Below are 57,671 nucleotides of genomic sequence, written 5' to 3' on the forward strand. Positions count from 1 at the left end.
AGATCGGAACAGCAGCAAGCCATTTTTCTCCGAAGACTGCTGCGATAAAGGCGTCTGACACAGACACGAGCCCGATTAACAGCGGAAACGAAACAAGCGCCAGCATTTTTGTCATATTCAGAAAGCCTTCTCTGATCACGCTGTTTTCATATTTGTTTTTTGCGAAAACAGGGAATGCCACGCGTGTCACAATCGGATTGATCTTCAAAACCGGAATGGTGACAATCTGGTAAGCAAGGTTATAAATCCCCAATGCTTCAGCACCAATAAAACGGCCGATCAAGATCATATCAATATTCGCTCCCAGCCTGTTCACAAGGCGGGATGAAAGCTGAAAGGCCCCAAAGGAAAAGAACTCCTTCATTCCCCTCAAGTCAAAAACAAAAGCGGGGTGCCATTTTTTCCTGTATACGGCCCAATATAAAATCCCTTTACTGGACTGCAGCAACACTTGAGAAATGACGTACGCCAAAATCGCATCCATCATAAAAACCGCTACAGCTAAATATCCGAATGACAATACATTGGAAAAAATCTCAATTTTGCTTAACGTATTAAAATGCAGCTTCTTTTGCAGTATATACTGATACTGCTGTCCGATTGGCGCGATCAAAAACATAATCGCTAAAATCCGAATCAGAAACACCAGCTCTTCCCTTTGATAAAATCCCGCAATGACGGGACTGCTCACATATAAAAGAACAAACAGCAAAGCGCCGGTCATAATATTAAGCCAATACAATGTCGACAGCTGGCGCTCCGTCGCATCATCTCTCTGAATTAATGCTGCGCCAAAACCCATATCAAGCACAATCTGGGCAAAAACTGTAACCGTTGTGATCATGCCGACGAGTCCAAATTCCGTTAAGGTCATCATATTTCCTAGCAGGGCAAACTGAACGATTTGTATGATTGTAATACACATGGTTGAAATACTTGTCCACTTTGCGCCGCTCAAGATTTGTTTAGTAATACTTGGCATCATATTCCCTACTTCTTTTTAAGCTCAGATTGATGGTGAATGCAGGCAATCAGTTTTATCTTGCACCATCACCTGTCCAGACTACTTTACAAGTTTTTAACATAATTTTTAATTCCAAAGTGAAAGTCAGATTGCGAATGTAATATAAATCAAATATCAGCTTTTCCTTCGGCGTCATATCGTAACCGCCGTTCACCTGAGCCCAGCCGCTCAATCCCGGTTTAACTGCCAGACGCTGTGTAAATCCTGGAATCTCATTCTGGAATTTTTCCGTAAACACAGGACGTTCCGGACGAGGGCCAATCATACTCATATCGCCCTTCAGCACATTAAATAGCTGAGGAAGCTCGTCAATTCTCGTTCTTCTGATAAAAGCTCCGATCCTTGTCACCCGCGGATCTTGCTTCTGCGCCCAAACAGCCCCAGACTTCTCGGCATCTATTTTCATGGAACGAAGCTTATAAAGCTTAAATGGTTTCCCGCCTTTCCCTACGCGTTCCTGCGTATATATGGCAGGCCCCGGCGTCTCCAAACAAATCAATATTGAAAATACCGCAATCATTGGCAGCGCAATCGCCAATCCAATGAGCGCAAACCAAATATCCATTACGCGTTTTACTGCCAAATAACGAGCCGTCTTTCCAGATAATGTAAAAGAATGTATTTGCTGAACTGAGAATTCACGACTCACATTCATGCTTTTCTCTGCACTCACTGACACACACCTCACGATTTGTTTGGGATGTTATGATGACCTATGCCAGTCAGTTTAGCAGACGGATGTTAATTGGATGTAAATGGTATGTTAAGAAGTGTGAATTTGTTATTTTTTCTGACATTTTATCGTAAACTTTTTATTGTTTTAGACACTTTTTTTAAAAATTAAGCATATTGTAAAAAAAAAGAGACAAACCATTTTGCAGATTTGTCTCTTTTCGCTGCGAAGCATTTAATATTGAAAATAAAATTTTGATTTAGAGGTTAACAGCTTGTATTGAACTTCAACCATTTTATTGAAGAATAACATGGATTTTCGTTCCACGCTTTTTGTGTCTAGGATAATTGCTTGGTTGTCCACTTTTGCACTGATTTTATTTTGAGAAGTATTTATCGCAAATTCAATTAATCGCTCTTTCTTTACATGAGCTAGCTGTTCAAGCAAACTCTGCACGTTTACCGTCAATTTTGTGCAATTAGGCTCTAAATCAATACGTTTTACTGGTAATGAAATTTCAGACTGTCCGGTATTCACAATGATTTTTGAATGATTTGGCAAATAGATTTGCTTATCTTTAAAAATAAATGATAAATCCTTTGATTCTGTTTCATAAGAAAGTTCAGCTTCTGTATATGCATGTTTCTTTATATCAATCGAAAGGTTATCATAGTTCATTGTAAAGTATGGTCTGGCGCTGTAGACAAACAAAGCGTTATGCCCTAAATACATCGTTTTTGTGGAATACTTGTACGCGGCACGCTTGTTTCCTATTCTTGCCCTTAATTTGTAGCCGTCTATTGACGATTCAATAAAGAAATCCCAAACACCTAAATCTTCTTCAGCAGAAGCCAGTTCATCAAACTTGCACTCAAATGTAAAAGTTGAATTATCATATGAAGCCGGCGCAATGTATTTTTCCGCCTTTGTATCACGATGTACAAATACTCCTGTCAGAGATTGATTTTTATTCGTTTCATCATCCAACAATTTGTGTGTAATGGTTCCTTGAATGCTGAGGCTATGATCGCTAAATTCAATATTCTGCAGATAATGTTCAAGCTTATTTTTATAATTTACTTTTAATAGCTCTTCAGAAATTGAATACCGTTCTAAGCTCGGATAACGTGCAATTAACTCCCCGTTATTAACAGTACAGAACTTTTTAATGTCTTGTTCCTCCCGCTCATACTGGGTTAATCCTCGCAAATCATTATTCCGAATAAACAGCAGCCGCAATTTAATATGCGGAAGTACAAATTGATCAGCCTCTTCAGGCACTGCATGAATAAATGATGACAAATATCTAAACCATTCAGCTCTTTCTTCATCGGTTTTCATTTTAATCGTGACATTTTTTGTCCGAGAAAAATCAAAATGCCTGTTTAAAAATACTGCCATCAGCTTAATTTTTCTGGCTTCTTCCAGGTCACTTGCCTTGATAGCAGAGATAATATCTTCCATTGCTCCATAAAAGTTCTCTGGAGGAACATATGCAACACTCATATGTTCACCGTCTCTTTTGACCAGATAGTAATAATCATAGTCAGCTGAAACAGAAATCTTCTTTGCTTTCAAATAAGCATTCATTGTGAAGACTTGATCTTCCGCTGCTTTTATGTGAGTAGGGAAGGTAATTTTATTTTCTTTTAAAAGTGAGGCTTTAAACAGTTTTTGGGGTCCCAATGTAAAAACAATCTTGGAATCAACCAAATCAACATCCGGGTTCGTTTCCTTAAACATTGATTTGGGAACACCTCTGCCGTTTATCCCTTTTAACTTTCCTAATGTAATATCTGATTGATTCTCTTTTGAGAAATTGTACCATCTTAACAATGCTTCACTGCCTATATAGTCATCGGAATCAACAAATAGAATGTATTCACCCTTGGCAATTTTTATTGCATCATTCCGCGGAGCACCTGGACCGCCTGAGTTTACCGTTCTTTCAATAACAACAACATTTTCATATTTCTTTTTATATTGATTCAAAATGTCTAAAGATGAATCCGTAGATTTATCATCAACACATATAATCTCATAATCCTCTTTTGGCATCGTCTGATTAACTAAGCTGTCAAGACATTCGGAAATAAGATCTTCTGAATTATATACAGGGATAACAATGCTTATTTTCATCGATTACCTCACTACCCTAATGGATCGGTTATATTTTTGCCTGATAATTATATCAAATACATTTGTCAATAAGAATAGGCCTAACCTTAAATTTTGCTAAACTTTTACATAGCATGTATACCTTTAAAATTTTTCTCATTTTATCGTATAAAAAAGCTTGCCGGCAATTCCTGATGGGTTCTGCCGGCAAGCCGCTATCAATGTATACAAATTTCTTCCTAATAATAACCGATGATTCCTTCATATATTGCTTGAGCTGCTTTTTCTTGGTACAAAGCACTCTTTAATTTACTTGCGTCGTTCACATTTGATATGAATGCCAGCTCCACTAAACTGCTTGGCATTGTTGATTCTCTGATAACATGGAAATTCCCGATTTTGACGCCTCGGTTTTGAGTATTGAGTGCTTTATAGAGTCTGTTTTGTATTTCTGTCGCAAGCCGTTTGCTGTTATCTGCCTCATACTTTGTATAATAGTATGTTTCAGTACCCGTTGCAGCAGGGCTCGCTGAATTAGCATGAATACTCACAAACAGGTTTGCATTATTGCTTTTAGCTTTGGCAACCCGTTCAGAAAGCTCTAAGAAAACATCTGTAGATCTGGCCATAACCGGAATCGCTCCGCCTGCAGAGAGTTTGCTGTTTACAAGCTTTGCAACGGCAAGGTTAACGTCTTTCTCCTTTAATCCGTTACCGACCGCACCGCTGTCATACCCCCCGTGTCCGGCATCCACAAATACCTTTTTGCCTACAATTACATTTTTTAACTGGTTGACAACATTAGTTGTAACGGAAATAGTACCCCCGAGTACAGTGAACGTATTCTTGCTGTTTGAACCAATGACTGCTCTTGTGGCAGTCGGCAGTGAGCCGGCATCCGTAAATAACATTGGACGATTTTGTTTAGCCGCCAGAACGGAACCGGCTAAAGCATCCGCATATGTATAGCCATTACTGACAAATGCGGCTTTTGATGAAGAATAATATTTTTTCGCTATGTTTGCAGCCACTTCAAAACGGCTGTTTCCGCCGATTCTAGTTGGTGAAGGAAGCTGGCTGTATACACTTTTTGAGACACTGATTTCTCCCCCGACCACAATAGTCGATGTTGTTCCTTTGCTGCCCATCGCATTTTTCGTTGGTTCAGGAATGGAGCTTGCAGTAGTCAGAAGAATTGGAATGCCATTACGCGCAGCATAAGAACCGATTGCGAGACTGTCAGCATATGCCGTTCCATTTGCGATTACTGCTTTTGAATTTGAAGATAATTTTTTAGAGATATTTTGTGCAACTTCGTAACGGCTTCTTCCGCCGATCCGTTCCACTGTGGAAACACCCAAATTTTTAATTTCACTAACAACGTTGTTAGAAACACTGATTGTTCCGCCTATGACGATGACTTTGCTCGGTTTAAGCTGGCTGATTCTGTTTTTCGTCGGCGTAGTTAGTTTAGATGATTCCGTTAATAGAATCGGAGCATTGTATTTATAAGCCAGGGGAGCAGCAGTTAATACATCGGCATATGCTGTTCCGTTTGCCACAACAACCGTGCTCGCACTGCTCCAGCCTTGTTTTGAAACATTTACAGCAACCTCATATCTGCTTGCTCCATCCAGCCTTGTAACAGAGTTGGCTGCAAACACATTTGGTACAAATAACACGACTCCTAATATCAGCATCGGTATGCTTTTAAGAAAGATCCGCAAAGATAGTCCCTCCAAAGATTGATAATGATTCGTACATCATATAATGAACGAAGGAGGCATACGCCTCCCTGGACTTCTATCAATCTTTTAATAGCTTGATAGAGTCGTTCCTGGATAGTAAAAACTTAAGATCGTTGTATAGGATTGTCCGGCAGCAGCTCTGGCATTGGCTCCATACTGGCTCATGCCTATGCCGTGTCCGTATCCTTTACCGCTAATGATAAAGGCGTTTGTATTGCTTGAGACAGACGCATATGTACTCTTCATATTCGAAGCTCCAAGCATTGTTCTCAGCTGTGTTGTCGGTACAGAAATTGTTGCTGTTTTTTCACTCAGGCTTCCATTAGAAAGAATGTAGCCATTTGATTTTTCTTTCACGAAATATGAGAATGTTACACTTGCTGTTTCCGGCCGCTGACCGGCAGTTTTCTCCGTGCTGAATTTCACACTGGATATTTTTGTGATTTTGATAGACTCCGCATTGCTGTATTTATTTTTAATAAACCAGCTTTTCAAACCGCTCAAGTAGGCTGAGTTTGTTTCATTTTTTGAGCTCCACCAAGATCCCGGGCTTTTCAGATTCAAGTTGCTTTTATCGAGCTGGGTTTTATTTAATGACAGAGACCAGCTGATTTGCGGGTCATACGTATCTTTTTTGGCGATTAAATATGGAAGCTGGCTGCTCCACACCTCGCCGCTCGCTTCTGTGTAGCCACCGTTGCTTGAGGAATACGTAGCTGAAATCAAATTGCCATTGTATTTCAAAACTTTTCCTTTTGTAGCTTCAACTACTTCTGAAGTTTTCGAATTCCAGTCATATCCGCCATATACCTGAAAAGCTGTGGTGTCTTGTACTTCTTTTCCGGCCGAGCTGATGGAATAAGTTCTGGCAGCGACAGCTTGAGCTTTAAGTGCTTCTTTCTGCCAGCTCGCCGGCATCTCATGAGGTACAACACCCTTTAAATAATCTTCAAAAGGGATATCCACATTGATCGGACGAACGTATTTGCCTGACTCAATCGTAAATTTCATGTTTCCGAGGTATGGCGTTCCATTCAGACTGATAGAATTTGTCGTTGCATATTTTTTAGGATTTGCTGTGAAAGAAGTTCCAAGCGTCTTGATGGCAGTACTGTTTTTATAAAGCACCAGATTTCCGCCGGATAACTTGACTGTAAAGCCAGTTCCTGCAAAAGTATCTGCCAGTTTGTTCTTTAGCGTATCGCTGATGGAGATGCTTCCTCCAAGCAGCGCAAATGACTGAGTTCCTTTTGCTGCCACTACATCAGCGACTGGTGACGGCAGGCTGCCGGGTTCAACCAGCAGTAAAGGACTGCCCTGCTTCGCGGCAAGCACAGACCCCGTCAATGCGTCCGCAAAGGTTTGACCGTTTGACATGAATACCTTTGTTGCTTTCATATTTAATTCTTTTACGATATTGGCAGATACCTCGTAACGGGAAACCCCGCCAATCCGTTTCACAGTCGCCTGTTTTTTTAATGTAGCTTCCACGCCAGTGCTGACACTCAACGGACCGCCGACTATTGTTACGTTGCTCGGAATTTTGTAATCGCTGCGGATGTTATTGTCTCCCGCAAGTAAAATCGGATAACCGTTCATTGCAGCATATGGCGCGATTGACAGGGCATCTGTAAAGACCATGCCCGTGGCTACTACTGCCTGGCTGTAATTCCCCATTCGATCGGCTATGTTTTTTGAAACCTCGTAACGGGTTGCTCCCCCAATCCGGTCGATAGAACCGTATTTTTTTAATGTATTTTCTACATTTTTAGAAACACTGATTGTCCCGCCAATGATGAGAATATTGTCAGGATTTAGTTTTGCAATTTCGCTTTCTGTTTTTGGTGTTAGCGAATCTGCGTCTGTTAATAGAATCGGTGCATCGTACTTTTTGGCAAGCGGTGTTGCTGAGAGCGCATCTGCAAAAGCGTCTCGATTCACAATGACCACAGTCGTTGGATTTGTCCATCCGGCCGAAGCGACATTATTGGCAACATCAAAACGGGTTGCTCCCCCATATCGCTCTGTATCCGCAATTCTTGAGCCGGGAATTTCATAACCGCCTGTGATATCGACATCCAAGCTTGATTTGCTGCCTACATAATTACTCAGCTTAACAGAAATGGTTTTATCAGCGGCATTCGCAGACTGCATAAACGATGGGCATGCTAAAGCTGCCGCAGTGACTGATGATAGAAGCAAGAGCTTCATTTTTTTCAAAACATGGAACCCCCTAAGACGTTTTTATTACTTTGTCTCAAGATCCTTTAGCATTAAGACGCCATTTGAATCTTTTGTATATTTGACCACAACTTTTTGTCCTTCTGAAATGTTGTTCATTTTGTCCTGAAGGTCTGAACCAACCTGAATCGAAGTCTCTTTACCATCAATAGTGACTGCAATCGTATGGCTGTCCGCCAAACCGGCAAATGTGCCTTCCTTCGTTACAGTCTCTTCAGCAGCCGCATCCTGGCTACCTGAATTTGTTTCTGAACCTGATGAGTTCTCAGCTGTGCCGCATGCAGACAAAAGAAGCAGCATTGAGAACGTTAAGATAGCAAATTTTTTCATTCCTATATCACCTCTCCACTTTTTATCGACAATTTTAAGCTTATTTTAAGATTTCTTTCAAAACAACGAAAAATTTTTGCGGATTTTCTTAAAATACCGAAACATTTGTTACAAGCGGCCGTCTATTGTAAAGAATCAGACAAATTTTAGTTGTTTTCAAATATTAAGAAACTTATAATCGTACTAGATTACAAAAAAGCGAGGACTTTATTATGAGAGCTGAAAAAAGAAAGAAAAAAAGAAAAGCGTTACTTGTCATTTTAGCCATTGTGGCCGTTTTTGTGCTCGGGACAGGCGGCTATGCATACTACTTATGGCATAAAGCAGCTTCAACCGTGGCAAGTATTCATGAGCGTATTGATAAATCTAAAAAAAGAGATACTGAGGTCAACATCAATAAAAAAGACCCGTTTTCCGTCCTAATTATGGGTGTGGATGAACGCGACGGCGATAAAGGCCGTGCCGACACGCTTATTTATATGACCGTTAACCCAAAAACGAATACAACTGACATGGTCAGCATTCCGCGTGACACATATACAAAAATTATCGGGAAAGGCACAATGGATAAAATCAACCATTCATACGCATTCGGCGGTACGCAGATGACGGTTGACACGGTCGAGAACTTCCTCGATGTTCCGGTTGATTATTTTGTAAAAGTGAACATGGAAAGTTTTAGAGACGTTGTTGATACACTTGGCGGCGTCACAGTAAACAGCACATTCGCGTTCAGCTATGACGGTTATTCGTTCGGCAAAGGAGAAATCACGCTGAACGGAAAAGAGGCGCTCGCCTATACCCGTATGAGAAAAGAAGATCCAAGAGGCGACTTCGGACGCCAGGACCGCCAGCGCCAAGTGATCGAAGGAATCATTAATAAAGGCGCAAATATTTCTTCCATCACGAAATTTGGAGATATGTTTAAAGTTGTTGAAGATAATGTGAAAACGAATTTGACCTTCGATGACATGTGGGATATCCAATCCGACTACAAAGGCGCGCGTAAAAATATTAAACAGCACGAATTGAAAGGTACTGGCACGAAAATCAACGGAATTTACTATTATCAAGCTGATGAAAACGCCCTTTCCGATATCACAAAAGAGATGAAGGAAAGCCTCGAAAATTAAAACAAAAAGAAGCTTCGCACAGGGTGCAAAGCTTCTTTTTTTATTTTCCTGTAAATGAATCTGGATGTTCTTTCCGAAACCCGTAGTGAAACAGCAATTCTTCCACAATCCGTCGGGAAGCCTCTCCATCTCCATACGGATTAGAAGCGTAGGACATTTTCTTGTACTCATCGTCATCAGTTAACAGCTGTTTTGCCAGCAGATAAATGTTTTCCTCATCCGTCCCCGCAAGTTTTAACGTTCCTGCTTCCACTCCTTCAGGCCGTTCCGTCGTATCGCGCAGCACAAGCACCGGTTTCCCGAGAGAAGGCGCTTCCTCCTGCACGCCGCCCGAATCTGTCAAAATAAAATGCGATTTTGCCGCAAAGTTATGGAAATCAATGACTTCTAAAGGTTCAATCAAATGCACTCTGTCAGAATCGCCAAAATGCTTCTGAGCCGCTTCCCGGACAACAGGATTTAGGTGCACAGGGTAAACGACCTGTACATCGTTAAATTCCTCAACAATTCTTCGGATAGCCTTGAACATGTTTTCCATTGGCTCGCCCAGATTTTCCCGGCGATGCGCGGTCAGCAGAATCATTTTATCCTTGCCTACCTGACCGAGGACAGGATGTGAATAGCCGTCCCTCACCGTTGTGCGGAGTGCATCAATCGCTGTATTGCCTGTCACAAAAATAGAGTCGCCCTTTTTATTTTCTTTTAATAAATTGTCTTTCGCCTGGCCTGTCGGCGCAAAATGCAAATCAGCAATCGCTCCGGTCATCTGGCGGTTGAGCTCTTCCGGAAAAGGAGAATACTTATTCCCCGTACGGAGCCCGGCCTCCACATGGCCGACAGCAATTTGATGATAAAAGGCGGCTAGGCTTCCGGCAAACGTCGTCGTCGTATCACCATGGACAAGTACAATATCAGGCTTGATGTCTTTAAACAGCTCATCCAATTTCACAAGGGCGTTGGACGTAATCTCTGCCAGCGTCTGCCGCTCCTTCATAATGTTCAAATCGAAATCAGGCGTGATTTGAAACGCCTCTAAAACCTGATCAAGCATTTGTCTGTGCTGGGCAGTGACCGTGACATAGGAATCTATTTCAGGATATTTTCTCAATTCAAGCACAAGCGGTGCCATCTTGATCGCTTCGGGCCTGGTCCCGAAGACGGTCATGACCTTTAGTTTTTTCATATTTGTCACCTGGTTTCTTTGTTTAACGGGCTGTTAGATAGAATTTGGATTGGTCTGATTGTATAAATAGATCTACTTTCTTCTTTATTTTAAAGCACCATAGCTTTTTTTCAATATTTTTACTGCAAAAGTACACGCTGACATCCTTTTTTGGAACCAATGGCGTTTTGTATGAATTTATTGATAAAACAATATTCGTGTTTTTTAAGTAAGCTGGGGCAAACTTTTGTTCAACTAGATTCCGGTCAACCTGTATCACTGTCTCATCAACAGAACTGATTTGATTTTTTATTGGGATTAAAAATTCTTGATTATTGCATTCCAGCAATAATAAGGATTGCTTCGGAAAGAACAATTGGCTTCCAGGAAATACGAACGTTAAATCAGAATCATTCTTTTTGAATTCCACTTTCAAAACTTCTTGCTTTCTTATATCCACAGACAGATTATCGTACGTTTTTGTAAAGTATGGCCTTGCGCTAAAAGCGTATTTCCCATTGTTCCCAATATATTTAGCATTTTTTGAATAAGGATACGGTTCTCTGCTGCTGCCAATTCGGGCGCGTTTTTTATACCCGTCTATCCCCGATTCAATAAAGAAGTCCCAAACACCAATATCTTCTTCATGAACAGCCAAATCAGTAAACTTCGTGAGAAATTCAAATTCTCCGTCCTTAGAATACACCGGAGAAATGATTTTTTCAGTTTTTCTATCACGATGCACCCAAATGCCTAATAAAGTTTGCATAGCTTGTTGCTCTGGTTGTAAAGCCGTGTGGGTAACCGACCCTTTTAATAAAAAAGTATCGTTTTTCATTTGAAATTTTCTCACATAATGACTGATTTTATTTCTATCATCAATAATCCGTTCATTCTCTGTTAACTGATACGGCATAAGGCTGGGATAGTTTGCTATGATATGACCATTTTTAACAGACGTAAATTGAGTCATATTTTCTTTATCTTCTTCAAACTGCTTCAAGCCCTTTAAGTCATTCTGACGTACAAAATATAATTTTAACCGCGTATGGGAATGAACAAGCTTGTCAATTTCCTGAGGAATGTTTTGTTCAACAAAATGATGCAGCTCTGTCATCCATGTTTGCTGCTCCTGTTCATCCTCGATTGTTACAGTAAAGTCCGTTGTTCTGGAAAAGTCAAAATGGCGATTTAAAAACTTCGCCATAAAATTCATTTTGCCGGTATGAGAAAGACGGCTCTCACAAATCATATCTATGATGACCTTCATTGCACCGTAGTAGCTTTGAGGCGCAACATAAGCAAATGTCATATGCTCGCCGTCATGCTGTACAGCGTAGTAATAATCATAGTCGGCCAAGACAGAAATTTTGTCCGCTTCTAAATAAGCTTTCATGACAAATACCTGATCCTCTGTGGCCTGTATATTAGATGGGAAATATATGTCATGCTTTCTTAGCAGTGAAACTTTAAAAAGTTTTGTCGGGCCAATTGAGTAGACTAGCGGAGATTTAACTAGATCCGCCTCAGGTTTTGTTTCTTTAAAAATAGCTTGCGGGACCGCTCTGCCGTTTACACCGACCATTTTTCCAAGCACAATATCTGAATCGTGCTGTTGTGCAAATTGATACATTCTCTCAAATGCTTCAATTCCTAAATAATCATCGGAATCAATAAAAAAGATGTATTCACCGTTCGCAGCACGTATGGCTTGGTTTCTTGGTTCTCCCGGCCCTCCCGAATTTTCCTTTCGTTCAATAACCGTTATATTAGAATACTGTTCACTGTATTTTTTCAATATTGAAACCGTGCCATCCTGAGAACAATCATCTACACAAATAATTTCATACTCATTATTCGGCATGGTTTGTTGAACCAGACTATCCAGGCAGCGGGAGATAAAATGTTCTGAGTTGTATGTGGGTACTGCTGCAGTAATTTTCAACATTACACCTCTATCCTTATCCGCTTCTATTTCTTCACAAAAGCTCATATAATGAACAAAAATGGTATAGAAATGCACTATTTCGTCATTTCAAATACTTCTTCCCATCTTTCAAACAATCGGTCTTCACTATATTGTGTATCCATTAAATTCTTTGCATTCTTTCCATATTGAATGGCTTTGTCTGGGTTGTCGTACAAATAAATGATACTCTCAGCAAGCATTTCAATATCATCAGGTTCTACAAGCATTCCCGTTTCGTGTTCTTTTATGAGCTCTCTTGGGCTGTATTTCACATCAAAACTGATAACAGGGGTTGCGCACGAAAACGATTCACAAATGGCAAGACTGAACCCCTCAAATTTTGATGTTAATAATGTGGCAAGCGCCTGCTGATAAAATGGAGCAGGATTTGCGATATACCCTTTTAAATGTACATTATCTAGCTGAAGATCATCAATCAATTGCTGATATTCCACGTGGCCAGGACCGCTGCCATAAATATTAAGGACAATATCAGGCCGGGATTTTTTTACGATTTCCATTGCTTTTATGACCTTATCGATCCCTTTTTCTTCATGATATCTGGCCACCATGACAAATTCGTTTTTCTTTTTTTCATACGTTTGTAATTTATCAAGTCTTCTTGGAGCATGGGGAATAACAAAAATATTATTGTTCGACTCAAAGTCTTTCATGATATCTTCTTTTTGTTCATTCGTTAACACAATCAGCCCGTCATAATCTTTAATATGTTCCATCGCGTATTGATGATTTTTCCGAACTTTGCTGCCTAACGTATAAGGATAATCTAAATGATTTGAGTGAACACAGTAATATCGTTTTGCCAATCCCTCACGCATTTCATTGACTTTTGAAGCACTTCCGACTCCATCACAGATGATAATAGGGTCCTTTTCTTTTTCACATATCTTCTCAAGCCAATGTGTATGAAACGTGTGCTTGTTTTTGAAAAATACAGCTTCCTTTTCATCTCGTTCAAACAGCATAACTCCCTGACTGGATCCTGTATTAAAGTGGTACCATTCTGTTAAATAACAAAAGCCGTCCGGGGCTGTGTAGTGAATTTGATTGATTTTTCCGCTTCTCGTATCGAACCATACCGTTTTATTTACATAAGCGTCATGAAAGTATTCCCGCTTAGTCATTTGCATATTTTCATTGAAGTGATCTACATATAAAAGATTATCCGACTCATCCCACTTTTTCTTTTTCATATATAAACCATTCTTGAAGTATTCCGTTTCTAATTTTTCCTCATTATGATACGCGGCATAGGGTTCTTCAAAGCGATTGCGCTTTTGTTCATAATAACTCTGTTGTGCATTCCCGACTTTTATATGCTTATGCTGATTTTTATAGTCATCATAAATATTGAGGATATTTACATTAGCATGCAGTCTTCCTGCGTTCTTCAGCTCTTTCTCAATCTGACCATAATTCTCTTTATAATCAAGTGTGACCAAATCGATTTTGTGGCCACGCTCCGCAAATGTAAAAGATCTTGACATCATAGAGCTTGTAATGCCGCCTTTTTCAATGTCTATTTCATATATTAGTGAAAAGATCCTTCTCATCTTCAAGCTCCTTCTTCTGGTAAAGCTTTCTCTGCTATTTTTTTGTAAACAGCCGCTTCATTAATTTTCTCCGAAGTCCCTCGGCTGTATGAACATGCAAATAATTATTTTCTACTGCCAAAGTAATTTGCCAGCCCAAAATACTATGTTTTGATGATGGAATGTCCTTTGGATCGGTGACTCGTACGCTCGATGCAAAGAAGCTGTTATCCCACTCTGAACAGAGATACAACTCAATCATGGACAGTTGATCTAATACAGAATGAACACAGAGAGTACCGCTTACAGTAAACATCAGCTCTTCCTCACTGCTTACTTTTGCGTTAAACGTACTTTCAGTACCGCTCTTCTTATTTTTTAATTTCCAATACATTTTGTGACGGCCTATAGAATGGGTTGGAACGTCGCCTTTAAATTCGACTTTGGCAGACAAATATAACTTGGATTTTGATTGCCATTCTGCCGTTAAGAGCCCAACATCCATATCTTTTAATTGATTATTAAAAGTCACCTGATCAATTAGTTTGTCTACAAAACGTTTGCGGGTAAATGGCTCTTCAGAAACATAGTAAATATTTGTGCGGGGTCCCGTTTTTTCAATCGTGTCATGATATTTCTTCAATGAAGGGACCACGAACGCATCAAGATGGCCTATTTCCTTTTCAGGATTGTCTAACATCTCATTCGTCTCTATAAAACCTAAATACATGGATGAATATTTAACCGAAAGAGACTTCAGTGTTGTATATATCTCGACTTCTGATGTTAAAAATAAATATTCCGTCTTATTTATCAAGCGGCTTAGAAAATAATAGGAAAGTTCATTTTCTGAATACAAAACATTGACTATATTCTCTTTTTCGTCAAAAATGACAATTTTTTCAGTCGTTCCATCATTCTTATACCATTTGGTCATATAACAGGTGCCGTCTGCTCTTAAATAAAGATGCTGCTTCGGTTTGTTAGTCTCCAGATTCATGTACATTAAGCTGTGTACATAGCCGGATGAATCATATTCTTCTCTTTTAAACCTTTGCCTGTTTTCATTAAAATAATCAATAACAGCAAGTTCTCCTGATGCTGTAAACCTTTGATATTTGATATAACGCCCATTATGGTAATAGCGGTAAATGGGCTTGTTCGGTTCTTGAATATATGTTAAACCTTCTTGTTCAACCGGATGCTCGATTTTTTCTTTCTGTGGTGCAGATCCTTTAAAGTAGCTGTACATATTGATAACAGCAGCATCTTTAAAAGAAGAAGGCCCATTAGGCTCATGATTAAAAGTGACAATTTCCATCGGATAATTCCAATCGATTGTATTGATATTAAACTTTTTCGCTGCATGCAGTCCTGAACAAACATATGCTAATTTTGGGGTGGAAACCTTCATCGTCATCATCTATTTATTACCTTTCGGATAAATTCGTACAGTCACATTTTCAGAACTACATTATATCATTTTTGCTGAGCTGGCTCTAGAGATGAAGAAGCAGTTACATCTATGGATTTTTTAGGTCAGCGTAAATCGGTTTCTCTACCAATTTATGTTATTTTTTAGTATTTCCTTGATCTCAAAGTTACTGAATTGACTCTTGTTTAATATTGGTTTTTCTTATATGATTAAATGTGTTTAACAGAATGAAAATAGGGTATTGATGAGAAAAGAAACTCAAACATTTTAAATACTCAGCATACATAAAGCTGAACCCTAAATCTGTTTTTAAGGAAGGTGCTTTGAAATTGAAAAAAGTACGTAAAGCCATAATCCCTGCCGCAGGTCTCGGAACGAGATTCTTGCCGGCTACGAAAGCAATGCCGAAAGAAATGCTTCCTATCGTTGATAAGCCAACCATTCAATACATAATTGAAGAAGCTGTTGAAGCCGGTATTGAGGATATTATTATCGTAACAGGAAAAAGCAAGCGTGCGATTGAGGATCATTTTGATTACTCTCCTGAGCTTGAAAGAAACTTAGAAGAAAAAGGAAAGACTGAACTCCTTGAAAAAGTGAAAAAAGCTTCTAACCTGGCTGATATTCACTATATCCGCCAAAAAGAGCCTAAGGGACTCGGACACGCTGTATGGTGTGCGCGCAACTTTATTGGCGATGAGCCGTTTGCGGTCCTGCTTGGAGACGATATTGTTCAGGCAGAAACACCAGGATTACGCCAATTAATGGATGAATATGAAAGAACACTTTCTTCTATTATCGGTGTTCAGCAAGTACCTGACGAAGAAACACACCGCTACGGCATTATCGACCCGCTGACTAGTGATGGCCGCCGTTACCAGGTGAAAAACTTCGTTGAGAAGCCGCCTAAAGGCACTGCACCTTCTAACCTTGCCATCTTAGGCCGTTACGTATTCACACCTGAGATCTTCATGTACTTAGAGGAGCAGCAGATTGGCGCCGGCGGAGAAATTCAGCTAACGGATGCCATTCAAAAGCTAAATGAAATTCAAAGAGTGTTTGCTTACGACTTTGAAGGCAAGCGTTATGATGTTGGTGAAAAACTGGGCTTTATCACAACAACTCTTGAGTTTGCGATGCAGGATAAAGAGCTTCGCGATCAGCTCGTTCCATTTATGGAAGGTTTATTAAACAAAGAAGAAATCTAAGCAAAAAGGCTATTGGACATTCATCCAATAGCCTTTTCTTATTTCGACATCAAGGTCAGCGTATGCTCTTCATTATCAACTGCAAAAACCTGATCAGCTGCATTCACAAGAAAACGATTCTCGCTATTGTCATACAATACATCGCTGTCACTTAAAGATAGTGACGCCGGAGTGACTGGAGAAATGTTGTGAAAGATAAGTTCAGACACTTTATCATTCTCTATTACATAACTGATTTTTTCATAATCAAAATTCAGCGTTTTTCTGCCGTCAGCTGTTTCTCCTTCAGTATATCCATTTAATTTCGATTGGATGCTGCTGCTGTTGTCTCCCAGGAATTTCAGAAAGTATTCATAGGAAGATGCTGCATTTTGCGGGACATAAGGTGCAAAGGCAGCAGCCCGCAATTCAGCATGCTTCACGTTTGTCGTCACAGCGCTCTTTTTCACAAAATAAGACTGCCCGTCAAACTTTATTTTCGCTGCTTGCTTGCCTTTTGCAGCTACTGACACTTCGGTACCGAATGGCAGTGTAACGTCAGCTTTCTGTTTCAAATCTTGATCCTTATAAACAGACGCTTTCTCAGCTGCTATAAACCCTTGCTTATTAACCGCGGTTAAGTGCTCCTCTGACTTGCCCTTTGCATCGCCATGCTGATTCTTCACTTCATTTTGCGGAATAGCGCCAAAGGAAGCAATTGTACGAAGCGGGGCATTAAAGAACATTGTTCCTGCAGTAAAAACCGTCAGGATAGACAAAATAGCAATTTGAACCGCATTAGCCAGTGATTTCGGCTTTTTCTTCTTTTGGCGGAAACGGGCAAACGCTTCAGGATCTTCTTTCTTCCGCTCTTCCGTTTGCTCTTTTTTATATGTCTCTTTTTCTTTTTTCGACAGCTTATTAAACCAGTCAATAAACGCTTTGTACTCTTTGACTACTGTTTTTGTTTCATCAAACATACGAAGCTCGCCGTAGTGCATCCAAGCGACGCGGTCACACATCTTTTCGATCTGTCCAATGGAGTGGCTGACAAAGAAAATCGTTTTTCCTTGCTTTTTAAACTCATTTATTCTGTCTACACACTTCTGATAAAACGTTTGGTCCCCTACGGAGAGCGCTTCATCAATAATTAAAATGTCAGGGTCAATATGCACGGAAATCGCGAAACCAAGACGCGATTTCATACCGCTGGAATAGTTTTTAACCGGCTGATTAATAAAATCGCCAATCTCGGCAAATTCCACGATGCTGTCGTACATATCATCAATTTCTTTATTGGTTAACCCCATCATTAAACACTTGAGCCGGACATTGTCCCGGCCCGTCAATTGGTTATTTAAACCGGCAGCAATCGCAATCAGCGACGGCTGGCCGTTCATTTCAATTTCACCGCTGGTCGGCGGAATAATTTTAGCCAGCAGGTTAGACATGGTCGATTTCCCTGACCCGTTTATCCCTACAAAGCCGATTGTCTCTCCCTCATACACGTCAAAGGAGACATTCCGCACAGCAAAAAAACCATTATCCTTAGCCGGAAAAAACAATCCTTTAATCTTGTCCGATTGTTTTTTATACAAATGATACTGCTTTGAAACATTTCGAAACGAAACTTTTAGTTTCATCGTACAATCTCCTTACGTATTAAAGAAAGTCAACAAACTTGTCTCTGAATTTCATATGCAGAATAGAACCTACTAACAATAAAAGGAATGTGAACAGCCAGAAATACAGCGTGTACTTCATGTCTTGGAAAAACCATTTGCCGTCTAAGAAGCTGTTTCGGAATCCTTCTATCAGATAAAAAATCGGATTCAGCTTAAGCACAGGCAGCAGGTTCGGGTGATTTTTCCCGAGCTGCTCCGAGATATTCCAAAAAATCGGAAGTAAAAAGAACAATAATCTGGTTACGGCCTGCAGCAAAAATTGATAATCTCTGACAAGCACACTGATTGTAGAGTTAAACAAACTAAATGAAAACATAAATACAATCATGCAGATTAAATAGTAAATATATTGTATCCAATGCAAGCTAGGGTAAACGCCGCTTGCTAAAAGGACAATGACATAAATGCCCATCATTACAAAATAACTAAATAAATTTGAAGCAATCACGACAGAAGGCAGCGAACTGATTGGAAAATTCATTTTCGCGACCATATTGATCCGCTTAAATACACTGTTTGATCCATCAAGAATCGTCGGGCTAATAAAAAACCACGGAATCAAACCAGCCAGCATCCAAACAATAAAAGGCACTTCTCCGACACCCGTTATGACCGGCTGACTGTTGCGAATCCCCATACCAAATACAAACCAGTACGCCAGCATTTGAATGAGCGGATTTAGAAACTGCCATAATACACCAAGATAATTCATCTGATACTGAGACTTTGTCTCATACGAAGCCAAGCGCAAAATTAAAGGAAACGATGTCACTTGCTCTTTTACGATTCTTACTAATGCATTCATTGTTTATCTTCCTTAGACTTAAATGATTTTTTGGATCTTTCGGTTAAAGAAATTTGAAAGCACCGGTGAATATTGTAACAGATATTCATTCATTTTTCATGTAATAGTCGACAGACCCACTTGTTAATTTAAAAATCAAAGAAACAACCAATATAAAAAGAATAGTTCTAAAAAAGATAAAATAACAACAACCTTATTTTAGAACTATTCATGTAATTATTTTTTTAATTGGTCTTCGTATGTGATTTTTAATAACCTGTTGAAAAATTCTTTGTAGTAACCTGACTCATAATGAGAATAAGATAAACCATAAGGATATCTTTCATCTCCTATAAACTTTGTATCAGTCATATCTATTACTTTAGCTGAAGGGGCAATAGATAGGAAATAATTATCTAATTTATCCCAAAAATAATTATTTCTTCGTATCATCGGAATATCCTCAAATGTTTTTATTTTACCATCCAACCCATAATATGTTTCAGTAAACCTTCCCTTATTCAATATAATTTTATCCTCAGGAATAATGGTTTTTAATTTATCAAGAAATTTATGAACATTCGCTTTCCATAGCTCAAAAAACTTATGGTTTTCATGATGATTTAAAATATGTGTGTTACTCCAATTTGATAAAAATTTACTAGCTTCTATAAAATAGTTACAAGTCACAAAATTATTTTCTTGAGTTCTAATTACTGGCTTACTCGCATCGCAATAAAAATCAATAATAATGTAATCCGGTTTTGATTCTTTCAACTTTACAAAAAAATCTTTTTTAAAATCTGTTTCAACCCATGCCCGATCACTTTCTTTAACATCATTAAATTGATTAAAATCCGCATCTACGGGATCAGACATCAAACTAATGACTGATGAATGGAATTGTGTATAACAACATTTATAAAATTTTTTGTAATCAGGGTTAAAAAATGCTGAGGAATTGAATGCGTTTCTACTGAAACAAGTACCTAAAACAGCTATATTAAGCGTATCTGCATCTTTGTTTGAATCAAAAAGCATATACACAGATAATCTATTTCCACCATTTTTGAAAAACTTCACTTTATATCCATCAGCTATATTAAAATAATCAGTCTCAATATTTTCATTGCAGCTAATATAAACATAGTCTCTACTATCAATTAAAATAAACACGTCCCATACACTCGCATGATCTTTTCTTAGCAAGTTTAACAAATTCTTTTTGTTTATCTCACAAATGAAAAGATCACCGTTATTTAAAAGGCTGTATTCTTGAGAAAAATAATATTCAAAGCCATTTCCTTTTTTCTCTCTTTTTCTAAAGACCACTTTACATTGTGAATTTATCTGATTATTTATCTTAATATAAAGTTTCGCAAAATTATCATTTTCTTCAAATGAGGTTAGTTGAGCAATATTTGTATCTTTTCGATATGTGTGAAGAGATAAAGTGTTGCTTCCTGTTTTATTTAATTTGACATAATGAAATGGATGATTTCTCAATGCACTTAATTTATCAAGAGAACTCGGGAGATCTTTATCAACTAAACAAGAAATTAATATGGATTCAGAATTATTGTCTAATTTGATATAAAAATCCCAAATGTTAGAATCGTCAACAATGATATTAGCCGGAAGATTATATAAATCAAGGTCAACCTCAAAGTGGTCATCAACTTGAGACAGTTTTCCAAGTTCTATTTGTTCTTCATGATACTGATAAAGAGTTCCATGAGGTCTGCGTGAAAGAACAAATAATAAATCGCTGGTTTCAAATAATTTGTGTTTCTCTCCATTTATTTCAAATTTTAATTTAAATTCGTCAGTAGAATTACCCTTTTCAATACTATACATACTAAATTTTGCATTGTCAGGCTGTACTGTAATGACTAATTTATTATTCACTAAAGACAAGACTCCAAAATACAAAGAATCTGGTAGCTTTATTTTTAGTCTGTGTTGACCATCGAGACAGTAAATTAATTGAGCATCTTGGTTTAAAACTTTCAATTCCCAAGCATTAGAGAAGGAGAGTTTTTTCGATTTTATTATTTGAGAAAATTTCACTTCACATAAGAAATAACCTTCCTCATGCATATAAGAATGAGGTAGCTTTAGCTGAATAGGCTGTTCAAAGGCTATGTTATTAGTCTTTAATTTAAGAGCCAGGCCTTTAAATTCCTCGATTCTATTCGTATGCCCATAAATTATCCATCCATCATTTTTAGTATTTGCAGAAATATTCATTATCTCGATTTTCACGTTCAATCCTCCGTAGACGAGTTCTTATAGACTGAGTTTTTTTAACTGGTCCAAAAAGTCAGTGTAGTAATCCATAGTATAATGTACATAAAATTTGCCCCATGGATGGTTTTCATAGGAATTATAGATTTTATTTTTAAATAAATCTATCGCCTCTACATCACTGAAGTTGTCTAATACATACTCATCAAACTTATTCCAAACCTTATTATAATAATCAACATCTATTACCTTGATGTTTCCCCCATTAATAAGCAACTTTTTCTGCTCTTCTTTATCAAAAAAGTGATGAACGTTTCTTGCACTATTTAAGATAATTTTTGCTTTAGGACAATTTAATCTAACATAGTTATAAAAAAGCTTAAACTTTTGTTTCCATAGGGAAAAATATTTTTCAAAATGATCTTCTATATTAAAACTTTGTTTTTTATTTTGAATTGAAAGTTTATAATAATTTGTTTTAGGAAGTGTCCATCTGTTATTTGTAATATACTGGTTACTAGAAATTTCTACATAGCCGAAATGCACATCTGCAAAAAAGTCCAAAATTAATATATCTGGCTGAACAGATTTAATTTCGTTTAAAAAGCTATTCTCAAAATCAGTCTTTAAAGTATTTTTTTCATGATTAGACATATTCTCGTTATCAATAACAATGTAGTTAGGTTTACTCATTGTTGAAATAATGGACGTTTGGTTTTGTGTCAATACGCAATCGAAATAATTTTTATAATCAGCATTAAATTGAGAGTTAAAGTTATCGCGTGTAACACAACTACCGTAAACAGCTACTTTTTTCATTTCTTTATTCCCTCTTTAATATTAGTTCCTAAACTAACAATTTGTTGATAAACACGTTTACAGTTTTCTTTATCCGTGTATTTATAAAATTGATTAACCCTATTTATATATTTGGCATCCATTAGACAATTGTTCTCCATACAATTTATCAACTTATCAACTAATGTATCTTTATCAGTAACTACATCCCCAAACCCCATAGAATTGTAATCAAAATAACCTTTTTCCAAATGGTTTTTTTCGTATTGGAAGTAAAAAACAGGCTTTTTAAGGTAAGCAAAGTCAAATGCAACAGAGGAGTAATCTGTAACTAAAATAGCACTATTATTAAAATGATCTCGATAACTTTCATTTATATCCGCTATTCTCACTGAACTATTTTTATTGAAATCCCTCAACTGCTGAACAATATTTGGATGTGGGAAGAATACTATCTCGTATCCTTTTTCACTAGCTGCCCTAATAAGTTTAGTATCATTTAATAAATTATTAAGCTCATTAAAATAAACTGAGTTTTTAAAGAGGGGTGAATAATCTCTTTTCCCTGTTTGAGGGTTTATTTTTCCCACTAAATGATTTCTCCATGTTGGCATAATTAATATCTTTTTATGATTATGATTAACAAGCTTATCAAACCTAGGAAATCCAGTTAGAATTACTTCTCTCTTCGAATAATTATAATGACCGTTAATTATCGACTCATACTCAGGCTGAGCAGCAGTTATAAATAGTCTAATATTTTTCTTATACTTATTAAGCCACCCAGAAATGTCATCTTTCGTAATTCCATGTTGAAGAAAAACAAAGTTAAATTTAAATAAATCTTTATAATATTTCCTCATATTAACAAACGGATTTACTACATAATCATCTGCATGGGAAGATATGATTTCATCAGCAAGTAAATGCAAAAACTTATGTTTAGGTGAACCATATGCAACAACGGGTCCTATTTTTTTCAACCTATTATAATCTGGACTATCTTTACTGATAATAAAATATTTTTTGATACCGTCTTTCTGCTGCATTGCGTATTCAAATAAAGCTTCAGCATTATCATCTGCTTTGGTGATTCTATCCATAAAAAGCCATACTCTTTTATTTTTCTTTATTTTATAGAGATGTTCCATAATCTTTCTTACATTTGACGCTTTCTCAGCGCCTACTTTATTAAAAGTCTTAAAACGTCTTTGAGCCCGCTTTTCTTTTGCTCTAATAATCTGATTTTTATCTTTTAGAACTACTAAATTATTAAGTTTATGATCGAAATAAATCCCTATACCATTCTTGGCGTAGAAATCAACTATATGTTTATCCAGTGGGAATAATCGTCCAAAGTTGATTTTTACTTTTATTAGTTTGCCATTTGATGAAATCATCATTTCTATATTAGAATTGTTTTCAAGATCATCAACTGGGATATCAACTTTAAAGCCTAAGTATTCTTTAACCGGTTTATTTAAGCAATATAGATTGTGAACTGTTCTATCAATTTTTTCAGCATGATATATTTTGTCATTGACACATGCTTTCACTTCTAATTCGGCAGCATCAAATAATGAACCAAAATTACCTTCAAGGGTTAAAATTCCCTTTTCAATGCTTAATAGCTCCATTGTTAAAGCTTCATATCTCATAGAATTAATTAATTTCTCTTTAAAATATAAATTAACATTACGATTCAAAAAGATTTTTTTAAATACATTTTCTTGATTTCGATATTTCAATTTGATTAAAAAGTATTTTCTGTGCAAGTTAAGAGATTTTTGTTCAAAGATTATATCGTCATCTATAAATGCGAGTATTCTTTCTAGCAAGTCAAAAAACTCTTCAACTTCCTTATCAGTTAAAACATCAGTTCTGTCTTCTATATTTATTCTCCACTGTAGGTCATAGGCAATCATATACTGAATGTATCGTGGAACGTATCCTAATGTTGTAATACTATGATTAATTAATTCTCGAGAGAAATTCTTCAAATAATCCGTATACCATTTTTTATCGTTTTTACCTGTTTGAGTTGCGGAGGATGCATCCTCTCTACGTCGATAATTATATTGTCCTTCTTTTACAATTCCGTATACTTGGCGTTTCATTATAATTTTAGTCAGCCATTCACTATCTTCAGCATAGGCCATATCTTCATTAAAAAAGTGATTTTTAACTACTTCTTTTTTCACGAATGAACTTGGTGCCGATAATTGAATGTCTGTATGTTCTTTCAAGATATGAACTAATCTTGTTCTATCAAATTTATAATTTAATAAATGTGGACCACTTGTTTTACCAAACATCATCATTGGAATGGAAACCACATCGACTTTAGAATAATTCTTTTCAAAAAAATCATATACTTTTAAAAGAGTTGAAGGAGATAATGTATCATCCGGATCTAAGAAATTAATATATTTCCCTTTGGCATATCTTAAACCCTCATTACGCGCACTACTCGCTCCGCCATTTTTCTTATCGATAAAGACTATATTTTCTGGATACTTTTCTTTATACTTTAAGCAAATCTCCCCCGACGCATCAACACTTCCATCATTGACTAAAATCAACTGTATATGATGCTCAAAATCAAGTGCCTGATCAATTATGCTTGTTATAGCTTCATCTAAAAATTCTTCTACATTGTAAATTGCCATTATAATAGAAAAGAAAAAATTCTTTTGTTCCAAGTTTTCATTCTCCTTTTAAATATTGTTTTACTGAAAAGTATTAAGTTCTTATTAACTTCTTGAAAAATTTATTTAAAACATTAACTTTTTGGAGATTAATATAATTATTATCTTTTTCAACTATAAACCTAAAAAAAATAACTCCTAAAGGAAGTTTTATTTGATAAGAAGAATATTTTCTATCCCTAACTGTAGTTCTCCAAATAACAATATTCTTTTGTTTTTGTTCGTTTATTAACTTGGCCTTTATAAATTTTCTTCCATAAGAGACGTAAACATTATTTTTATCGTTAATTGCAGATTCTTCATTACTGAAACTTACAGTTAGCTCAATTGAAAGTTTATTGACTTTCCATGAAGTAATTATGATTTTTTCGTTTTCAAGATTCCCTATTTGAATAAGTTTGTTGACAGGATAACCCCATCGTTTAAATGAAATCAGATACTCTTTTAAATATGTTTTCATTTTTTGATTAATAATTAACTTTTCATCTATATATTTCAAAATGTGATATAACTGCTTAAAAAATTCACGCTGTTCTATCTCATCTAGTACTTCATAAATCAAGTTATTGTTTTTTTGAAAAATAAATAACTTTACATGATTAAGAATTAAGCATTGAATATAAGGTATAACTTCACCGTACTCTTCTAGAGATCTCTTGATCATTTCACCATAGCCATTTGTAAGTAAAAAAGTATACCTATTTTTTTTAGACCACGAGGTATCTACTAGAGAATCTTCCTCTTTTCTCTTTCTGTAGAAATATTTAGCATCAGGAATAAGGCCATATTTTTGTTCTTTAATTAAAAAGGTGTTAATAAATAAAACATCTTCCCAGAAATCCATTTGTTCGTTAAAAGCAATTCCCAGACGTTCTATTGCTTTTTTTCGAAAAAATGTTCCACCAATATGATAGTGAATAGCAGAGTAATTATCAGTTATGTTTACAATGTTTTTATTACTTTTAAATCTATAATTAAGTGAGTGCTCTCCGTTTTTATTGTCAAAGAAAAATAGCGGCAGCACCGCTAGATTAATATCGGTATGCTTTTCAAAAAACTTTAATACCTTAGTAATAGCATTTAATGAAACTTTGTCATCAGAATCTATAAAGCCTATAAATTCACTATCTTCACAAGCTTTTAATCCATTATTTCTTGCTAAACTGACATTTGGTGTATCTTGATAGATAATTTTAATGTTATTTGGAAATGCAGTTGCGTATTCTTCACATATGTTTTTTGAATTGTCAGTGCTATTATTTTCAACCAGTATTATTTCTATGTTTTTTTCAAAATTAATAGTTTGATCAATGATACTCTCAATGGCTTCTCTTAGATATGATCCCGAATTATAAACAGGCATTACAATTGAAAACAACATCTCAAGTACTCCTTTAAAAGAATATGTTTTTTATCCGAGTAGTTCTTCCACAACTTTTTTAGATGAATCACCTTTTTCCAAGTAACAAAATTGATCGTAAAACGAAGTAATATTTTCATCCTGTTTATAGTTCTTTGTTTTGTGTATAGCTTCAATTACTTTTTCTGTTGTTTTAAGAAGAGGCCCCGGAGCGCATTTTTCAAAATCATAATAAAAACCTCTTAGGTTATCTCTATAAAATTCAATATCGGGAACATAAAAAAGGATCGGTCTCTTTAAACCGGCAAAATCAAAAAACACTGAAGAATAGTCTGTTATTAATATATCTGATATTAAATATAATTCTCTAATATCATTATGATCTGAAAAATCGTAAGCAAATTCCTTGTATTCAGTTAAGTTAATATTCTCAGATACAAGATAATGCATCCGTAAAATAAGAATATATTCATTGCATAATTGATTTTTTAGGCTTTCTAAATCTAAAACCATATTAAATTTATATTTACCTTTAGCATAAAATGAATTATCTCTCCAAGTAGGAGCATACAAGATAATTTTCTTATCTTTATTAATACCTAATCTTTCTTTTATTTTCAGCATTTCTTCATTTCTATTTTTTTTATGTAAAAAATCGTTTCTCGGATAGCCAGATTCAATAAATGTTTTTTTAAACTGAAACGCACTTCTAAAAATCTCGGTAGAGTAAGCATTAGGGGAAATTAAATAATCCCATTTACTAGCTTCTTTAAGGAAGTTTCTTTTATATTGCTCAGTCGTCGTGCCTGGCATATGTACTTCATCCATGTCATTCGCAAGTTTTTTTAGGGGAGTTCCGTGCCAAGTCTGCACATATGTGGTGTTTCTCGGTTTTGGGATCCATAAAGGCAAGCGGCTGTTTGTTACCCAGTATTTCGCTGTAGCCATATACCATAACCATTTGAGTGAGAATCTTCTTAGATAATTCACATCTGAATTATCAAATAAATCTTTGTTTCTTTTGTCGATACTCCAGATTAATTGATAGTCATATTTATCTTTATTTTCCTCAAGATACTCGAAAATCGCTCGTGGGTTGCAGCTGAATTGTTTGCCTGAATAGCTTTCGAAGATGATTAATTTTTCGTTTCTGGGCAAAAGCCCAATTATTCTAAAAACAATTGAGTAAATTCTGACCAATAGGCTTCTATATTTCATTAAAATCTTTGATTTCATTTTAGACTCCTTAAATATCAAACAATTAAATACTTCTCTTCTCTCAGCAAACAAGAAAAAAAGAAGCAACTGAATTACTTCAAGCCTCTTTTAGTTAGTGCTTCTATAAACTAGCCATGTCTTTTTTAATTTGGGTAGTTGAAATGCCATCTGTTCTTGGAAGGTAAATGACCTCGCAATATTCCTTTAAGAAATCAAATTTCCCTTTCCAGTCATCGCCGATGACAAATGTATCTATATCGTGCTTTTGAATATCTGAGATTTTTTGTTCCCAGTTTTTTTCGGGAATGACTTCATTAACTAAATCGATTGTTTCTAAAATGAATTTTCGATGTTCATAAGAATGATGCGATTTTTTTTGTTTTTGAAGATTAAATTCATCTGTAGACAATCCTACGATTAAGTAATCACCCAGATTTTTCGCTCTTTCCAGAAGCTTCATATGTCCGTAGTGAAATAAATCAAATGTTCCGTACGTTATCACTTTCTTCATTAGATAACATCACCTTCCAACCGTTTTCAACTGAGAGTACCAGAAAAAAACCAAAAACCTTAACAGATCGTTTATAATTTCGACATATTTTTTACGTACCATTAATAATGAACAATAATAGCATAAGTTCCTATAAAAGTTAAGGCTCTTTAAAAATGTAAATCATCAGCATTTTTTGGTATCAACGTTGTATTGATGTATAAATTTTGCAGGCCTAATGTCTCGTCCATACCCATTATAGCAAGTTTTCTTTTTCGGAAAAATTACTTCTTTTGTCGCATTTTTAAGTGAAACGATTTTCTTTCTGCTGCGTCATTTATTTTGTACGCCCTCCCTCATATTAATTCATCGTCAAAACGTGAAGGAATTGTAATGTGAATGTTAAAAGTTCCTAAAGATTTTTGTGGTAAGATAGAGTAAAATGTTTTCAGGCAAAGAGGCTTTAATCAAACTATACGAATGACACGTGTTTTTTATAGACATATAGATGAAAAGGAGGGTTGATACGATGCAAACAAAGCCCATTAATCAATTAGATTTTGTAGACAGTGAACTGACTTCATTTGTATCACATTTAGAAACGACATATTTGGATCAGAATAAAGGTGCGTTCATCGTAACAGCGAATCCTGAAATCGGATTTGAAGCGATGCAGAATCCGCGTTATGAAGCGGTTCTTTCATCTGCTGATTTTATTTTGCCAGACGGCATTGGTGTTGTGATGGTTTCCAAGTTGATTGGAAAGCCGCTTCAATCCAGAATTGCCGGCTACGATTTGTTTACATCGCTGCTGGATAAGGCTGATCAAAAGAAAAAAAGGGTTTTCTTTTACGGTGCGGCTAAGCATGTGATTGCGGAAACAATTGAGCGAGTTAAACGTGATTTTCCCGGAATTGAAATTGCCGGATACTCTGACGGCTATGTGAAGGATCAACGTGAGGTGGCAGACAAGATTGCAGCCTCAACTCCTGATATGGTATTTGTCGCGTTAGGATATCCTAATCAGGAGTTCTTTATCCATAAGTACCGCCATTTATTCCCTCAGGCTGTTGCTGTAGGGCTGGGCGGAAGCTTTGATGTGTTCAGCGGCAATGTAAAAAGAGCACCCTCATTTTTTATCCGTTTTCACCTTGAATGGATGTACAGGCTGCTCACCAACCCTGCCCGCTGGAGAAGGATGCTGAGCATTCCTAAGTATGTTACAGCTGTGCTGAAACATGAACGGGCTTCAGCAAAGCCGCATTATACAGGACAGGTCAAAGATCAATCACGCCATCTGTAATCGGCCTTAAAGGAGCTATGGTATGTAATGAAAAGCATGAATCATTCGCTGAGCCTGCGGACAATCTGTGAAAACCGGTTTGAGCTGATGACAGATTGAAATCCTGGTTTGCGTTTTTTTATTATTTGTTCATCAAAGTCATTGGCGCATTGCTGTTTTGGGTCAAGCTAGGCAATCAAGTGACGCTCCTGGTTTCCTTTCCTGATAATGCCCGTGCAATATTAAAGGAATACCAGAAGGGGCACTTTTCATTTCCTATTCATGTACTGCTTACCCAGCATGCCAAGTCACTGGAAAAAGAATTTCCTGAGCTTACTGTTTCAGTTATTAACGAAAAACACCCGCTTCATATATGTAAAGCGGTCTTTTCTATGCTGAACAGTAAGACTGTGATTGTTGATAACTATTTTGTTTTGACAACTGTTTTGACCAGCAGGCCTGATATCGAGTGTATCCAAGTTTGGCATGCGAACGGAGCGTTTAAGCGATTTGGGTTAAAGGATATCAACACACAGAATCGTTCTCGGGCTGACATAAGACGCTTTCGCAAAGTGTATGCTTCATTTGACAGGATTGTCGTCGGTTCTGAACATATGGCTGACATATTCAAGGAATTTTTCGATATAAAAGGTGATACATTTCTTCGGTTTGGTGTACCTTTAACGGATGCTTACTATGAGGCGCGGGAAAACAGCAATGACCTTAAAAGCAAATATCAACTGCCGGCAGAGAAAAAAATCATTCTGTATGCGCCGACCTTTAGAGATCATCAGTTTGAAAGCTTTTCGCTGCCGTTTTCAGAAAAACAGCTGCAGCATGATTTAAAAGGAGAATATTTACTTGCAGTCAAACTGCACCCTGTTATGAAGGAATCTGCTGAATTACCTGAGGATAGTGCGTGGATAAAAGATGTGTCAGATCTCCCGCTTGCAGACCTTTTAAAGATGAGCGATCTGTTAATATCAGACTATTCTTCTGTCCCATTTGAATTTGCTCTGCTGGACAAACCCATTTTGTTTTATACGTATGATATGGAGGCTTACAACAGAACCCGTGGTTTAATTCGGCATTATACAGAGGTGATCCCCGGAATGCCTTGCTGTGATTCAGGAATGCTCTTGGACCAGCTGAAAGATATGGACAAGCTCCAATCTGAAGTGGAGCGCTTTTCTCGTGAGTGGAATCTGTACTCCAGAGGGAATGCCAGTAAGCAGCTTTTAAGCTATGTAAATGAGAAATCAAACTGATCTTTATATATAATAGAGGTCGGTATTGCAAATAATATGAAAACCTTTTATAAAACATTATGAGTTGTAGTAAGGAAGGAGTCATTTTATGATTTATGCTGAGATTCTAGCCGGTGGAAAAGGTTCCCGCATGGGGAACGTCAATATGCCAAAACAGTTTTTGCCGTTAAATAAACGCCCTATTATCATTCATACGGTTGAAAAGTTTTTATTAAATGACCGTTTCGATAAGATTTTAATCGTTTCACCTAAAGAGTGGATTAACCATACAAAAGACATTTTAAAGAAATTCATCGGGCAGGATGATCGCCTGGTTGTTGTTGAAGGCGGCAGTGACCGTAATGAGTCTATTATGAGCGGCATCCGCTATATTGAAAAAGAATTCGGCATTCAGGATAATGACGTGATCATCACTCATGATTCTGTGCGTCCATTTCTGACTCATCGCATTATCGACGAAAACATTGATGCGGTTCTTCAATACGGTGCGGTCGATACCGTGATCTCAGCTATTGATACAATTATCGCTTCAGAAGATCAGGAATTTATTTCTGATATCCCTGTCCGCGATAACATGTATCAGGGACAAACACCGCAAAGCTTCCGGATCAGCAAATTGGTCGAGCTTTATAATAAACTGTCCGATGAGCAAAAAGCTGTCCTGACTGACGCTTGCAAGATCTGTTCGTTAGCAGGTGAAAAAGTGAAGCTGGTCCGCGGTGAAGTCTTTAATATTAAAGTAACGACACCATATGACTTAAAAGTGGCTAATGCCATTTTACAGGAGCGAATTTCACAATGATTAATCAAACGTATCGTTTAGTTTCTGCCCGACAATTTGAAGTGACGTATAAAGATAAAGTTGTCCATTCAGATAAGGTCGTTGTACGGCCTACCCATTTATCCATCTGTGCTGCCGACCAGCGTTATTATACTGGCTCACGCGGCAAAGAAGCGATGGATAAAAAACTGCCGATGGCACTGATCCATGAAGGAATCGGGAAAGTCATGTTTGATCCGACAGGCACATTTAAAGTCGGAACCCGGGTTGTTATGGTGCCAAATACACCGGTTGAAGAGCATGAAGTCATTGCGGAGAATTACCTGCGTTCCAGTAGATTCCGTTCAAGCGGCTATGATGGATTTATGCAGGATTACATGTTCATGGCGCCGGATCGGCTCGTTGAACTTCCGGACAGCATTAATCCGCATGTCGCAGCCTTTACTGAGCTTATTACGATTGCAGTTCACGCGCTTTCCCGCTTTGAGCGTATGGCACACAAGAAGCGCGACACATTCGGTGTCTGGGGAGACGGAAATCTCGGATTTATCATGACGCTTCTCCTGAAGAAGAAATATCCGGACAGCAAAGTGTTTATCTTCGGAAAAACACCTTACAAGCTTGATCATTTTTCTTTTGTTGATGCAGCTTATCAAATTAACGACATTCCTGAGGATGTCCGACTCGATCATGCCTTTGAATGTGTAGGCGGACGCGGCAGTGAAAGCGCAATTGAGCAGATCATTGCCCATGTTCATCCTGAAGCTTGTGTAGCGCTCTTGGGCGTATCTGAATACCCAGTTGAAATTGAAACAAGAATGGTGCTTGAAAAAGGAATTACGCTGATCGGCAGCAGCCGCAGCGGACGCGAGGATTTTGCCCGTACTGTGGACTTTTTAGCTCAATACCCTGAAGTCGTTGATTATTTAGAAACATTAGTAGGCGGACGGTTCCCTGTACGCAGTATTGAGGAAATTACAAACGCGTTTGAAGCAGATTTGACTTCATCTTGGGGAAAAACCGTTATCGAATGGGAAATTTAAACAGTGAAAACATTCCTTACACGAATCGTAAAAGGAGTATTCGGCACTGCTTATAAACTATTGAGCGCTTTATTACCAGTACAGCACGACAAAGTTGTCATAGCTTCCTATCGTGAGGATCAATTAAGTGATAATTTTAGAGGTGTCTATGAAAAGCTGAAGCAAGATCCGTCTCTTCGCATCACCCTGCTTTTCCGCAAGATGGATAAGGGGCTGATTGGACGAGCTGCATATTTGCTTCATCTTTTCTGCTCGCTATATCACCTTGCCACGTGCCGTGTGCTTTTGTTGGATGATTATTATTTTCCTTTGTATGTTGTGCCAAAACGCAAGGAAACTGTCGCCATCCAGCTTTGGCATGCTTGCGGCGCATTTAAAAAATTCGGCTATAGCATAGTGAACAAGCCGTTCGGCCCATCTTCTGATTATCTGAAGATTGTTCCCGTGCATTCTAACTATGATTATGCCATCGTCAGTGCACCTGCTGCCGTGCCGCATTTTGCCGAAGCTTTTCAAATGGAGGAAAAGCAGATTTTGCCGCTCGGCATTCCAAGGACGGATTATTTTTACCATAAGGAACATATTCGCACTGTACTGGATGAGTTTCATCAGGCTTATCCTGAACTTAAGCATAAGAAAAAGCTTTTGTATGCTCCTACTTTTCGAGGCAGCGGACATCATCAAGAGGGTGACGCTACCCCGCTTGATCTGCTACAATTAAAGTCGGCGCTACACCATAAAGATTATGTCGTGATGCTCCATCTTCATCCGTATATGCGCAAGCATGCGCACACGGAAGAGGATGATTTTGTGCTGGATTTAACCGATTCGTACTCTTTGTACGATTTGATGGCAATCTCCGATGGGCTGATAACCGATTATTCTTCAGTCATTTTCGAATACAGCCTTCTGAAACGTCCAATGTATTTTTACTGCCCGGATTTAGAAGACTACTTGAAAGAACGTGATTTCTACTATCCGTTTGAATCGTTTGTACCCGGGCCGATTTCGAAAGACGTTCCATCGCTTGTACACGATATTGAGAGTGATCACGAGGCTGATACGAAGCGGATTGAAGCTTTTTCACAGACGTATATTACCCATCAAGACGGCAAATCTTCAGAGCGGGTAGCCGATTTTATTTCATCATTTTTAACATCTGGTGCCGATTAGGAGAAAGTGAGGTACAAAGTGAAGCTGGCCAGAAAGATTAAGAACAGACTTTTCAGATCAAAAAAGAAAACACAAAAAGAAAATACAGCTGTCATTGTCCATCCGGCAGATAACAGGGTTTTTTCTCTTTTTGATAAAACCAAGCGAATTGAAGAAAACCAGCAAGTCCCTGTCAGAAAAATTTCTGAGTTTTCTTGGAATGGTTCAATTCTTAAAATTGCGGGTTATATGTATATCAAGGGCCTGCCGCTTCAAAAAGAGGATCAGGTTCGGAAACGTTTATTATTGGTGAACAACGGTGTTTTATTCACAGCTGTTTCTCTGCGGGATATTCCGGTAGATCAGCTGTCAATTGATACTTCAAATGTGCCAGGGGCCTATAAGTGGGCAGGATTTTCACAGCAAATTAACTTTTCTAAGCTGATGAATGACAAGCCTCTTCCGCAAGGCGAGTATAAGCTGTTTCTCGAAATTGAAGCTGTAGATGACCAAAATGTAAAACATCAGGAAGTGCATACGGTTGGAAACGTCAGCAATTTCCTCTCAAATGATGTGTATGCCACAAAGATGGAATTTCATTCTGCCAAAAAGCTGATGAAGTTCAATTTGATTGTTAACTATGATGAGGGCGAAAAGACCATCAACTTGTCTTGCAACAAACTGCAGGAAATCGATCCGAGCCTTTTGGAGCTGGATACTGGAAAAGAAGCAAACCGCTTTATACGCAAGCTGAATACGAGCTTATTCCATTTTGCTTATGATGTATTCCGCCTGCTGCCGATTAAGTCCAATAAGATCGTCTTTGCTTCTGACAGCCGGCTTGATGTGACAGGAAACTTCGAATTTGTTTATGAAGAACTGCTGAAGCGCGAAGAAAACTTTGATTTCAAATTTTTCTTAAAGAGCAGCATTCGAGATAGAAAAAGCCTGTCTGAACTGATGTCTATGGCTTATCACTTTGCGACAAGCAAAATCATTTTTATTGATGATTTTTATCCGATCATTTATCCGTTGAAAATCCGTAAAAATGCTGATCTTGTCCAGCTGTGGCATGCTGTCGGCGCCTTTAAGACATTCGGCTACAGCCGAATCGGTCTGCCGGGAGGACCTTCGCCGCATTCGAAAAACCATAGGAACTACACGAAGGTTATTGTCAGCTCTGAAAATATCCGGAAACACTATGCAGAGGGCTTTGGTGTAGACATAGAGAACGTCATCGCTACCGGCGTACCTCGAACAGACTTCTTCTTTGATGAAGCGAAGAAGGCATTTGTAAAAGAACGTCTTTATACAGAATATCCGTTTCTGAAGGACAAAAAGGTCATTCTTTTTGCGCCAACCTTCCGCGGAAACGGTCAGCAATCAGCTCATTATCCTTTTGAAGTGCTTGATTTTGACCGTCTGTATCGTGAGTTAAAGGATGAATATATCTTCTTATTCAAAATTCATCCATTCGTCCGTAATGATGCCAATATTCCTTATCAGTACAGTGATTTCTTTTATGATTTCTCTTCATTCAGGGAAATTAACGAGCTATTGCTAGTAACAGATGTTCTGATTACGGATTATTCTTCTGTTTGCTTTGAGTATGCTTTATTAAACAAACCGATGATCTTCTTCAGCTATGATGTAGATGATTATATTCGCAAACGTGATTTCTATTATGATTACTTTGACTTTATTCCTGGTCCGCTTGCGAAAACGTCTGATCAAATGATTTCGATCATTAAAGAAGAGAAGTATAACTTTGAGCAAATTGATTCATTTGTTCATTATTTCTTTGATGATCTTGACGGAAAAGCAAGTGAACGTGTCGTCGATCAAATCGTCTTCCCTCAGGAAGAGGAGCCGGTAGACGATAAAGTCCTTAAAAGATAAATCAAAAACACCTTTTGCAGCTGCAAAAGGTGTTTTTTTTATTGATATTCCGGAACATCATAGTAAAGGGTATAACCGTCCAGCAATGAATACAGGCTGTACATGCGGTTCACTTGTTTGTACGCCCACCCGATGTCTGTTGCGTATTGGTGTGTCGCTGTGGATGACCATCTCATTTTGTACAGTGTGTCCTGATTGTAGGCTGTGTTGTGTATATACGATGAACCTATGAATTTGGCACCGCCGATAATAGCAGCCTCTGGTGTGAACCAGCCTTGCTCGTATGCATATTTAGCGCCGTAGTAATTCGGGTTGCTGTCGTAGGCACCAATTCCGTACATGTTATATACTTTTTTTCCGTTATAGGTTAAACCATTGGCTAAATCGGATGTTCCGTTGCCTGTTTCAAGAAGAGCGTGTGAGATTAAATACAGCTCGTTGATACCGTATTGATTGGCAGCATCGATAAATGCCTTTGCTTTCCCTGTCAGGATGCCTTTGCCTGCAAGCACTTTCTGATTGACCTCAGTAACGCTGAGGCCGGCTGTCTGTGACAGCTTAAGAAATTGGAAGTAGTATTTGCTGTCTCTGGAAAAGTTATTCGGATCCACGTATTGAACCACTTCATCACTGCTTGCGTTTCGCCAGCCTAAATTGATTTTGGCCCAGCCGTTTGTCTGGCTGATGATTTTCACTTTATCGCCTTTTTTAAATTGGCCGATCACGTTCGTCGGGATGACTGCCGGTGTTGACCGGATATTCAGTACATCAGCCGTAACGGTTGAAGTTGCTGTATTAATGTAATTGAGCGATACGTAAGCGGCCCCGTCTGTTTGCGGGCTTACTGTCATTTGTTTTTGGACCATATCACGAAGCGAGAGATTATAATTTGTTTTCATGATTTGCGGGCCATTTTTGATTTTCACGATAGATGATGTCCATCCGTATAATTGTTTTAGCTTTGTTGATGCCGCAGTAGCCGCATCATGGCCTGTGAACTGTTCGTTTAAGCTGATTTTATAGAGTGTATTGCTTTTCGTTGTATAACTTGGGATTAAACTTTGCGTTTTAAGATAGGTTAACCCATTGTTCAATGCTGTTTTGCTGCTGAGCTGAGTTGTTACAATTTTGTATTGTGTATATGCCGTCTCGCCTGTTTTTGCTGTGGTGCCGGCGGCATTGTTTTGTTTGAAAAACGCTAAAACACGGTCAATATCTTCTTGGCTGATGATGGCTCCCGTTATGATCTGATAGCTGCTCGCTGTCGCCTGACCGGTTTTCTGGCTTGTTGCTGATATGTGATTTGATTGAAAGAATGTAAGTGCTTGATTGACTTTCGCTGTATCAAGCAGAGATTCAGTTGTTATTTTAAACGTGTTAGCTATTTGTTTATTTACTGTTTTCGCAGCTGCACTCAGCTGATTTTTCTTTAACATGTTCAAGCCCTTTGTAACTTTTGCTTGATCTGATGTTTCTTCTGAGATGAGCTGATATTGGTTTTCTGCTGTTGTTCCAGTTGCTTTTTTCGTTGCCTTTACTTTTTTCTGAGAAAAGAAGGCTGCGGCTTTGTTTGCTTGCTGCTCGCCTAAAATCTGCGCCGTCGTTATTGGATAGGCTGTAGACATGGTCGTTTTTTTGATGCTGGATGACGTGTAATGCCATTTTTTCTTTTTAAAGAAAGTGTCTATCTTTTGCAGCTGCTGTTTCGTTAACCCCTTCATATTCACTGTATATGATGTGCTTTTGTCAACCTGTTGATAACTGCCTGATACGCCGGTGCTTTTCTTGATTTGGCTGATGGCGTCCTTCACTGTATTCAGCCCTTTGAAATAAGCTGATTGGACATTGTATGACTCAGCAGTTGTTTTTTGTTTGATTGACTTGTAGCTTCCTGTGATACCGGTGCTCTGTTTCAGCTGATTTAATAGATTTTTGGCATTCGCTTCACCTGAAATCGCGGCTGTAGTGAACGTATAATAGGCTTGTCCTTTCACCGTTTCCTTTAATGATGCCTGCAGCCCTGATTCCTTTTGAAATGCGCTTTTGATCTGCTCTGCTTTGCTATTTCCCACAATTGTGCCTGACTGAATGGTTGTGACGGACACCGTGTGGGTGATGGGCTGATAGGAGCTTCTAATCCCCGTTTGCTTAGCCAGACTCTGAATAAGCGCCTTGACTTTTGTCTCATCAGCGATTTCTGATGTCATAATGTTCACATAGGATTGAGCTGCTCCGGAAGCTTTTACAGCGCCAGCCACTCCCGTCTCCTGTTTAAGCTTGGTCAGCAAAGTGTTTGCCTGTTTTTCTCCGGAAATGGCGCCTGAGGTGATGGTGACATAGGGCTGTTTGCTTCCGACAGGGCTTATCGTACCTGTAATCGCTGTCTGTTTGGTGAGTCCGCTCAGTATTGCAATCGCTTCTGGTTCGCTATGAATGCCTGCAGCGGAAATTTGGTAGGTCGTTGTTGTACCTGAAGCCTGATAGGAAGCATCCCAGCCAGTATCCTTTTCCAGTTTGGCGACAGCCTGCGAGGTTTGGCTTTCTGTACTGAACGTTTTTGACGGCTCTACCTCGTATATCGAGTAGTCCGTATACGCTGCAGCCTGGGCAGAACCGGATATGGCAAAAAAGACAAGGGACGCGGTGGACAGAAGCATAGGTGCGATTAATCTCTTTTTCATTCCTTCTCCTCTTTCTTATTCAATGAGTATATAAAACTAGTTTATTTATCGGCACGCATATGCTTCATTTATAGGTGAATCACTTCCATTTTTTAATAAAAAAACTTAATCCCAAAGTGAAATTAAGTTAAATGTGAGACACGATAAGTGTACAGGTTCCTTTAATTGTAAAATCGGGCATTTGAGCCGGCAACATAAAGTGATCGCCTTTTTTGAGCGGACATGTTTCGTCTTCATACATCAGCAAACCACTTCCTTCTATCACGCTGCATAGCAGGAAGGATTCATCCTGAGATAGTTCAGCCTCGCCATTTATGTCCCATTTATATACCGAAAAATATTCCCCTTGGACAAACGTTTTAATGGTTATTCCTTTTCTTGATTCGGTCGATTCATCTATATACCCGTCCACATGAGGTACCGTGGCCGCATTGACCGCTTTGGCAAAATGAAGCTCTCTCGGACTCCCATTGTTATCAAGCCGGTCATAATCGTACACCCGGTATGTGGCATCTGAATTTTGCTGGGTCTCTAAAACAAGTGCACCCTTGCACAATGCGTGCAGCGTTCCGCTAGGCACATAATAGAAATCACCCGGTTTAATTTTGATTCTTCGCAGCAGGCCTTCCCAGTCACCGCTGTTGATCATTGTGACAAGTTCGGTTTTTGAGCGGGCTGTATGCCCGTAGATAATCTCCGCGTTTTCCTTACAGTCGATAATGTACCAGCATTCCGTCTTGCCGAGTTCTCCCTCTTCGTTTTCTCCGGCATAGTAATCATCAGGGTGAACTTTAATTGACATATCTTCCTTCACGTCCAGCAGCTTTGTCAGAAGCGGAAATCGCTCCCCCTCCACGCAGCCGAATACTTCCCGATGCTCATCCCACAGCTCAGTCAGTGTCTTTCCCTTATACGGGCCATTCGTAATTGTGCTCGGTCCTTTTGGATGAGCTGAAATGGCCCAGCATTCCCCTGTTGTTTCTGAAGGAATACCGTATCCAAATATATCTCGTAAAGCGGTGCCGCCCCAGATTTTTTCTTTAAACACAGGCGTTAGAAAAATCGGTGATTGCGTCATGATCCGTACCCCTCCCCTGTAAATAGCTGATCATTATTTTCCCGGTGCGCTCCCCTTACAAACGCCGGATAAGCTGTCTTTTTCCTATGACAACATATGTACAAAGCATTATGTATCAATGACCCCTTTTGAGAAAACGCTTCCTTTTTATTATATCACTTTCAATAGAAGGTTTGTTTCAGCCTTTTCCTTATGAAGAATAATTCTCCTTTTTTGATACAAATTAAGAAAAACCGTCAATCTGTTTTATAAAGGGGAGAGAAACTATGCAAATCGACTCTGATCTCCAGCACAATATAGAAACATTGAAAAAAAAATTGGGGCAAAATGACGATATCATATTTTATACGTTTTCTTTTGGAGACAGCAGACAGAGGGCGTGCCTGTTGTATATTGACGGTTTGACAGAAAATAAGCTTCTGGCGCAATACGTCATTTCTCCATTACAAAGAGATGCGTTAGCCAAAAAAGAAGGCCTGATCGAAGATTTATCCGCTTTTTTTTTCGGCTATCGCCACAGCGTTGTTTCTTCAATAAACGAAATTCAGCAGCTTGTTTTTTCGGGCCAAGCGGTTTTGCTCGCAGACGGTTACGACGGAGGATTGGCATTTGATACAAAAACATTAAAGTCGCGCAACCTTGAAGAGCCTACATCTGAAGTCTTGGAACGGGGGCCAAAGATTGGCTTTATTGAAAAACTGCGGACAAACACAGCACTTTTGCGGGAGCGGACGAGTGACCCTAATCTCGTCATAAAAGAAATGACCATCGGCAAAAGGACGAAAAAAAAGGTAGCTGTCGCTTATATTCAGGATATTGCTCCTGATTATGTCGTAAAAGAAGTGTTTAAGCGGCTAAAGTCCATCATGACAGATGATGTGCCCGAATCTGGCTCAATTGAACAGCTCATTGAGGATGAACCTTTTTCCGTCTTTCCCACAATATTAAGCACAGAACGCCCTGATCGTGTAGAAAGCTCGTTGTTAGAAGGACGGGTTTCGATTTTAGTAGATGGTACGCCATTTGCATTGATTGTACCGGCAACGGTTGATGAATTTATTCATTCACCGGATGATTACAACCAGCGCTGGATTCCAATGTCTCTTATTCGTTTGATTCGCTATACGAGCATTCTGATTACCATTTATTTGCCTGGCTTATATATTTCTCTCGTTACCTACCATACCGGGCTTTTGCCGACAAGAATGGCCATTTCGATTGCAGGCAGCAGGCTGAATGTCCCTTTCCCGCCTTTTGTTGAAGCCTTTAATATGATATTTACGATAGAACTGATCAGGGAAGCCGGGTTAAGGCTCCCAAAGCCGATCGGACAGACGATTGGCTTTGTCGGAGGGGTTGTTATCGGACAAGTAGCCGTACAAGGCCAAATCGTCAGCGCACTAATGGTCATTGTTGTATCCATTACCGCATTGGCATCCTTTACCGTTCCATCATACGCTTATAACTTCCCGCTGCGGATTATTCGTATCGCGGCAATGTTAAGTGCAGCAGTGTTGGGCATGTATGGCGTCATCATGGTCTTTCTGTTAGTAATTGGCCATTTAATGCGTTTGAAAAGCTTTGGCCAGGATTACATTATTCCGATAATGGCACAGCCCGGACAAGATTTAAAGGACACCGTGATTCGCGTCCCTACCATATTTTTAAAAAGAAGACCTACCCGCAAAGGCACAAAAGATAAAATCAGACAAAGGTGATGGCTATGAGGCAATCAGAGGACAAGCTTACATTTATGCAGACGCTTATTATGGTAAGCAGTACAATGATCGGTGCCGGTGTCTTAACCCTTCCCCGCTCAGCCGCTGAAACGGACAGTCCAATCGGATGGATCATGATCCTGCTGCAGGGCGTTATTTTTATTATTTTTGCACTGCTTTTTTTACCTTTTCTTCAACGAAACAGCGAGAGAACAATTTTTGAGCTCAACAGCATTGCAGCCGGAAAATTGATCGGTTTCTTTTTGAATGTATTTATTTCCATTTATTTTATCGGTATCGTATGCTTTCAAGCACGAGTTTTGGGTGAGGTTGTCGGATTTTTTCTTTTAAAAAACACTCCGATGGCAGTTGTCGTGTTTATTTTTCTGGCGGTTGCCATCTATCATGTGGCCGGGGGCGTTTACCCCATTGCGAAGGTATATGCGTATATCTTTCCTATCACTATTATTATTTTCCTTATGCTTCTGATGTTTAGCTCTCGGTTATTTCAACTGGACTTTATCCGGCCTGTATTTGAAGGCGGCTATCGAAGTTTTTTCTCTTTATTTCCTAAAACTCTTTTATATTTTTCAGGATTTGAAGTCATTTTTTATCTCATTCCCTTCATGAAAGATCCCAAGCAGGTAAAAAAAGCTGTCGCTTTAGGCATTGCAACCTCGACTGTTTTCTATAGCATTACTTTGTTTATGGTCATTGGATGCATGAGTGTGGCTGAGGCAAAAACAGTGACGTGGCCGACCATTTCACTCATTCACGCCTTAGAAATTCCAGGGATTTTTATTGAACGATTTGACCTGTTTTTACAGTTAACTTGGACAGCCCAGCAATTTGCATGTATGCTTGGCTCCTTTAAAGGGGCGCATATCGGATTAACAGATATCTTTCACTTAAAAAATAAAAACAATCCATGGCTGCTTACTGCATTGCTGGCTGTTACATTTTTTCTATCAATGTTTCCTGAAGATCTTAATGCCGTGTTTTATTACGGTACACTTCTCGGTTATGTATTCCTAGGTGTCATTGCAATACCATTTCTTATCTGGTTTTTAAGCTGGGTACAGAAAAAACTGGGGAGGGATCAGCTGCAATGAAGACAATGAAGACAATGATGAAGCTTGCAGCAATGGTTCTGATGCTGCAGATGCTCTGCGGATGTTGGGATGTCAAAGATATTGAAAAACTGTCTTTTGCCAGAGGACTTGCGATCGATGAAACTGATGACCATCAGTATAAATTAACGTATCAAAACCTTCTTCCCCAAAGTGAAGACAGCCAAGCATCCGGAAAACCCGAATTTGTCAATGTGACGTCCTACGGGAAAACCATTTTAGAAGCAGTCAGTGATGTATCCATCAAGGACCCTCCTATCTATAGCGACCATTTAAAAGTCATTCTTTTGGGAGAAAAGCTAATGAGGAATCAAAACATTGATCAGGTCTTCAACCATTTCATCCGGGATGATGAGCTGCGGCGCAGCAGCTATTTGATGGCTGCCAGAGGGAAAGCCGGAGATGTTTTTACGAAAGGAAGTCCGAAGCAGCAGCAGACGATGCCTTCCGAAAAGCTGATTGAACTGACCAATAACAGCGGGTATAACGGGAAGATTATGATGCCGCTTCGCATCGGCAGGGCCTCTATCTATTGCCAAAATGGCTACAGTTTTCTCATTCAAGCCATTAGTAACCAAAAGGGAAAAGCAAAGTATGACGGAGCAGGCATTATCAAAAGCGGCAGTAATAAACTCGTTGGATTTCTTTCAGCTAATGAAATCCAGACACTGACATGGGTCATGGGGACGATCCAAGGAGGCGTCATGCCGACGACAGATAAAGGACATCCGATTACATTTGAGATTAAAAAATCGAAATCTAAAATCAAGCCGGCGATTGAAAACGGAAAGCCTGTCTTTCAGATTTCTGTCAAAACAAAGGGTATCCTGACAGAAGACCAAAATCCGAATGAAAATTCCTTTCGTAAAAGCTATTTGCACAGGATTGAGAACATTTTTGAGAAAAAGCTTGAACGCGATGTAAAGAAGGTTATGGATAAACTGCAGCATGAGTATAAAAGCGATCCGATCTTTTTATCGGATTACATCCGGATTCAACACCCTGAATACTGGCATAAAGTAAAAGGACATTGGGATGACATATTTTCTGATGCTGATTTTAAATACGATATTTCTTTCAAAATCGTTAACTTCGGCACAGTAGGACAGTGAGCATTCAAAAGGGTGCGCATGCTCGCGCACCCTTTTTTATGTTTGGACAGTCTGCTGTTTTCCGGCAGATCCTCCCTGTCCGTTTTTGTCCCTTAAATCTTGCTCAATTTCTTCAAGGCTTTTTCCCTTCGTCTCTGTCACTTTAAACCGGACAAATAAGAACGCCATGATACCGATCGCGGCATAAATCAGGAATAAATAACTGATACCGATCGCTTCCATTAATATTGGATAGGTGAGTGAAACAATCAGTGTCCCAACGTGCAGCATCAAAGTCGATACACCGGTACCGATTCCTCTGACATGGAGCGGGAACAATTCAGGAAGCATCACCCAGACAACCGGGCCCCAGCTGACCGCAAAGACAACGATAAACACACCTAGGCAAATGACAGTCGTCCATGAGGCAGCCGCGGTATTATCGAAAAAGAGATTCACCAGCGCGAGAACGATTAAGCTGATCACCATCCCGGCATTCCCGAATAACAATAGCGGCTTTCTTCCGATCTTGTCGATGATTTTAATCGCTATTAACGTCATGAGAACATTGACTGTGCCGATTCCGACCGTTCCTAAAATCGATGCAGAGTTTCCGAATCCGACGTTTGTAAAGGTCTTTGGCGCATAATAGATGATCGTATTTGTTCCGATAAATTGCTGCAGAAACGCCAGTCCCAGGCCGGCAATCAGAGCGGGACGCACCCATGGATCGAACAGCTCCTTCAGGCCGCCTTCATCCTGCTTTTCCGCTTCTTGAATATCATGTATTTCCTGATCAATATCTTTTGTGCCACGCAATTTTTCGAGAACCTTTTTCGCTTTATTTTCTTCGCCATTCGTAAACAGCCAGCGCGGACTCTCGGGCATGAACAAAATGCCAATGAGCAAAAGCAGCGATGGCACAGCAGCCAATCCAAGCATCCAGCGCCACGCTTCGGCATCGGCAAATATATAATTGACAATGTAAGATAGAAGGATGCCGACCGTGATCATCAGCTGATTCAGAGATGACAGCGCCCCGCGCTTATGTTTTGGAGCGAGTTCAGATAAATAGAGCGGCACGATCGTCGTCGATGTTCCGACTGCAAGTCCCAAAATGATGCGAAACAGCACCATGACTCCCGTATTCGGGGCGAGCGCCACACCCAGACCTCCTATACAAAACAGCAGCGCGGCCGCCATAATCGCTTTTTTTCTTCCGAAACGGTCAGTTAGCTTGCCGGCCGCTCCTGAGCCTAATATCGCCCCAACCAATAAGGAGCTGACAACAAGTCCTTCCGTAAAGGCATTCAAGCCTAAGTCCTTTTTCATAAATAAAATAGCTCCGGAAATCACTCCGGTATCATAGCCGTATAACGCGCCTCCAAGAGCGCCGAAAAAATAAAGCCATATATTGGACTGCTTTTTCATAAAAATGACTCCCTTTCTCCATCAGTTGCAATCATTCCAGCTGTGGAGTTTTTTAGAAATCTTTTAGCCTTTTTTTCTGGCTATTAAACCTTTTCATTCTGGCTGATCATGAGTTTCCAATCATTTACTTGTATTTTTTTCAACGTCGTCGAAACATTTTATCTGCTGCGGCGTCCAATATAAGGTGATTCAGCACATTAAAAATATCTATTTTCAACAACAGAAACTTATAAATTTATAAATATAGGAATATTTATCGAAAAATGTCTATCCAGGAGTTGCCCCATGGCAAAATAAATGGTACTCTTCAAATATTAAAGAAACGAGAGGTATTGATATGGAAGAACGAACACACCGCAGAAAGAAAAAGAGAAGACTTAGAAAATGGGTGAAAATCGTTGCCGGTTTGATGGCTTTTTTAATCATTGCGGCAGGATCTGTCGGCACCTATGCTTATGTAAAACTAAACAATGCTTCTAAAGAGGCTCACGTTAACCTTGCACGCGGAGAACAATCAGTAAAACGGATTAAAGAATTTGATCCCGGAAAAGATTCTTTCTCTGTATTGCTCTTAGGAATTGATGCCAGAGAGGAAAACGGCGAAACTGTCGATCAGGCTAGAAGTGACGCGAATGTGCTGGTTACATTTAACCGGAAAGAAAAAACAGCTAAAATGCTGAGTATTCCGCGTGATGCCTATGTAAACATACCAGGCCATGGCTATGATAAATTTACACATGCTCATGCCTACGGCGGCGTTGACCTTACTGTGAAAACAGTTGAGGAAATGCTCGATATTCCCGTCGATTATGTCGTCGAAAGCAATTTCACAGCTTTTGAAGACGTCGTAAACCAGCTGAATGGCGTCAAAGTAACGGTAAAAAGCGATAAAGTCATTCAGCAAATCAAAAAAGATACAAAAGGTAAAGTGGTTCTTCAAAAGGGAACACATACGCTTGATGGAGAAGAAGCACTCGCTTACGTAAGAACACGCAAAGCGGACAGTGACCTTTTGCGGGGACAAAGACAAATGGAAGTACTGAGCGCCATTCTGGAAAAATCAAAATCACTGAGCTCAATCCCGGCTTATGATGATATTGTGGATACGATGGGGAAAAATCTGAAAATGAACTTATCTCTTAAAGATGCCATCGGCTTGTTCCCGTTCCTCACTTCATTGAAATCAGTTGATTCTATTCAGCTGACGGGTTATGATTATGAACCTTCCGGCGTTTATTATTTAAAATTGAATCAGCAAAAACTGCAGGAAGTTAAAGAAGAGCTGCAAAACGATTTAGGTGTATAATGAAAGGGATGGCGATTTACGCCATCCCTTTTTACATATTTTCTTGTTGAAAATAATCAAAGTAACGTTTAGCCTTGGTTTATAAGGATTATGTTTCATAGAAAAGCTGAACATACTACACGAAGCAGCTTCATTTTTAAGGAGGTTCCCCCTACATATGAAATTAATTGCGATTGATTTAGACGGTACATTACTGAATAAAGAGAGCGTCATTTCTGCTGAAAACAGAGCGGCGATCAAGCGGGCCGTTGATGCCGGTATCCTCGTCACCATTTGCACGGGAAGAGCGACATTTGATGTAAAAGCGCTGCTGGAAGACTTAGATATCCCTATCATTGCGGCAAATGGCGGTACGGTTCATGACAAGGGTTACCGCCTGATCAGCCGGACATTAATGGATCAGGAGGCCGGTAAAGCGATCGCTGATTACTTACTGTCAAAAAATATTTACTTTGAGGTATATACAGATGACCATCTGCTTTCTCCTTTTGACGGCGAAGCTAAGCTGCATGCGGAGCTTGATATTCTAAAGAGTGCAAATCCAAACGAGAAGACGGATGAACTGTGGCAAGGAGCCATGACTCAGTTCAAGCAGTTTGGCATTAAACCGATCCCTCATATCGAATCAGTTTTTGACGGCAGTGAAAACATTTATAAGCTTCTTTGTTTCTCCTTTGATATGGACAAGCTGAGACAAGCGAAGGAAGAGCTGAAGCATCATAAAAAACTGGCGCAAACCTCTTCTGGAAAACACATTATCGAAATCCTGCCGGCCTCTTCAGGAAAAGGACGCGCGCTGACAGAGCTGGCTGAAATATACGGAATTGAAACACAGGATATCTATGCGATCGGTGACAGTCCGAACGATTTGTCCATGTTTGAAGTCGCCGGACACCGTATCGCCATGGAAAATGCGATCGATGAATTAAAAGAAAAAAGCACCTTTGTCACAAAAAGCAATGACGAACATGGTGTGGCCTACTTTATAGACCAGCTCCTTTCCGGCCAATATGCATAAAAAAAGACTCCAGAGATTCTGGAGTCTTTGTCTTTTATTGCACCCGTATACTTCCCGCATATTTATCTTTCCAATACGTGCTCGTGTTCATATTGGTAATGGTCACACCGTTTGATAATGTGACATGAACAACTTGTCCATTTCCGATATAGATGGCCGGATTTAGGCTTGTTGATTGGAAGAACACAATGTCTCCCGGTTTCAGGTCTGCTTTCTCAATCTTAGTTCCGGCTTTGAATTGGCTTGTTGCGTATCGAGGCAGGGAAATACCGGCTGCTTTCTGGTATACATACTGGACAAATCCAGCTGTATCAAATCCTGTCTCTGGAGACACTCCGCCCTGTTTGTAAGGAACTTCTCCGATATAAAGTGTCGCCTCAGACACAATCGGATTTTCTTTCGGGATTGTCAGGTTGTTAAATCGGCGAATGCCTGTCATCTTCGATTTCCAATAATCCTCTGACAAGTAGGAAATGGTTACTTTTTCTGACCGGCTTGCCTGAATAAACCTTCCTCCGCCTGCATAAATCCCTGCATGTGAAATTCCCGATTTATACGTATTGCTAAAATAGACGACATCACCAGGCTTTATGTTCTGAGGTGCCACCTTCTCACCTACTGCCCACTGCTGTTCGGCTGATCGCGGCAGATAAATGCCGAGTGCCTGTTGAAACACATATTGGACGAGCCCTGAGCAATCAAAGCCCTCTGACGGTGTGCTTCCGCCAAACACATATGGAATGCCAATATATTTTTCGGCCTCCCGTACGACAGAAACATCAGCGGTTGCCGGATCGGCTGCGATTCGTCTCGCCCCGATATAAGTGCCGCTCCAATAGCTGCTTTTTGCGTAATTGGTAATGATAACCCCTTTTGATTGCGTACTGTGAATCATTTGGCCGTCTCCGATATAAAGAGCGTCATGTGTCGGAGTTGTCCCGCTGCTTCCCTCTTTCTTGAAAAACAAAATATCGCCCGGCTTCAGGTCTTCCGGCTTTACGGCCGTTCCGACTTTATACTGATCGTTCACAGATCTCGGCAGATGAATATCAGCCTTACTGAAAACATATTGAATTAACCCCGAAGGATCAAATCCCTCTTTCGGCGTTTCACCGCCGTATTTATACTGATATCCAAGCAGTTTTTTTGCTTCGCTGATCATCAGTTCAGATGTCATATCAGCCTCCGCAATCTCCGCTTTTGTGATAATTGAACCCGAAAAACTAATGATAACCGCCACAAGCAAAAACTTCTTCCAGTTTGCCAGTGTCTTCACTTTTATTATCTCCTCCTCTGTTTGCAGTTTTAACATCGGTATTTTTTTGAATATATGAAGAGACTTTTTGATATTTTTACAGAATGAATATGCTGGGCAAATAAAAAGAGAATGCCTCATCAGACACTCTCTTTTTTGAATTATTTATTAGTATTTGCCGGTTCTTCCTGCTGTTGGATTTTGTGGATTTCCGTATCAATCTTCTGTTTTTCCTGATCTGTCAGCTGATCATTGAATTTAAAAGCTGACATAAACATGAACACGATAGCTACGGCAACAAACGGCCAGATGGCTTTGACAAATTTCATCTTTATCACTCCGATTATTTAGATTTTAGTTTATCGCTATGATCAACATCAAACGTCAGTTTTCCGTCTTCTACTTCCCATGCGAAATTAGAATCTTTCGTGAGTTCGCGAATAATCGTTTTTTGTTTCAGGCTTCCTTTTTTCACCGGTGCAGGCGTCGCTTCATGGATATCAATCGGCGTCACTTCAAAGTGGCCTGTTCCGTTTTTCTTCAGGTGATACTGAACCAGTGCACTGTCTCTCGTTCTTGTCCAGCCTTGGTCAAAAACAAAGTTGCCGAGGCTGTAGAAAATGACGGTTCCGTTATATACTTCAATCGGTTCTAGAACGTGCGGGTGATGGCCGACAATGATATCAGCTCCCGCATCAGACATAGCTCTTGCAAGCTGACGCTGACGGTCGTTTGGATCATTGTCATATTCTTGTCCCCAGTGTGACTGTACGACAACGACATCTGCATGTTTTTTCGCTTCTGAAATCATAGGGATAAAGATTTCCGGATCTGCGGGAAGCACGCCCGGTGTATTCTTTTTAGCCGCGAAACCTTTGCCGGATACATCTGTGAATCCAAGGGTCGCGATTGTTACCCCGTTTACTTCTTGGTATGAAATATTCTTTTTCGCATCGCTCAAGCTGTATCCAGCCCCAACGATATCGAGGTTATGTTTCGAAAACTCTTCAAGTGTATCCTTCATGCCCTGTGCGCCGTAATCCATGGCGTGGTTATTCGCGCCGTTAAGGACCGTGAAGTTCATATCCTTCAGGACTTTTACTGATTCCTTGTTTGTCTGCAGATGAATTTCTTTTTCTGCTTCCTCATAGTTCTTTTTATAGGTTACCGGGTTTTCAAAGTTTCCGGCTACGTAGTCTGATGCTTTAAAGATAGGCTCAACGTATTGAAAAATGCTGCTTGCCCCTTTTTGTTCCGTGACTCTTTCAACATAGCGGCCCATCATAATATCGCCGACAAATGAGGCTGAGAGAACGTCATCAGAATATGTTTTGACCTTCGGCGTTTCTGCTTTTCCCGCCCACATAAAAGCGAACATGAGGACAAAAACGATCGGAATGGCAATAAATACGTGCTTATTGGTTTTCTTTTTTTGCTGTTTTGTCAGCTTCAGCAGCTTTTCATGAAAGCTCAGTTCTTTTTTCATCGTTTGACACACCTTACATTAAATTAAGTAGTAAACAAACATGATAGCAAAGGTCGCTCCGCTCAATAGCAGCGTGCTTCCGAACGTAATGGTTAAACCTTGTTTCTGAATGGTATTGGCAATTAAACCTGGCACGATGATGCCGATTCCTCGAAATTCTGCGATTTCAAATGGTACAATCGGGTATAGAGAATCAAACGCGATTTTCAGGACGATCCCTGTGATCAGCATGGCAGCGAATTTTCTGCGTCCGTACAAAATCATAAATTTGGATAAACCGTATTTCACAATGACATAAGTGAGCAAGCTCACTAGCAAAACGAGTAAAATAAAGACCGGCTGATTAAACACAAGTCCTAAATATCCCGGTACAACCAGTCCTGCCGGCACGATCCCTGTTTTTTCTGCAAAAATCAAACTGAGTAGTACACCTAAAATTAGTGCGATGTATAAATCTGATCCGAACATGTCTGCATTTCCTCCTAGCTTACGAGCTGCTTAACCTTGTATTCGTGGATTTTTTCAATTAAAGGCTCTGCGGCGCCATGAATATTGCCGACGCCATATATGACACGGTTGTGCATTCTTTTCTTTAACAATTCCATAATTTCTTCTGTTGACTTGTACTCTAGATCATGCAGTTTGTCTGCAGGAATTTTGCCTTCTTCATAGGCTTTTACGATCGGTTCTGTTGTTTCACCGATTAAGATCAGTTCACTTGCTTCAATATAAGGCAATACGTCATTTGCGAATTGCTGTGTCCGATCCACACGGTCTGCGCGGCAATTCATGATGATGATTGGATCATCGGTCGGGTAACCGATTTCTTTTACACGTTTCCATATATTCAAAGTAGAAGAAGCGTCGTTTGCGGCAAACCCATTAACAAAGTGCCCAGGCTCGCTCGGACTGATCAGCGGAAGAATTCTCATTGCTCCCGGATCTGGCGGCGCATTCAGCATTCCTTTAAACGCTGTTTCTTCGTCAATGCCGAGTGCTTGAGCCACACCCAGTGCCAGAGAAGCGTTATCAGGGAATACCATGTATTCAAATTTACGCAAATATTCATCTGTAATTTTTGAGTTATCAGCAATGATGACTTTTGTGTTTCGTTCTTTTGCTTTTTGTTTAAAGAACTCGGTATATTCACTATCTGTAATGACAAGATGCCCATTATAAGGAATAGTAGCAGTAAACGCTTCTGCAATTTCATCGAGCGTCGGCCCCATGACATCCATATGATCTTCTAAAACATTCACAATAACGCCGATATTGGCTTGCAGAAGTTCTTCCTGAAAGATGATTTGATAATCCGGATTAACAGCCATACATTCACTGACGATAGCGTTAGCTCCTCTTTCTACTGTTTCTTTCATCACTTCTTTTTGCTCTCCGATATTCGGCCCTTGAGGTTTCCGTTTAATCGGCTTTTCCTCCGGTGTGTCCCAGTAAATCATTCTTGCGTCTGTCCCTGTTGTTTTTCCAACAGTTTTGTAACCGGCTTCTATTAATATACCGGTTGTCAGCCTTGTCACTGTCGATTTTCCTCGGATGCCGTTAATATTCACTCGCACAGGGAGGGCATCAATGTTTTTTTGATGTCGTCGTTTTTCTAATATTCCGATGACCAGTATGACAGCACAGGCTATAATGAGTAACCACATTGCTTTTCGACATCTCCTTCTATATTGTTGTAAATTCATTCATCAGTATATAGAATCACTATGAATTCTCAATCGGCATTATGTAACATAATCTTCCCTAATCGACTAAGCCAAACTTCTCTTTTGAAAGAGATTTTGTACCTACAAACTGTTTTCTATTTTTGGAAAACAGCAGGACTTACACCTTATCTCTTTTTTTAAAAAGCAAAAGGAATGCGCTTACATTTCTCCCCTGATATCCTTCTGGACGTATAGTCACACCTTGGTGTTTGCATTTAATATGCATTTCAAATCAATCTTTTTTTCAGCCCGTGATATCAAGCTTTTCCTGCTACCATGCATGTTTCCGGTTCTTATGAACACAAAATATTTTTTCCTGTTTCTTAAGAACAAGGTCATAATGTCATCCTTTCTGCATGGAAGTGGAAAAATTAGTCCCATTCCAAAATGACTAATGGGGCTATCTATGAAAACGCTAAACATACGGGTCCGAATTCTCTAACATAATTAAACATTTTCTGGGCTGATAGTCTTTTCTGTTTCTCCTCATTTACAGGTCTAAACGCATGGCTTTGAAACAATTTTAATAAAACTTAATATTTGTTCATGAAATCTTCATCCAGAAATGTGAAGACTTTGTCAAAAAAAGAGTGAAAACCTTAAATTTCACAATTATATATACAATTTACAATAGATTTCTTTTGATATTTTTATTGCCAACTTCGGATTACTCATGATAATCTATCTATGTAAACGGTTACATAAACAAGGAGGAGCTGTTTTGGCTACAATTAAAGATGTCGCCGGAGCGGCGGGCGTTTCAGTTGCGACGGTTTCCCGCGTCCTGAATGACAACGGCTATGTACACGAAGAAACGCGAACGCGTGTCATAGCGGCGATGGAGAAGCTGAACTATTACCCGAATGAAGTCGCCAGATCTCTTTATAAGAGAGAATCCCGGCTGATCGGGCTTTTGCTCCCGGATATCACAAACCCTTTCTTCCCCCAGCTTGCCCGCGGTGCGGAGGATGAATTGAACCGGGAAGGCTATCGCCTTATTTTTGGAAACAGTGACGAGGAATTAAAAAAAGAACTTGAGTACCTTCAAACCTTTAAGCAAAATCATGTTGCAGGCATTATTGCCGCAACGAATTACCCGGATCTTGAGGAATATAGCGGCATGAATCACCCAGTCGTTTTTCTGGACAGAACACCTGAAGGCGCTCCTTCTGTGTCCAGTGACGGCTATATAGGAGGAAAATTAGCCGCCGAAGCCATCATTCACGGTAAAAGCCGGCGGATCACGCTCTTGAGAGGTCCTGCTCACCTGCCTACCGCTCAAGACCGCTTTAACGGCGCTTTGGAGATCTTACAGCAGGCTGAAGCTGATTTTCAGGTCATCGAGACGGCTTCATTTTCTTTTAAGGATGCACAATCGATGGCGAAGGAGCTGTTTGCCGCTTATCCTGAGACAGATGGTGTAATAGCGAGCAATGATATTCAAGCTGCTGCAGTTTTACATGAAGCTTTGCGGCTCAGAAGAAACGTTCCAGAAGACATTCAAATTATCGGCTATGATGATATTCCGCAAAGCGAGCTGCTGTTCCCGCCGCTGTCTACAATTAAACAGCCCGCATATGATATGGGAAAAGAAGCGGCCAAACTGCTTTTGCGTATCATCAAAAAACAGCCGCTGACAGAAACGGCGATTCAAATGCCTGTCACCTATATAAGAAGAAAGACGACAAGAAAGGAAGATCATGATGCGTAATATTTGTGTGATTGGAAGCTGTTCTATGGATTTGGTGGTCACCTCGGACAAACGCCCAAAGGCCGGAGAAACGGTTCTTGGCACGTCGTTTCAGACTGTGCCGGGCGGTAAAGGAGCAAATCAGGCCGTTGCTGCTGCCAGACTTGGCGCCCACGTGTTTATGGTCGGCAAGGTCGGAGATGATCATTATGGAATAGCCATTTTGGATAATTTAAAAGCAAACGGCGTTTGTACCGACTATATGGAACCGGTTACACACAAAGAAAGCGGAACCGCCCACATTGTGCTTGCTGAAGGTGATAACAGCATCGTCGTTGTCAAAGGTGCGAACGATGATATCACTCCATCATATGCGATAGACGCTCTTGATCAAATCGAAAAGGTCGATATGGTCCTGATTCAACAGGAAATCCCGGAAGAAACGGTTGATGAGGTGTGCAGATACTGCCATTCTCACGATATCCCGATCATGCTCAACCCGGCACCGGCCCGCCCGCTGAAACAAGAAACAATTGATCACGCCACCTATCTCACGCCGAATGAACACGAGGCATCGATCTTATTCCCTGGTCTTACCGTTTCTGAAGCCTTGGCGCTTTATCCAGCGAAGCTCTTTATTACGGAAGGAAAACAAGGCGTCCGCTATTCAGCCGGCAGCAAAGAGCGCCTCATCCCGTCCTTCCCCGTAGAACCCGTTGATACAACCGGAGCCGGTGATACGTTTAACGCAGGCTTTGCCGTGGCTCTGGCTGAAGGAAAAGACATTGAAGCCGCATTGCGGTTTGCCAATCGTGCTGCTTCCCTATCTGTCTGTTCCTTCGGCGCTCAAGGCGGAATGCCGACTAGAAAAGAAGTTGAGGAGCTGCTGTCATGAAAAAACACGGCATACTGAACAGCCATCTTGCCAAGCTTTTAGCCGACCTTGGCCACACTGATAAAATTGTCATCGCGGATGCAGGGCTGCCCGTTCCTGACGGTGTTTTGAAAATTGATCTTTCACTGAAGCCGGGTTTTCCGGCTTTCCAAGATACAGCTGCAGTGCTCGCGAACGAGATGGTCGTCGAAAAAGTCATTGCTGCAGCTGAAATAAAAGTATCTAATCAGGAGAATGCGAGATTTCTAGAGAACCTTTTTTCTGAACAGGAGATTGAATACCTTTCTCACGAGGAGTTTAAGCTGCTGACAAAAGAAGCAAAAGCCATTATAAGAACAGGTGAATTCACACCGTATGCCAACTGCATCCTGCAGGCGGGTGTGCTTTTCTAGAAAGGAGGATGGAACATGCAGATTGAAATGAAAGACATTCATAAAGCATTCGGAAAAAACCAAGTGCTGTCAGGTGTTTCCTTTCAGCTCGTGCCTGGTGAGGTTCACGCATTAATGGGAGAAAACGGCGCCGGCAAGTCCACGCTTATGAACATACTGACAGGCCTGCATAAATCGGATAAAGGGCAAATCCGCATAAATGGAAACGAAACGTACTTTTCCAATCCGAAAGAAGCGGAGCAGCATGGAATAGCCTTTATCCATCAGGAATTGAATATCTGGCCGGAAATGACCGTTCTTGAGAATCTATTTATCGGGAAAGAGATATCCTCTAAGCTAGGAGTTTTACAAACAAGAAAAATGAAAGCGCTAGCAAAAGAGCAATTTGACAAACTGTCTGTCTCTCTTTCTCTTGATCAAGAAGCCGGGGAGTGTTCCGTCGGTCAGCAGCAAATGATTGAAATTGCAAAAGCGCTCATGACAAATGCTGAGGTGATTATTATGGATGAGCCTACCGCCGCTTTGACGGAACGGGAAATCAGCAAGCTCTTTGAGGTCATTACAGCGTTAAAAAAGAATGGCGTATCCATTGTATACATTTCTCATCGGATGGAAGAAATTTTTGCGATTTGCGACAGAATCACCGTCATGCGTGACGGACAAACGGTAGATACAAACAACATCTCAGAAACCGATTTTGATGAAGTCGTCAAAAAAATGGTCGGACGCGAGCTGACTGAACGATATCCAAAGCGCATTCCTTCTCTCGGCGACAAAATACTCGAGGTGAAAAACGCCTCCGTCAAAGGACGTTTTGAAGATGTTAGCTTTTACATTCGTTCCGGTGAAATCGTCGGTGTCTCCGGATTGATGGGAGCCGGCCGGACAGAAATCATGAGAGCGCTGTTCGGCGTTGACAGGCTGGACTCGGGTGAGATATGGATCGCTGGAAAAAAGACAGCCATTAAGAACCCGCAGGATGCGGTGAAAAAAGGGCTCGGTTTTATCACAGAGAACCGCAAAGATGAAGGGCTGCTGCTCGACACCTCAATTCGCGAGAATATTGCGTTGCCCAATCTGTCCAGCTTTTCTCCAAAGGGTCTCATTGATCACAAGCGGGAAGCTGAGTTTGTCGATCTTTTAATCAAACGCCTCACTATCAAAACGGCCTCATCGGAAACGCACGCACGCCATCTATCAGGAGGCAACCAGCAAAAAGTGGTGATTGCCAAGTGGATCGGGATCGGACCGAAAGTGCTTATTTTGGATGAGCCAACCAGAGGTGTTGATGTTGGCGCGAAACGGGAGATTTATTCGCTGATGAATGAGCTGACTGAGCGCGGTGTCGCCATCATTATGGTGTCATCAGAGCTGCCTGAAATTCTCGGGATGAGCGATCGCATTATCGTTGTCCATGAAGGCAGAATCAGCGGGGAAATCGATGCGCAGGAAGCAACACAAGAACGAATTATGACACTTGCCACGGGAGGGCGGTAATATGAAAACGGAACAACTGCAAACAGAACAAAAACGGATTCACTTCGACGGAGTCATGCAAAAACTCGGCCCGTTTCTCGGTTTATTTATTCTCGTTATCATTGTATCTATTTTAAATCCCAGCTTTCTTGAACCGCTGAATATTTTAAACCTGCTTCGCCAGGTCGCCATTAACGGATTAATCGCGTTCGGCATGACCTTTGTGATTTTAACAGGCGGCATTGATCTTTCTGTCGGCGCTATTCTTGCCCTATCCAGCGCTTTAGTTGCGGGGATGATTGTATCCGGTGTCGATCCGGTTCTCGCGATCATCCTTGGCTGTATCATTGGTGCCGTACTCGGGATGATCAACGGACTATTGATCACAAAAGGAAAAATGGCGCCCTTTATCGCTACGCTTGCGACCATGACTGTATTTCGCGGGCTGACGCTTGTGTATACAGACGGAAATCCGATTACCGGACTTGGCACAAACTACGCTTTTCAGCTGTTCGGACGCGGTTACTTTTTAGGGATTCCTGTACCGGCGATTACGATGGTTCTTGCCTTTGTCATCCTTTGGGTGCTTCTTCATAAAACACCGTTCGGCCGCCGAACGTACGCAATCGGAGGCAATGAAAAAGCCGCGTTCATTTCAGGCATTAAAGTGACGCGCGTGAAAGTGATGATCTATTCTTTAGCCGGGCTTTTATCCGCTCTTGCCGGTGCGATATTGACTTCCCGTCTGCATTCAGCACAGCCGACTGCCGGAGAATCGTACGAACTGGATGCTATCGCGGCGGTCGTCTTAGGCGGAACAAGTCTTTCCGGCGGCCGCGGTCGCATTATCGGTACGTTAATCGGGGTGCTGATCATCGGCACACTGAATAACGGGCTCAACCTGCTTGGCGTCTCATCGTTTTATCAGCTGGTTGTCAAAGGGATTGTCATCTTAATTGCGGTATTATTAGATCGCAAAAAGTCAGCATAGGAGGTTTTTTCACATGAAAAAGGCTGTATCCGTCATTTTAACGTTATCATTGTTTTTATTAGCTGCCTGTTCGCTTGAGCCCCCCCAATGGGCGAAGCCGACAAATTCAGGCAACAAAAAGGAATTCACCATCGGCTTGTCCGTCTCAACGCTTAATAATCCCTTTTTTGTCTCATTAAAAAAGGGCATCGAAAAAGAAGCTAAAAAACGGGGAATGAAAGTTATCATTGTCGATGCACAAAATGATTCATCGAAACAGACGAGTGATGTGGAAGACTTAATTCAGCAAGGTGTAGATGCATTGTTAATCAACCCGACTGATTCTTCGGCGATCTCAACGGCAGTACAATCTGCAAACGCAGTCGGTGTGCCCGTCGTAACAATCGATCGTTCCGCCGAACAAGGAAAAGTTGAAACCCTCGTTGCTTCCGATAATGTAAAAGGCGGTGAAATGGCTGCTGAATTTATTGCTGACAAACTTGGAAAAGGTGCAAAGGTGGCAGAGCTTGAAGGCGTGCCCGGCGCATCTGCCACACGGGAACGGGGCTCAGGATTTCATAACATCGCAGATCAAGAGCTCGACGTTGTCACAAAACAATCAGCCGACTTTGACCGCACCAAAGGCCTGACTGTCATGGAAAACCTGTTGCAGGGACATCCGGATATCCAAGCTGTTTTTGCTCACAATGATGAAATGGCGCTCGGTGCTCTTGAGGCAATTAACAGCACAGGAAAAGATATTTTAGTGATTGGTTTTGACGGCAATAAAGATGCGCTCGCTTCCATTAAAGATGGAAAGCTCTCAGCCACCGTCGCTCAGCAGCCTGAATTGATCGGTAAACTGGCTACAGAAGCAGCAGATGACATTTTGCACGGAAAAAAAGTGAAAAAATCAATATCCGCACCTCTCAAACTAGAAACACAAAAATAACTGCCACGGATCAGATTTTTATCTGATCCTTTTTGATGTTTAGGAATCTGTGAAAACGTGAATAGGGATATAGAGTGAGTTATTTCTCTT

45 protein-coding genes (1 of these 45 cut by a window edge) are annotated in these 57,671 nt (G+C 39.9%); 19 read left to right on the forward strand and 26 right to left on the reverse strand.

Going from position 1 to position 57,671, the window contains the following annotated elements; translation table 11 throughout:
• The 6 genes from Q5C82_RS00860 to Q5C82_RS00885 form a co-directional block, all read right to left on the reverse strand.
• Positions 1-982, reverse strand: partial view of an MOP flippase family protein gene (locus Q5C82_RS00860; RefSeq protein ID WP_032727386.1) — the 5' portion only. Its footprint begins 470 nt before the window's first position; the window shows 982 of its 1,452 coding nt (coding positions 1-982); the start codon lies at positions 980-982; its stop codon lies beyond the left edge, outside the window.
• A gap of 55 nt (positions 983-1,037) precedes the next feature.
• Entirely contained in the window at positions 1,038-1,697 is a 660-nt protein-coding gene (locus tag Q5C82_RS00865; RefSeq protein WP_003219668.1) for a sugar transferase, read from the reverse strand.
• Positions 1,698-1,931: 234 nt separating this feature from the next.
• Positions 1,932-3,836, reverse strand: a complete 1,905-nt coding sequence (tarQ, locus tag Q5C82_RS00870) for a (poly)ribitol-phosphate teichoic acid beta-D-glucosyltransferase TarQ (protein WP_003219666.1) — start codon at positions 3,834-3,836, stop codon at positions 1,932-1,934.
• Positions 3,837-4,054: 218 nt separating this feature from the next.
• Complete coding sequence (locus tag Q5C82_RS00875; RefSeq protein WP_003219664.1) at positions 4,055-5,542, reverse strand: N-acetylmuramoyl-L-alanine amidase; 1,488 nt, start codon at positions 5,540-5,542, stop codon at positions 4,055-4,057.
• Positions 5,543-5,629: 87 nt separating this feature from the next.
• A complete protein-coding gene (locus Q5C82_RS00880; RefSeq protein WP_003219662.1) occupies positions 5,630-7,783 on the reverse strand; it encodes a SpoIID/LytB domain-containing protein in 2,154 nt (717 codons plus the stop codon).
• 27 nt (positions 7,784-7,810) lie between these two features.
• The gene (locus tag Q5C82_RS00885) at positions 7,811-8,134 is read right to left on the reverse strand and encodes a hypothetical protein (protein ID WP_003219659.1); all 324 of its coding nucleotides are present in this window, start codon (positions 8,132-8,134) and stop codon (positions 7,811-7,813) included.
• Between the two features lie 212 nt (positions 8,135-8,346).
• Between Q5C82_RS00885 and Q5C82_RS00890 the strand changes: the two genes are divergently transcribed.
• Entirely contained in the window at positions 8,347-9,267 is a 921-nt protein-coding gene (locus tag Q5C82_RS00890; protein WP_003219657.1) for a LytR family transcriptional regulator, read from the forward strand.
• 40 nt (positions 9,268-9,307) lie between these two features.
• Here Q5C82_RS00890 and wecB read toward each other — a convergent pair whose 3' ends face one another.
• The 4 genes from wecB to Q5C82_RS00910 form a co-directional block, all read right to left on the reverse strand.
• Positions 9,308-10,450, reverse strand: coding sequence for a non-hydrolyzing UDP-N-acetylglucosamine 2-epimerase (gene wecB / locus Q5C82_RS00895; RefSeq protein WP_003219655.1), 1,143 nt, complete (start codon positions 10,448-10,450; stop codon positions 9,308-9,310).
• Between the two features lie 22 nt (positions 10,451-10,472).
• Positions 10,473-12,377 (reverse strand): glycosyltransferase, encoded by a 1,905-nt coding sequence (locus tag Q5C82_RS00900; protein WP_003219653.1) that lies wholly within the window; start codon positions 12,375-12,377, stop codon positions 10,473-10,475.
• Between the two features lie 74 nt (positions 12,378-12,451).
• Entirely contained in the window at positions 12,452-13,972 is a 1,521-nt protein-coding gene (locus Q5C82_RS00905; RefSeq protein ID WP_003219651.1) for a glycosyltransferase, read from the reverse strand.
• A 34-nt stretch (positions 13,973-14,006) separates the two neighbouring features.
• A complete protein-coding gene (locus Q5C82_RS00910) occupies positions 14,007-15,374 on the reverse strand; it encodes an alpha-glucosyltransferase N-terminal domain-containing protein (RefSeq protein ID WP_003219648.1) in 1,368 nt (455 codons plus the stop codon).
• 341 nt (positions 15,375-15,715) lie between these two features.
• Here Q5C82_RS00910 and galU point away from each other — a divergent pair, with 341 nt between their 5' ends.
• Entirely contained in the window at positions 15,716-16,594 is an 879-nt protein-coding gene (gene galU / locus Q5C82_RS00915; protein WP_003219646.1) for a UTP--glucose-1-phosphate uridylyltransferase GalU, read from the forward strand.
• Positions 16,595-16,632: 38 nt separating this feature from the next.
• On the opposite strand, the gene tagH is transcribed toward galU, so the two are convergent.
• The 8 genes from tagH to tagD all read right to left on the reverse strand — a co-directional run bounded on the left by tagH (position 16,633) and on the right by tagD (position 27,884).
• Complete coding sequence (tagH, locus tag Q5C82_RS00920; protein ID WP_003219644.1) at positions 16,633-18,216, reverse strand: teichoic acids export ABC transporter ATP-binding subunit TagH; 1,584 nt, start codon at positions 18,214-18,216, stop codon at positions 16,633-16,635.
• Between the two features lie 19 nt (positions 18,217-18,235).
• Positions 18,236-19,063 carry a teichoic acids export ABC transporter permease subunit TagG gene (gene tagG, locus Q5C82_RS00925; RefSeq protein WP_003219641.1) on the reverse strand — a complete coding sequence of 276 codons (828 nt, stop codon included), beginning with the start codon at positions 19,061-19,063 and terminating at the stop codon, positions 18,236-18,238.
• 216 nt (positions 19,064-19,279) lie between these two features.
• Positions 19,280-21,307: a DUF6270 domain-containing protein gene (locus Q5C82_RS00930; protein ID WP_003219639.1), complete on the reverse strand. Its 2,028-nt coding sequence runs from the start codon at positions 21,305-21,307 to the stop codon at positions 19,280-19,282.
• Positions 21,308-21,331: 24 nt separating this feature from the next.
• Complete coding sequence (locus tag Q5C82_RS00935; RefSeq protein WP_003219638.1) at positions 21,332-22,108, reverse strand: DUF6270 domain-containing protein; 777 nt, start codon at positions 22,106-22,108, stop codon at positions 21,332-21,334.
• Complete coding sequence (locus Q5C82_RS00940) at positions 22,105-24,789, reverse strand: CDP-glycerol glycerophosphotransferase family protein (protein ID WP_003219637.1); 2,685 nt, start codon at positions 24,787-24,789, stop codon at positions 22,105-22,107. The genes Q5C82_RS00935 and Q5C82_RS00940 overlap by 4 nt, the downstream gene beginning before the upstream one ends.
• 40 nt (positions 24,790-24,829) lie before the next feature.
• A complete protein-coding gene (locus Q5C82_RS00945) occupies positions 24,830-26,176 on the reverse strand; it encodes a glycosyltransferase family 2 protein (RefSeq protein ID WP_003219635.1) in 1,347 nt (448 codons plus the stop codon).
• A 30-nt stretch (positions 26,177-26,206) separates the two neighbouring features.
• Complete coding sequence (locus tag Q5C82_RS00950; protein WP_003219633.1) at positions 26,207-27,391, reverse strand: CDP-glycerol glycerophosphotransferase family protein; 1,185 nt, start codon at positions 27,389-27,391, stop codon at positions 26,207-26,209.
• 103 nt (positions 27,392-27,494) lie between these two features.
• Positions 27,495-27,884, reverse strand: coding sequence for a glycerol-3-phosphate cytidylyltransferase (tagD, locus tag Q5C82_RS00955; protein ID WP_003219631.1), 390 nt, complete (start codon positions 27,882-27,884; stop codon positions 27,495-27,497).
• 508 nt (positions 27,885-28,392) lie between these two features.
• On the opposite strand from tagD, the gene Q5C82_RS00960 reads away from it, so the two are divergent.
• From Q5C82_RS00960 to Q5C82_RS00985, 6 genes are all read left to right on the forward strand, one after another.
• On the forward strand, positions 28,393-29,166 hold the full coding sequence (locus Q5C82_RS00960; RefSeq protein WP_003219629.1) for a WecB/TagA/CpsF family glycosyltransferase: 774 nt from the start codon (positions 28,393-28,395) through the stop codon (positions 29,164-29,166).
• A 95-nt stretch (positions 29,167-29,261) separates the two neighbouring features.
• Positions 29,262-30,413, forward strand: coding sequence for a CDP-glycerol--glycerophosphate glycerophosphotransferase (locus Q5C82_RS00965; RefSeq protein ID WP_003219627.1), 1,152 nt, complete (start codon positions 29,262-29,264; stop codon positions 30,411-30,413).
• 88 nt (positions 30,414-30,501) lie between these two features.
• Positions 30,502-31,215: a 2-C-methyl-D-erythritol 4-phosphate cytidylyltransferase gene (locus Q5C82_RS00970; protein WP_003219625.1), complete on the forward strand. Its 714-nt coding sequence runs from the start codon at positions 30,502-30,504 to the stop codon at positions 31,213-31,215.
• Positions 31,212-32,237 carry a ribitol-5-phosphate dehydrogenase gene (locus Q5C82_RS00975; RefSeq protein WP_003219623.1) on the forward strand — a complete coding sequence of 342 codons (1,026 nt, stop codon included), beginning with the start codon at positions 31,212-31,214 and terminating at the stop codon, positions 32,235-32,237. The genes Q5C82_RS00970 and Q5C82_RS00975 overlap by 4 nt, the downstream gene beginning before the upstream one ends.
• 3 nt (positions 32,238-32,240) lie before the next feature.
• The gene (locus tag Q5C82_RS00980) at positions 32,241-33,410 is read left to right on the forward strand and encodes a CDP-glycerol glycerophosphotransferase family protein (RefSeq protein ID WP_003219621.1); all 1,170 of its coding nucleotides are present in this window, start codon (positions 32,241-32,243) and stop codon (positions 33,408-33,410) included.
• An 18-nt stretch (positions 33,411-33,428) separates the two neighbouring features.
• Positions 33,429-35,288 (forward strand): CDP-glycerol glycerophosphotransferase family protein, encoded by a 1,860-nt coding sequence (locus Q5C82_RS00985; protein WP_003219619.1) that lies wholly within the window; start codon positions 33,429-33,431, stop codon positions 35,286-35,288.
• Positions 35,289-35,326: 38 nt separating this feature from the next.
• Here Q5C82_RS00985 and Q5C82_RS00990 read toward each other — a convergent pair whose 3' ends face one another.
• Together Q5C82_RS00990 and manA are read right to left on the reverse strand one after the other, a co-directional pair.
• Positions 35,327-37,969 (reverse strand): glucosaminidase domain-containing protein, encoded by a 2,643-nt coding sequence (locus tag Q5C82_RS00990; RefSeq protein ID WP_013308059.1) that lies wholly within the window; start codon positions 37,967-37,969, stop codon positions 35,327-35,329.
• 127 nt (positions 37,970-38,096) lie between these two features.
• A complete protein-coding gene (gene manA / locus Q5C82_RS00995; RefSeq protein WP_003219613.1) occupies positions 38,097-39,047 on the reverse strand; it encodes a mannose-6-phosphate isomerase, class I in 951 nt (316 codons plus the stop codon).
• Between the two features lie 266 nt (positions 39,048-39,313).
• On the opposite strand from manA, the gene Q5C82_RS01000 reads away from it, so the two are divergent.
• The 3 genes from Q5C82_RS01000 to Q5C82_RS01010 are packed head-to-tail and all read left to right on the forward strand — an operon-like array spanning position 39,314 to position 43,007.
• Entirely contained in the window at positions 39,314-40,765 is a 1,452-nt protein-coding gene (locus Q5C82_RS01000; protein WP_003219610.1) for a spore germination protein, read from the forward strand.
• Positions 40,766-40,770: 5 nt separating this feature from the next.
• Positions 40,771-41,877: a spore germination protein gene (locus Q5C82_RS01005; RefSeq protein ID WP_003219608.1), complete on the forward strand. Its 1,107-nt coding sequence runs from the start codon at positions 40,771-40,773 to the stop codon at positions 41,875-41,877.
• 5 nt (positions 41,878-41,882) lie between these two features.
• Positions 41,883-43,007: a Ger(x)C family spore germination protein gene (locus Q5C82_RS01010; protein ID WP_032727385.1), complete on the forward strand. Its 1,125-nt coding sequence runs from the start codon at positions 41,883-41,885 to the stop codon at positions 43,005-43,007.
• 36 nt (positions 43,008-43,043) lie between these two features.
• Here Q5C82_RS01010 and Q5C82_RS01015 read toward each other — a convergent pair whose 3' ends face one another.
• Positions 43,044-44,417: a sugar porter family MFS transporter gene (locus tag Q5C82_RS01015; RefSeq protein WP_003219605.1), complete on the reverse strand. Its 1,374-nt coding sequence runs from the start codon at positions 44,415-44,417 to the stop codon at positions 43,044-43,046.
• Positions 44,418-44,754: 337 nt separating this feature from the next.
• Here Q5C82_RS01015 and tagT point away from each other — a divergent pair, with 337 nt between their 5' ends.
• Positions 44,755-45,723 carry a polyisoprenyl-teichoic acid--peptidoglycan teichoic acid transferase TagT gene (gene tagT, locus Q5C82_RS01020; RefSeq protein ID WP_003219603.1) on the forward strand — a complete coding sequence of 323 codons (969 nt, stop codon included), beginning with the start codon at positions 44,755-44,757 and terminating at the stop codon, positions 45,721-45,723.
• Between the two features lie 157 nt (positions 45,724-45,880).
• On the forward strand, positions 45,881-46,741 hold the full coding sequence (gene ywtE, locus Q5C82_RS01025; RefSeq protein ID WP_003219601.1) for a 5-amino-6-(5-phospho-D-ribitylamino)uracil phosphatase YwtE: 861 nt from the start codon (positions 45,881-45,883) through the stop codon (positions 46,739-46,741).
• A 34-nt stretch (positions 46,742-46,775) separates the two neighbouring features.
• Here the strand turns inward: ywtE and Q5C82_RS01030 are convergent, their stop codons facing one another.
• From Q5C82_RS01030 to pgsB, 5 genes are all read right to left on the reverse strand, one after another.
• A complete protein-coding gene (locus Q5C82_RS01030) occupies positions 46,776-48,017 on the reverse strand; it encodes a C40 family peptidase (protein WP_003219600.1) in 1,242 nt (413 codons plus the stop codon).
• 140 nt (positions 48,018-48,157) lie between these two features.
• Positions 48,158-48,325, reverse strand: a complete 168-nt coding sequence (gene edmS / locus Q5C82_RS01035; protein ID WP_003219598.1) for an extrachromosomal elements maintenance protein EdmS — start codon at positions 48,323-48,325, stop codon at positions 48,158-48,160.
• A 14-nt stretch (positions 48,326-48,339) separates the two neighbouring features.
• Positions 48,340-49,482: a capsular polyglutamate synthetase PgsA gene (pgsA, locus tag Q5C82_RS01040; protein ID WP_003219596.1), complete on the reverse strand. Its 1,143-nt coding sequence runs from the start codon at positions 49,480-49,482 to the stop codon at positions 48,340-48,342.
• Between the two features lie 18 nt (positions 49,483-49,500).
• Complete coding sequence (gene pgsC / locus Q5C82_RS01045; RefSeq protein WP_003219594.1) at positions 49,501-49,950, reverse strand: poly-gamma-glutamate biosynthesis protein PgsC; 450 nt, start codon at positions 49,948-49,950, stop codon at positions 49,501-49,503.
• A gap of 14 nt (positions 49,951-49,964) precedes the next feature.
• The gene (gene pgsB / locus Q5C82_RS01050; RefSeq protein WP_003219593.1) at positions 49,965-51,146 is read right to left on the reverse strand and encodes a poly-gamma-glutamate synthase PgsB; all 1,182 of its coding nucleotides are present in this window, start codon (positions 51,144-51,146) and stop codon (positions 49,965-49,967) included.
• Between the two features lie 781 nt (positions 51,147-51,927).
• Between pgsB and Q5C82_RS01055 the strand changes: the two genes are divergently transcribed.
• The 6 genes from Q5C82_RS01055 to rbsB are packed head-to-tail and all read left to right on the forward strand — an operon-like array spanning position 51,928 to position 57,581.
• On the forward strand, positions 51,928-52,917 hold the full coding sequence (locus Q5C82_RS01055) for a LacI family DNA-binding transcriptional regulator (RefSeq protein WP_003219589.1): 990 nt from the start codon (positions 51,928-51,930) through the stop codon (positions 52,915-52,917).
• Positions 52,910-53,791 carry a ribokinase gene (rbsK, locus tag Q5C82_RS01060; protein ID WP_003219587.1) on the forward strand — a complete coding sequence of 294 codons (882 nt, stop codon included), beginning with the start codon at positions 52,910-52,912 and terminating at the stop codon, positions 53,789-53,791. Before Q5C82_RS01055 ends, rbsK begins: the two co-directional genes overlap by 8 nt.
• A complete protein-coding gene (rbsD, locus tag Q5C82_RS01065) occupies positions 53,788-54,183 on the forward strand; it encodes a D-ribose pyranase (protein WP_003219585.1) in 396 nt (131 codons plus the stop codon). Before rbsK ends, rbsD begins: the two co-directional genes overlap by 4 nt.
• 15 nt (positions 54,184-54,198) lie before the next feature.
• Positions 54,199-55,680, forward strand: coding sequence for a ribose ABC transporter ATP-binding protein RbsA (gene rbsA / locus Q5C82_RS01070; protein ID WP_003219583.1), 1,482 nt, complete (start codon positions 54,199-54,201; stop codon positions 55,678-55,680).
• 1 nt (position 55,681) lies between these two features.
• Positions 55,682-56,650 carry a ribose ABC transporter permease RbsC gene (gene rbsC / locus Q5C82_RS01075; RefSeq protein ID WP_003219581.1) on the forward strand — a complete coding sequence of 323 codons (969 nt, stop codon included), beginning with the start codon at positions 55,682-55,684 and terminating at the stop codon, positions 56,648-56,650.
• Positions 56,651-56,663: 13 nt separating this feature from the next.
• Positions 56,664-57,581, forward strand: coding sequence for a ribose ABC transporter substrate-binding protein RbsB (gene rbsB / locus Q5C82_RS01080; RefSeq protein ID WP_003219579.1), 918 nt, complete (start codon positions 56,664-56,666; stop codon positions 57,579-57,581).
• Positions 57,582-57,671 lie beyond the last annotated feature (90 nt).

Source organism: uncultured Bacillus sp. (assembly GCF_958411575.1).
Classification (GTDB): Bacteria; Bacillota; Bacilli; order Bacillales; family Bacillaceae; genus Bacillus; species Bacillus spizizenii.

Coding starts and splice junctions, on each gene's coding strand:
- tagH (WP_003219644.1), bottom strand. CDS start 18,216: ATGAAACTAAAAGTTTCGTTTCGAAATGTTTCAAAGCAGTATCATTTG.
- Q5C82_RS01005 (WP_003219608.1), top strand. CDS start 40,771: ATGAGGCAATCAGAGGACAAGCTTACATTTATGCAGACGCTTATTATG.
- tagD (WP_003219631.1), bottom strand. CDS start 27,884: ATGAAGAAAGTGATAACGTACGGAACATTTGATTTATTTCACTACGGA.
- Q5C82_RS00910 (WP_003219648.1), bottom strand. CDS start 15,374: ATGATGACGATGAAGGTTTCCACCCCAAAATTAGCATATGTTTGTTCA.
- tarQ (WP_003219666.1), bottom strand. CDS start 3,836: ATGAAAATAAGCATTGTTATCCCTGTATATAATTCAGAAGATCTTATT.
- Q5C82_RS01010 (WP_032727385.1), top strand. CDS start 41,883: ATGAAGACAATGATGAAGCTTGCAGCAATGGTTCTGATGCTGCAGATG.
- Q5C82_RS00990 (WP_013308059.1), bottom strand. CDS start 37,969: ATGAAAAAGAGATTAATCGCACCTATGCTTCTGTCCACCGCGTCCCTT.
- Q5C82_RS00900 (WP_003219653.1), bottom strand. CDS start 12,377: ATGTTGAAAATTACTGCAGCAGTACCCACATACAACTCAGAACATTTT.
- Q5C82_RS00885 (WP_003219659.1), bottom strand. CDS start 8,134: ATGAAAAAATTTGCTATCTTAACGTTCTCAATGCTGCTTCTTTTGTCT.
- ywtE (WP_003219601.1), top strand. CDS start 45,881: ATGAAATTAATTGCGATTGATTTAGACGGTACATTACTGAATAAAGAG.
- tagG (WP_003219641.1), bottom strand. CDS start 19,063: ATGAATGCATTAGTAAGAATCGTAAAAGAGCAAGTGACATCGTTTCCT.
- rbsK (WP_003219587.1), top strand. CDS start 52,910: ATGCGTAATATTTGTGTGATTGGAAGCTGTTCTATGGATTTGGTGGTC.
- pgsB (WP_003219593.1), bottom strand. CDS start 51,146: ATGTGGTTACTCATTATAGCCTGTGCTGTCATACTGGTCATCGGAATA.
- Q5C82_RS01000 (WP_003219610.1), top strand. CDS start 39,314: ATGCAAATCGACTCTGATCTCCAGCACAATATAGAAACATTGAAAAAA.
- Q5C82_RS00950 (WP_003219633.1), bottom strand. CDS start 27,391: ATGAAATCAAAGATTTTAATGAAATATAGAAGCCTATTGGTCAGAATT.
- pgsC (WP_003219594.1), bottom strand. CDS start 49,950: ATGTTCGGATCAGATTTATACATCGCACTAATTTTAGGTGTACTACTC.
- Q5C82_RS01015 (WP_003219605.1), bottom strand. CDS start 44,417: ATGAAAAAGCAGTCCAATATATGGCTTTATTTTTTCGGCGCTCTTGGA.
- Q5C82_RS00935 (WP_003219638.1), bottom strand. CDS start 22,108: ATGAAAAAAGTAGCTGTTTACGGTAGTTGTGTTACACGCGATAACTTT.
- Q5C82_RS00960 (WP_003219629.1), top strand. CDS start 28,393: ATGCAAACAAAGCCCATTAATCAATTAGATTTTGTAGACAGTGAACTG.
- Q5C82_RS00905 (WP_003219651.1), bottom strand. CDS start 13,972: ATGAGAAGGATCTTTTCACTAATATATGAAATAGACATTGAAAAAGGC.
- rbsB (WP_003219579.1), top strand. CDS start 56,664: ATGAAAAAGGCTGTATCCGTCATTTTAACGTTATCATTGTTTTTATTA.
- Q5C82_RS00945 (WP_003219635.1), bottom strand. CDS start 26,176: ATGTTGTTTTCAATTGTAATGCCTGTTTATAATTCGGGATCATATCTA.
- wecB (WP_003219655.1), bottom strand. CDS start 10,450: ATGAAAAAACTAAAGGTCATGACCGTCTTCGGGACCAGGCCCGAAGCG.
- edmS (WP_003219598.1), bottom strand. CDS start 48,325: ATGAAATTTGTCAAAGCCATCTGGCCGTTTGTTGCCGTAGCTATCGTG.
- manA (WP_003219613.1), bottom strand. CDS start 39,047: ATGACGCAATCACCGATTTTTCTAACGCCTGTGTTTAAAGAAAAAATC.
- Q5C82_RS00975 (WP_003219623.1), top strand. CDS start 31,212: ATGATTAATCAAACGTATCGTTTAGTTTCTGCCCGACAATTTGAAGTG.
- rbsC (WP_003219581.1), top strand. CDS start 55,682: ATGAAAACGGAACAACTGCAAACAGAACAAAAACGGATTCACTTCGAC.
- tagT (WP_003219603.1), top strand. CDS start 44,755: ATGGAAGAACGAACACACCGCAGAAAGAAAAAGAGAAGACTTAGAAAA.
- Q5C82_RS00970 (WP_003219625.1), top strand. CDS start 30,502: ATGATTTATGCTGAGATTCTAGCCGGTGGAAAAGGTTCCCGCATGGGG.
- rbsA (WP_003219583.1), top strand. CDS start 54,199: ATGCAGATTGAAATGAAAGACATTCATAAAGCATTCGGAAAAAACCAA.
- Q5C82_RS00890 (WP_003219657.1), top strand. CDS start 8,347: ATGAGAGCTGAAAAAAGAAAGAAAAAAAGAAAAGCGTTACTTGTCATT.
- rbsD (WP_003219585.1), top strand. CDS start 53,788: ATGAAAAAACACGGCATACTGAACAGCCATCTTGCCAAGCTTTTAGCC.
- pgsA (WP_003219596.1), bottom strand. CDS start 49,482: ATGAAAAAAGAACTGAGCTTTCATGAAAAGCTGCTGAAGCTGACAAAA.